The organism is Dyella sp. SG609, from assembly GCF_012275375.1.
Lineage (GTDB): Bacteria > Pseudomonadota > Gammaproteobacteria > Xanthomonadales > Rhodanobacteraceae > Dyella_D > Dyella_D marensis.
Window position 1 is genome coordinate 1 of sequence record NZ_JAAZQJ010000002.1, and the last position, 57671, is coordinate 57671.

36 protein-coding genes (1 of these 36 running past the window's edge) are annotated in these 57671 nt (G+C 66.8%); 10 read left to right on the forward strand and 26 right to left on the reverse strand.

Annotated elements, in window-relative coordinates; translation table 11 throughout:
* Positions 1-27: 27 nt before the first annotated feature.
* On the forward strand, positions 28-741 hold the full coding sequence (locus FHW85_RS03470; protein ID WP_210427699.1) for a LysR substrate-binding domain-containing protein: 714 nt from the start codon (positions 28-30) through the stop codon (positions 739-741).
* Positions 742-785: 44 nt separating this feature from the next.
* Here FHW85_RS03470 and FHW85_RS03475 read toward each other — a convergent pair whose 3' ends face one another.
* From FHW85_RS03475 to FHW85_RS03490, 4 genes are all read right to left on the reverse strand, one after another.
* The gene (locus FHW85_RS03475; protein WP_246866647.1) at positions 786-2162 is read right to left on the reverse strand and encodes a glycoside hydrolase family 27 protein; all 1377 of its coding nucleotides are present in this window, start codon (positions 2160-2162) and stop codon (positions 786-788) included.
* A gap of 101 nt (positions 2163-2263) precedes the next feature.
* On the reverse strand, positions 2264-3544 hold the full coding sequence (locus FHW85_RS03480; protein ID WP_168647348.1) for an SGNH/GDSL hydrolase family protein: 1281 nt from the start codon (positions 3542-3544) through the stop codon (positions 2264-2266).
* A 377-nt stretch (positions 3545-3921) separates the two neighbouring features.
* Positions 3922-5157, reverse strand: coding sequence for an acyltransferase (locus FHW85_RS03485; protein WP_168647349.1), 1236 nt, complete (start codon positions 5155-5157; stop codon positions 3922-3924).
* A gap of 113 nt (positions 5158-5270) precedes the next feature.
* Positions 5271-5822 (reverse strand): DUF308 domain-containing protein, encoded by a 552-nt coding sequence (locus FHW85_RS03490; RefSeq protein ID WP_168647350.1) that lies wholly within the window; start codon positions 5820-5822, stop codon positions 5271-5273.
* Between the two features lie 121 nt (positions 5823-5943).
* Between FHW85_RS03490 and FHW85_RS03495 the strand changes: the two genes are divergently transcribed.
* Positions 5944-6522, forward strand: a complete 579-nt coding sequence (locus FHW85_RS03495) for a TetR/AcrR family transcriptional regulator (RefSeq protein ID WP_246866648.1) — start codon at positions 5944-5946, stop codon at positions 6520-6522.
* Positions 6523-6591: 69 nt separating this feature from the next.
* On the opposite strand, the gene FHW85_RS03500 is transcribed toward FHW85_RS03495, so the two are convergent.
* From FHW85_RS03500 to FHW85_RS03520, 5 genes are all read right to left on the reverse strand, one after another.
* A complete protein-coding gene (locus FHW85_RS03500; RefSeq protein ID WP_168647352.1) occupies positions 6592-8637 on the reverse strand; it encodes a M13 family metallopeptidase in 2046 nt (681 codons plus the stop codon).
* Positions 8638-8681: 44 nt separating this feature from the next.
* Positions 8682-9161: a VOC family protein gene (locus tag FHW85_RS03505; RefSeq protein WP_168647353.1), complete on the reverse strand. Its 480-nt coding sequence runs from the start codon at positions 9159-9161 to the stop codon at positions 8682-8684.
* A gap of 163 nt (positions 9162-9324) precedes the next feature.
* Positions 9325-10452: a glycoside hydrolase family 5 protein gene (locus FHW85_RS03510; RefSeq protein WP_168647354.1), complete on the reverse strand. Its 1128-nt coding sequence runs from the start codon at positions 10450-10452 to the stop codon at positions 9325-9327.
* Between the two features lie 296 nt (positions 10453-10748).
* The gene (locus FHW85_RS03515; protein ID WP_168647355.1) at positions 10749-12473 is read right to left on the reverse strand and encodes an IlvD/Edd family dehydratase; all 1725 of its coding nucleotides are present in this window, start codon (positions 12471-12473) and stop codon (positions 10749-10751) included.
* A gap of 759 nt (positions 12474-13232) precedes the next feature.
* Complete coding sequence (locus FHW85_RS03520) at positions 13233-14171, reverse strand: LysR family transcriptional regulator (protein ID WP_246866649.1); 939 nt, start codon at positions 14169-14171, stop codon at positions 13233-13235.
* 162 nt (positions 14172-14333) lie between these two features.
* Between FHW85_RS03520 and araD1 the strand changes: the two genes are divergently transcribed.
* Positions 14334-15341, forward strand: a complete 1008-nt coding sequence (gene araD1, locus FHW85_RS03525) for an AraD1 family protein (protein ID WP_168647356.1) — start codon at positions 14334-14336, stop codon at positions 15339-15341.
* Positions 15342-15655: 314 nt separating this feature from the next.
* On the forward strand, positions 15656-18049 hold the full coding sequence (locus tag FHW85_RS03530) for a glycoside hydrolase family 127 protein (protein ID WP_168647357.1): 2394 nt from the start codon (positions 15656-15658) through the stop codon (positions 18047-18049).
* Positions 18050-18082: 33 nt separating this feature from the next.
* Here the strand turns inward: FHW85_RS03530 and FHW85_RS03535 are convergent, their stop codons facing one another.
* Positions 18083-19117, reverse strand: a complete 1035-nt coding sequence (locus tag FHW85_RS03535; protein WP_168647358.1) for a cytochrome P450 — start codon at positions 19115-19117, stop codon at positions 18083-18085.
* Positions 19118-19239: 122 nt separating this feature from the next.
* Complete coding sequence (locus FHW85_RS22270; protein WP_214570649.1) at positions 19240-19362, reverse strand: tryptorubin family RiPP precursor; 123 nt, start codon at positions 19360-19362, stop codon at positions 19240-19242.
* A gap of 278 nt (positions 19363-19640) precedes the next feature.
* Here FHW85_RS22270 and FHW85_RS03540 point away from each other — a divergent pair, with 278 nt between their 5' ends.
* From FHW85_RS03540 to FHW85_RS03550, 3 genes are all read left to right on the forward strand, one after another.
* Positions 19641-20180 (forward strand): hypothetical protein, encoded by a 540-nt coding sequence (locus FHW85_RS03540; protein ID WP_168647359.1) that lies wholly within the window; start codon positions 19641-19643, stop codon positions 20178-20180.
* 179 nt (positions 20181-20359) lie between these two features.
* A complete protein-coding gene (locus FHW85_RS03545; protein ID WP_168647360.1) occupies positions 20360-21859 on the forward strand; it encodes a Gfo/Idh/MocA family oxidoreductase in 1500 nt (499 codons plus the stop codon).
* Between the two features lie 230 nt (positions 21860-22089).
* Positions 22090-23613 (forward strand): right-handed parallel beta-helix repeat-containing protein, encoded by a 1524-nt coding sequence (locus FHW85_RS03550; protein WP_210427700.1) that lies wholly within the window; start codon positions 22090-22092, stop codon positions 23611-23613.
* Between the two features lie 110 nt (positions 23614-23723).
* On the opposite strand, the gene FHW85_RS03555 is transcribed toward FHW85_RS03550, so the two are convergent.
* The 13 genes from FHW85_RS03555 to FHW85_RS03615 form a co-directional block, all read right to left on the reverse strand.
* Positions 23724-25331 (reverse strand): MBL fold metallo-hydrolase, encoded by a 1608-nt coding sequence (locus FHW85_RS03555; protein ID WP_168647361.1) that lies wholly within the window; start codon positions 25329-25331, stop codon positions 23724-23726.
* A gap of 82 nt (positions 25332-25413) precedes the next feature.
* Positions 25414-26418, reverse strand: a complete 1005-nt coding sequence (locus FHW85_RS03560; RefSeq protein WP_168647362.1) for an NAD(P)H-quinone oxidoreductase — start codon at positions 26416-26418, stop codon at positions 25414-25416.
* A 4-nt stretch (positions 26419-26422) separates the two neighbouring features.
* Positions 26423-26956: a MaoC family dehydratase gene (locus tag FHW85_RS03565; protein WP_167257352.1), complete on the reverse strand. Its 534-nt coding sequence runs from the start codon at positions 26954-26956 to the stop codon at positions 26423-26425.
* A gap of 44 nt (positions 26957-27000) precedes the next feature.
* Entirely contained in the window at positions 27001-28233 is a 1233-nt protein-coding gene (locus FHW85_RS03570) for an aminotransferase class I/II-fold pyridoxal phosphate-dependent enzyme (protein WP_168647363.1), read from the reverse strand.
* A 67-nt stretch (positions 28234-28300) separates the two neighbouring features.
* Positions 28301-29632 (reverse strand): arginine deiminase family protein, encoded by a 1332-nt coding sequence (locus FHW85_RS03575; RefSeq protein ID WP_168647364.1) that lies wholly within the window; start codon positions 29630-29632, stop codon positions 28301-28303.
* Positions 29629-30564, reverse strand: coding sequence for a CoA ester lyase (locus FHW85_RS03580; RefSeq protein WP_210427701.1), 936 nt, complete (start codon positions 30562-30564; stop codon positions 29629-29631). The genes FHW85_RS03575 and FHW85_RS03580 overlap by 4 nt, the downstream gene beginning before the upstream one ends.
* A 56-nt stretch (positions 30565-30620) precedes the next feature.
* On the reverse strand, positions 30621-35738 hold the full coding sequence (locus FHW85_RS03585) for a non-ribosomal peptide synthetase (protein WP_168647365.1): 5118 nt from the start codon (positions 35736-35738) through the stop codon (positions 30621-30623).
* A complete protein-coding gene (locus FHW85_RS03590; RefSeq protein ID WP_210427702.1) occupies positions 35735-38905 on the reverse strand; it encodes a non-ribosomal peptide synthetase in 3171 nt (1056 codons plus the stop codon). Before FHW85_RS03590 ends, FHW85_RS03585 begins: the two co-directional genes overlap by 4 nt.
* 5 nt (positions 38906-38910) lie before the next feature.
* Positions 38911-41985 (reverse strand): amino acid adenylation domain-containing protein, encoded by a 3075-nt coding sequence (locus tag FHW85_RS03595; protein ID WP_168647367.1) that lies wholly within the window; start codon positions 41983-41985, stop codon positions 38911-38913.
* 92 nt (positions 41986-42077) lie between these two features.
* On the reverse strand, positions 42078-42296 hold the full coding sequence (locus FHW85_RS03600; protein WP_168647368.1) for an MbtH family protein: 219 nt from the start codon (positions 42294-42296) through the stop codon (positions 42078-42080).
* Between the two features lie 551 nt (positions 42297-42847).
* Positions 42848-44059: a GGDEF domain-containing protein gene (locus FHW85_RS03605; protein WP_168647369.1), complete on the reverse strand. Its 1212-nt coding sequence runs from the start codon at positions 44057-44059 to the stop codon at positions 42848-42850.
* A 141-nt stretch (positions 44060-44200) separates the two neighbouring features.
* On the reverse strand, positions 44201-46630 hold the full coding sequence (locus FHW85_RS03610; RefSeq protein ID WP_168647370.1) for a DUF4982 domain-containing protein: 2430 nt from the start codon (positions 46628-46630) through the stop codon (positions 44201-44203).
* A gap of 216 nt (positions 46631-46846) precedes the next feature.
* Positions 46847-49078 (reverse strand): LamG-like jellyroll fold domain-containing protein, encoded by a 2232-nt coding sequence (locus FHW85_RS03615; protein WP_210427703.1) that lies wholly within the window; start codon positions 49076-49078, stop codon positions 46847-46849.
* 340 nt (positions 49079-49418) lie between these two features.
* Here FHW85_RS03615 and FHW85_RS03620 point away from each other — a divergent pair, with 340 nt between their 5' ends.
* Positions 49419-50948: a beta-xylosidase gene (locus FHW85_RS03620; protein WP_168647371.1), complete on the forward strand. Its 1530-nt coding sequence runs from the start codon at positions 49419-49421 to the stop codon at positions 50946-50948.
* Positions 50949-51032: 84 nt separating this feature from the next.
* Here FHW85_RS03620 and FHW85_RS03625 read toward each other — a convergent pair whose 3' ends face one another.
* Positions 51033-53417 carry a carbohydrate-binding protein gene (locus tag FHW85_RS03625; RefSeq protein WP_168647372.1) on the reverse strand — a complete coding sequence of 795 codons (2385 nt, stop codon included), beginning with the start codon at positions 53415-53417 and terminating at the stop codon, positions 51033-51035.
* A gap of 18 nt (positions 53418-53435) precedes the next feature.
* The gene (locus tag FHW85_RS03630; protein ID WP_167257340.1) at positions 53436-53666 is read right to left on the reverse strand and encodes a hypothetical protein; all 231 of its coding nucleotides are present in this window, start codon (positions 53664-53666) and stop codon (positions 53436-53438) included.
* Between the two features lie 262 nt (positions 53667-53928).
* Here FHW85_RS03630 and FHW85_RS03635 point away from each other — a divergent pair, with 262 nt between their 5' ends.
* Together FHW85_RS03635 and FHW85_RS03640 are read left to right on the forward strand one after the other, a co-directional pair.
* Entirely contained in the window at positions 53929-57162 is a 3234-nt protein-coding gene (locus FHW85_RS03635; RefSeq protein ID WP_168647373.1) for an autotransporter outer membrane beta-barrel domain-containing protein, read from the forward strand.
* Positions 57163-57410: 248 nt separating this feature from the next.
* Positions 57411-57671, forward strand: partial view of a LamG-like jellyroll fold domain-containing protein gene (locus FHW85_RS03640; RefSeq protein ID WP_168647374.1) — the beginning only. 1998 nt of this gene lie beyond the right edge of the window; 261 of the gene's 2259 nt are visible here — the first part of the coding sequence; the start codon lies at positions 57411-57413; the stop codon falls past the right edge of the window.

Sequence of the window (57671 nt, forward strand, 5' to 3'; positions counted from 1 at the left end):
GCGGTGACGCAAGCCGCGCGCGCCGCCATGGAAGTGGCCGAGCGGGCGGGCGAGAAGCCGTCGGGTCGCTTGCGCGTCAGCTGTCCCGTCGGCGTCGCGCATCTTTTTCTCGCGCCGGTCCTCGGCGAATTTCTTCGCGCCCATCCGGACGTGCGTCTGGAACTGGACCTGACCAATCGGCGGGTCGATGTGATCGGCGAAGGCTACGACGTCGCGCTGCGCATCCGTACGGCGATGGACGATTCCAGCCTGGTCGTGCGCACGTTCGGCCTGAGCGAACAGGTCCTCGCGGCCAGTCCGTCCTTCGTGCGCGAGCGAGGCCCCTTTGCTTCCGCCGCCGCGCTGCAGGGCGTGGCCGGAGTGGGGCCGGGAGGCGCGGGAGCGGAGCGTCCGCGCTGGCGCATGGCGGCGCCGGACGGCGCCACGATCGAGATCGAGTATGCGCCGGCGCTGGTGACTGACGACGTCCATCTGCTGCAGCAGGCGGCCATGGCCGGCATCGGCGTGGCGCAGCTGCCGTTCAATCTTTGCGGCGAAGCGATCGCGGATGGACGGCTGATTCAGCTGCTGCCCGGCCATCGCATCGCCGCGCACCAGTTGCATGCCGTGTTCCCGTCGCGGCGCGGCATGGTGCCCGCCGTCCGGTCGTTTATCGAATTCCTCGCAGCCGAGCTTCCGCGCATGACGGCGCGCGCGAACGAACACTTCCGGCAGATGGCCGGCAACGCGGATCGCGGCTGATCCGCGCGGGCGGCCGGGCCAGGCTGCGCGCTGCCGGGCCCGTGTCAGTCGCGGCGCAGCCGGCGCAAGGCAAACAAGGCGCTGCCATGCGCGGGCAGTTCGATATCGAGCTTGCCCGCGGCGTCGGCGCGCCGGCCGCTCCATAGCTCGCGCCCCTCATACCGTCCCGGCTCCAGCCCCAGTTCGTGCCAGTCCGCATGCAGCGCAAAAGGCCGCTCGCCCAGGTTGAACACGGCCAGATAGCGCTCGCCATCGCGGCCTTCGGCCACCCATGCGCGCAGCGATTGCAGGCGCGCGGGCAGAGGTTCGACCGGACGATTGCCGTGGCTGTCCTGATCGATCGCAATCACGTCCTTGTTGGTGAGCAACGCCCGCGTCGCCTCGTCCAGCCTGGTGAGGTTGGCGCCCAGGATGAGCGGCGAACGCGCCATGGCGAGCAGGCCCAGCAGCGTGCGCTGTTCGTCCAGGCTCAGGCGCGAGCGGCGCGCCTCGCCCCAGCCCGGATGCGGGGCGAGCATGCCGAACGGCAGCATGTCGGCATCGGGCCAGCGGCCGTCGCCGGCGTGGCCGGCCCAGGCCGGCAGGCGCTCGAAGACGTCGCGCACGCCCATGGGAAAATCGTCCTGCGGGCGCTTGTGGGTGAACGACCAGCCATCCCAGACGTCGTTGGAAATGCGCCACATCTGTCCGTACTGGCGGATTTCCGCCGCGTGCGCCAGCTGGGTGGGGCCGGGCGACAGGCTGAGTACGATCGGCCGGCCGGCTTTGCGGATGGCCGATGCGATCTGGCGGATCTCGCTGATCTTGTACGGGTGGTCGGCAATGCAGTCGACCTTGAGGAAATCCACGCCCCAGCCCGCATACAAGGCCAGCATGGAATCGTAGTAGGCCTGTCCGGCGGCGTTGTCCCGCACGCCGTAATTGCTGTCGTCCCAGGGGCAGGTATCCGCGGTGTCGGCAGCGTCGCTGGCGTGGAAAGCGGAGCCGGCGATGGGCAGCTGGTCCGCCACCGTCTGTTTCGGCATGCCGCGCACGATGTGGATGCCGAACTTCAGGCCTTGCGCATGCACCCAGTCCGCCAGCGGCTTGAAGCCCTGTCCATCGGCGGCGGAAGGGAAACGATTGAGCGCGGGAACCAGCAGGCCATGGGCATCCAGCGCGTAGTCGCGGTTCTGCAGGGTGTTGCCGAAGGGGCGGCGCATGTACCAGCCCTGGTCGATCACCGCATAGGTCCAGCCGTGGGCGCGCAGCCCGGCGAGCACGCTCGCATTGGCTTTGAAATCCGCTTCGTCGATGGTCAGGCCGTAAGAGTCCCAGCTGTTCCAGCCCATGGGCGGGGCGGGGCTGACCTCCTGTGCCGCCAGGGTGCCCGATAGCGCAAGCGAGAAAATCAGCAGCGCGGCTCGCATGGTGTGATGCATGAGGGGTGCTCCCGCCGTCCATTCGGCATCTCCCCATGAAACGCCACACGGGCTCGCGCTGCATTACGCAAAACCGCAGTTGCGGTTATGAAATCCGCAACTCAGTCTTCCAGTAGGCCAAGATCGATGGAGTCCGCCATGGCCTGGTAGCCCACGTCATTGGGATGCAGATGATCGCCGCTGTCGAAAGCGGGCAGCAGCGTCGTGGGGTTGGCCGGATCGCGCACGATGCTGTCGAAGTCGAGCACGCCGTCGGCGCCGTTCGCGGAGCGCACGAAGGCATTGACGGCTTCGCGTTTCATTTCTCCCGCGGCGTCGTAGTACGAGGCGCCGTTGTACGGCGTAATCGTCGCCAGGTAGATCTTGATATGGCTGGCCTTCGCCTGGGCGATGGTGGCCTGCATGGCGGCGATGATCTGGCCGGCGGATACGTTCTGCGGCGGATAGAGTTCGCCGATGCCGATGTCGTTGATGCCCAGCAGGATCATCACGTGCGTGGCGCCGGAAACGCCGGCCACGTCGTGGGCGAAGCGGGTCACCGCCGCGGGGCCGACGCCGTCGTAGATCCAGCGGTTGCCCGCGATGGCGGCATTGACCACGCTCGCGCGGCCCAGGCTATGCGCCGCGGCCTGCACGCGATTGTCGAGATCGTTGGGCCAGCGGCGGTTGGTGTCGGGGGTGGAGCCGTAGCCGTCGGTGATCGAATCGCCAAAGGCCACGACCACCTTGTACGGATGCGCCGCCAGGTCGGTGACGCCGGAGTTGCCGGCCGTCGATGCGTCCACTTCGCTGAGCCAGTAGTACTTGCCCGTGGCCGTGGCACTGCCCATGGCCGCGGCGGACGCCTGATCGCCGGGGGCAAGGTAGTTGGTCTGCATGCCGATGGTGTGGGTGGTGACGACGGGCGTGTTCAGCGGCACGAACAGGCTGATCGCGAGATCCGCGTGCGTGGGAAACGGCAGGCTCACCGGATCGCTCCAGCGTTCTTCGCCCGGTGCGAGGGTCAGGCTGCGCCTGCCGTCGAAGCGGAGCGCCTGGTCGGTGGCAAGGTCGATGCCGCCATTGCCGGTGCTGCGGGCAACCCGCGCTTCGTCGAAGGTGACGGGCGTGGTTCCGAAGTAATTGGTCAGCTTGATGCGGATCAGGTTTCCGCCGTGCGAAGTGTGGACGATCTGGCGAATGGACTGGTTCGAAATCGTCAGGGGCGGGACGGTGGTGCCTGGAAACAGGATGTTGTAATCCTGCGGCGCCGCATACCAGGTCGCGAACCATGGCGGCTGCACGCAGGCGGCCGACAAGAGCATGACCAGCATGGCGCAGGCAAGGGTTTTTCCAAGCAGGTCGATGATGCGAACGACTCTCTGAAATACGCGCTTATTCATGACCATTTCTCCCATGGTGATTTGCACGTGTGTTGATGAGGGCAGGGCGCGGACAGAAGCTTCCCATCCGCCCGGTCGAGGCGGGCGGTTGCGCGGAAAGCATGCTTTGTTGCTGGTGGGGCGCTGGCGTTCTATCGCCCGGCGCGTGGTTATTCTGTTATGGCGCGCGGCATTTATGCGCTAATGGCGCGCTCGCATTTTAATCCTGCGATGGCGATCACCTTTTATCGTCCATGCAAATAGCGGACTTTTATGCGCGAGAAAAATATTTCCGCTGCAACTTGCGCCATGGAGAAAATCATTCCATTAATGCGGAAGATAATTTCAGCAACGCATTAACCACCATTGCGGCGAATGGATAATCGCCGCCGCTGCGATCAGGCTTTCTTCGCCAGCCTCGCCGGATCGACGTCCGCGGGCCGCGTGGCTTGTTCGCGCGTGGGCAGCGGCGTGACCGTCGCCTCGCGGGCAAAGGACCACTTGCCAAAGCGGCTGGCCAGCCGGATCGCCGGCAGATCGACCAGGCTTCTGAACGGCACCGACAACAGCAGCGACGCAGCCACGGTGATAAGCGAGCCAAGCACGGCAGCCGCCTGATAACCCAGCGGCGCCAGCAGCACGCCGAACGAAGCCAGCCCGATGCTGGACAGCAGGATGCTGTGAATCAGGTAAAGCGAAAAAGAAATACCGCCCAGCCAGGCCAGCGGCTTGCTGGAAAGCGCGGCGGACATCGTCTTCGAATGGAGCACCAGCCAGACCAGCAGCAGGCCGCCCAGTGATGGAAACAGAAACGCGGGATCCGCCCGGATATGGTGCGCGGCCAGCCACGCCGCCAGCGCCTGCAGCGGCGCGTAGAACGTGCTCTGGGCATGGAAGCCGCCAAGCACCAGCGCAAGCGCCAGCAGCAGGTAGCGGATAACCGCGGAGGAGGGCGGCTTGGGCCAGGCATGCAGATAGGCGCCGCCGAAGAACAGCGCGCCGAGCAGATAAGGCGGCTCGCCTTCCCAGACCAGGGCGCCCGCGCACAGCAGCGCGCAGATGCCGGCGCAACGCGATCGGCCGAACAGCGCCATGAAGGCGAACAGGCCGATCGAACCGATCAATTCGACATTGATCGTCCACAGCACGTAGTTGTAGCCGTTATGGCCGAGCAGCAGCGAGCCGAACAGCGCGTCTTTGACGGCCAGGAAAATGCGCGCATGGATGTGATACCAATCGCCAAGAAAATGGCGGCCATTAGGCACGACGTCCGAAATCAGCCCGAGCTTGATCACCGCATAACCGAGCAGCACCGAAGCGAATACCGGCACGCCAAGGCGCGGAAACCGCTTGATGGCCGCTTCGTCCAGGCGGGCCGACTCCGGCTGTTCGAAATACCGGCGCGTCAGCACATACCCGCTCATGACGAAGAAAATGGCGACCGAGGCCGTGCCGTTATAGAGCACCGTCAACGGACTGTTCTGGATAAACGGCTCCCAGCCGGCGAGCAGGTGGGCGGGCAATCCGGATTGCAGATAGGGAAAGAACGCCCATGCGCAATGCGAGAACACCACGACCAACGCGGCGATACCGCGCAGCCCTTCCAGGGCCTGATTCTTGTTCTGAAAATTCATAGGTAAACAGTGGCCGGCAGTCATCCGCACGCCGGATTACCGGCCGCACGCAAGCCGGCCATGCTATCCGCGCGGCCGGCAGGCCGCGCGTGTAGTTCGTCACGATGCGGACGTCAGCGGCCGGATAGATCCATGGCGACTTCCGTGCGCTGGCGCTTGAACGTCAGCCAGAGCGCCGACAGCAGGAAATACAGGCCGCCGAACGCGGCATAGGGAGCCAGCTCCGCAATCGTAGGCGCCGTTCCGAATGACTTGACGGTAAAGATCACGCCCGCCAGTGCGGACTGCGCTCCGCTGATCATCATGAAGACCTGGCCGCCCAGCTTGCGCCGCCGGATACCGACCGCCAGCTGGAACAGGCCGGCGAGCAGCGCCCAGATGCCGAACACCAGCACGCCGCCCGCATTGCCATGCAGGGCGAAGGCCACGGCCATGCACGCGGCGGTGACGATGCTGGTAACCGCATTGAATTTCTGCCCGGGATTGACCTGGAGTCCTCCGCTGCGCCGGGCGTCGATCACATTGGCGAGCGCGTCCCAGGCGGGATAGATCACCAGCAGGGCGCCGACGACGAGTGCCGGAGCCGCGGCCGAAAGGAAAGCCAGCGCCACCCAGGCGAAGGCGGCGATGGCGCGGAGGAGATAGAAGTTGCGCAAGGAGTTCATGAGAGGGGTGTCTGCGGGGGGATGGAGTGAGTAACCTACTAGTAGGTAGGTATCTATGTCAATAAGTATTTAAAAACGTCAAGTGGTGCATAAATACCTACCTAGTGATAGGATGGCCTCCATGAATACCCAGCAGAAATTGATCGATTCGGCCCGCCACCTGATCCAGATCCGGGGCTACAACGGCTTCAGCTATGCCGACGTCGCCGACGAGGTGCAGATGCGCAAGGCCAGCATCCATCACCATTTCCCCGCCAAATCCGACCTGGCGAAAGCCGTGGTGGAGCAATCCCGCGCCGTCATCGTGGAGCAGACCCGGCTCCTGGATGACGGCGCCTTCGATCCCGATGCGCAGCTGCGCATGTACACCGGCTATTGGGAGAAGTGCATCGCCGATGCATCCGCGCCGTTCTGCGTGGCCGGCATGCTGGCCAGCGAATTGCCGACGCTGCCGGCGGACCTCGCGCAGGAAGTGCGGGCTCACTTCCACGACCTGTCCGGCTGGCTGGAACGGGTGATGACCCGCGGCGCGCAACTGGGCCGCTTCCAGCTGCAGGGATCGGCGCGCCAGGAGGCGGAGGCGTTCATGGCCATGGTGTATGGCGCCATGCTGGCGGCGCGAGCCTATGGCGATGCGAAAGTCTTCAGCGACATCGTGGCAGGCGCATTGAAGCGGCTGGCGCCGCCCGTCGTGCGTTAGGCGCCGCGCGGCCGGGATGCATGCGCCATTCCCCATGAAGGCCGCGCCATCGCAGCGCGGCCTTCTTCGTTACCAGATCCGCACCTGGTCCTTCACCGGCCGCAGCATGGCATCGCCCGTCCTGCACTGAAACGCTTGCGCAAACGCCGGCACATTGCCCAGCGTGCCGACGATGCGTTCGTGCGGCGGCGCATGCGGATTGCTCGCCAGGTAGACCAGGGTCTGCTGTTCGCGCATGCGGGCGCGCCATATCCGGGCGAAAGCCAGGAAAAAGCGCTGGTCCTGGGTATAGCCGTCGATGCGGCGGTTCGCCTCCGCGGGGGCCGCCTTGAGCGCAGCCTGCAGTGCGTCGTAAGCGATATGTACGCCGCCGAGGTCCGCGATGTTCTCGCCCAGGGTGAGGCGTCCATTGACGTGCACGTCGGGATGGTCCGGCAAGGGCGCATAGGCGTTGAACTGGCGCACCAGCGCGTCGGCCCGGCTGTTGAAACGCGCGTTGTCCTCGGCGGTCCACCAGTCGGCCTGGTTGCCTTGTCCGTCGAACTGGCGGCCGGCGTCGTCGAAGCCATGCGTGGCTTCGTGGCCGATGGCGGCGCCGATACCGCCGTAGTTGATGGCGTCATCGCCATTCGCATAAAAGAACGGCGGCTGCAGAATCGCCGCCGGGAAGGTGATGCTGTTGTCCTCCGCGCGGTAGAACGCATCCACTGTCTGCGGCAGGACGCTCCAGCGGGTGCGGTCGGTCGGCTGGCCGACCCGCGCCATCGCATCGCGATGGTTGAAGCGCGCCAGCGCACGAACATTGGCGTAGTAGCCGCCCGCGGACAGCTCAAGGCCGGACCAGTCGCGCCAGTGGTCGGGATAGCCGACCTTGGGCACGAAGGCTTGCCATTTGGCCAGCGCGCGCGCCTTGGTGGCGCCGCTCATCCAGTCCAGCGCCTCGATGCGGGCCTTGAGCGCCGCCAGCAGGCGCGTCACCAGTACCTGCGCACGCTGCCTGGCTTCGGGAGAAAACGTGCGCGCGACATAGAGCTGGCCCATCGCCTCGCCCATCTGCGCATTGACGGTGCCGAGCACGCGTTGCCAGCGCGGCTTGTCCCGCTGCTGGCCGGCAAGCGCGCGGCCGTGGAAGTCGAAAGACGCATCCTGGAATGCCTGCGCGAGATAGGGCGCCGCATCGTCCAGCAGATGGAAACGCATATAGGCCCGCCATTGCGCCGGCGGCGCGGTGGCCAGCAGGCGGTCGAAGCCGGTAAAGAACGCTGGCGGCGCGAGCGAGAACTCGGCCGTCGCCGGCAGGCCTTGCGCGGTGAGGAACGGCGCCCAGCGGAAATGCGGGGTGAGGCGATCCGCTTCGGCCGCACGCACGGCGTGGAACTGATTCGCCGGCTGGCGGGCTGCTTCCGGCGAGAGCGTCACTTCGGCGAGCGAAGTTTCCAGTGCAAGCGCATCGTCGGCGGCCCGGTCGGGCGCGTCATCGCCCGCCAGCTGGAACAGGCGGATCATGTAGTCGCGATAGGCCCGACGCTCCCGCGCATAGCGTGCGTCGGCGTAATAGTCGCGGCTGGGCAGGCCCAGTGCCGCGGGCGCGGCGGCGCCGATCTGCCGCCGCGCATCGCGAAAATCGCCCTGCACGTCGAAGGCGAACACGAACGGCTGGCCGTCCGCCGCCGCACGCGCCAGGAAGGCCGCCGTGTCCTCAGGTGTTTTCAACCTGGCGACGGCGTCGAGCGAGGACTGCAGCGGCGCCAGGCCGGCGCGCTCGATCGCCGCGGCATCCATGCCGGAGCGGTAGAGCAGGCCGATCTGATGCGCGGCCACGTCGCCACCCGCCGATGCCGACGCGCCGGCCGCGTGCTCGGCGATGTCGCGCTGCACGCGCAGGCTCTCCTGCGTGAGCTGGTCGAACACGCCCCAGCGCACCTGGTCCGGCGGAATCGGGTGGGCCGCCAGCCAGCGCGCATTGACGAAGCGATCGAAATCCACGCAGGGCGCGGCCGAGCGGTCCAGTTCCGCCGTATCGAAAGGAGGTGTTTCAGCGGCGGATATCGATGCGGCGAAAAAAGTCCCGGCGATGGACAACAGGGCTGGGGCCAGGCGGCGCGGGCAGGGCATGCGTATTTCCTTGGATACAGGGATCGGTTCTGCGGCGGCCGGCCTCAGCCGCGCCGCGCGGCTTCGATGGCGGCGATATCGATCTTGCCCATCGCCATCATCGCGTCGAAGGCCCGCTTGGCTGCCGCGGCATCGGGATCGGTAATGGCGGCGATCAGCGCGCGCGGGGTGATCTGCCAGGAAAGGCCCCACTTGTCCTTGCACCAGCCGCAGGCGCTGGGGCTGCCGCCGTTATCGATGATCGCGTTCCACAGGCGGTCGGTTTCGGCCTGGTCGTCGGTGGCGACCTGGAACGAGAACGCCTCGCTGTGCTTGAACATCGGGCCGCCATTCAAGCCCAGGCAGGGGATGCCCATGACCGTGAATTCTACCGTCAGCACATGGCCCTGCTTGCCGTCGGGATAATCGCCCGGCGCATGGTGGACTGCGCCCACGGCGCTGTCCGGGAAGGTTTTCGCGTAGAAGCTGGCGGCCTCAAGGGCGGTGCCGTCATACCAGAGGCAGATGGTGTTCTTGCTGTTCATTGGAAATCTCCTGGTCCGGGTCGATGCGGGGCAAGGGTACGCGCTCCCGTGTATGCGACGAACGAAGGCCGCGCGAATCGACATCGCCCGATGACGGGCGATGTCGATGGCGGTCAGGAGATTTGAATCGACGTAGCCGGCTGATTCCAGCGCGTTCGCGGCATCAGCCTCCCGGAGGCGGCAGCGCCGCGCCACCGGTCAAGGCACGGGCATCATCGGGCCGGGTCAGCGTCCCGGTGGAACGGTTGAAAATCCCGAACGCATTATTGCCGGAGCCATTATCGCTATCGTCCCAATACACCGGACGGATGCCCAGGCTGTTGGCCTGGCTGACCACGTACTTGTCGAAATACGTGCGCGATGCGAGATGCAGATTGAGGTTGCTGCCCGACAAGCCCGCCGTGCCGGTGCGGCGGATGGCGCCGAACTCGCCCAGCAGCACGGGGATGCCCTTGCTGGTGAATTGCGAGTTCATTTTCTGCAGCTCCGCGTTCACGTAGGACTCCTCGTTGGCGGAGGTCGAGTTGCGCGTCGTCAGCGTCGAGGAATGATAGTTGCTGCCCCAGAAGTACCACATCGATCCCCAGGTGGCGTCGGCGGTCATCAGCGCATATTGATAAGGCGCGTAGTAATGCACTTCGAACACCAGGTGCTTGGCCGGGTCGGAGGGCAGCGTGGTGACCCAGTCATGGGTGTTGTCGATGTTGCCGCCGCCCGGCCCCTGCAGCACCAGCCAGCGCGTGCTGTTGTTGCCTCCGGTGGAACGCACCGCGTTGACGAAGTTCTGGTAGTACTGCATCAGCACGGCGGTCTGCGCCTGCGAGGACACCTGCGGCTCGTTGGCCACGGCGAACAGCAGCTTCGAGTTGTAGCCCCGGAAGTTGTTGGCGATCTGCGTCCAGTAGGAAACCAGCTTCGCATTGATGTTGGAGTCGAAGCTGTTGAAATTCGAATTCTCGAACCAGCCGCCGTCCCAATGATCGTTGATGATCACGGTGAGATTGGCCGCCTGCGCCCATTGCACCACTTGCGTCACCGTGGCCATGTAGGAGGCATTGATCACGTGCGTATTCGGATCGGCATTGTGATCCCACGCGCATGGGATGCGGATCGTGTTGAAACCGGCAGCCGCGACGTTGTTGATCAGCGTCTGCGTGGGCATCACCGCGCCCGACCAGGTGGCCTCCAGCGTGTTGCCGAGGTTCCAGCCATAGGTGGGATTGGCCAGCTGTGCCTGTCCGCCGAGCGGAAGCAGCGATAATCCGGCGGCCAGCAGCAGCGCGGGCAGCATCCGTGGCCTGGGCCGGCTTGCGGCCGGCAGGCGGCGGACAGCTGGAAGGACTCGATTGCGGGCAACGAACCAATTGCGTCTGTGCATATTGGGAAACCCTCTCAGTAGTGGGGAACGGAACGGTTCCGTCCGGCGCACGGCGATGGCCGTGCCTGCCGGCATGCATGCTGAGAAGGCCGCCTGCGGCGCGCAATTACGAAATCGGCGGCGGTGCTTGATGTTTATTCGTTTGCAGTTGCCGCATGCCCGCAGCCATCAGCGCGTAGCGCTTGCGCGTGCATGCCTTGCATGTGCATTCAATGTGAATCGCCGGCCACATCCGAGCCGCTGCCGCCGACCAGGATGTCCAGATCGGCGCCGAGATGAGCCTGCTGCACATGGTCGACGTAGAGCTTCGCCCAGCCGCGCTCGGGCGCCGGCGGCGCTTTCCACGCGGCACGCCGCTGCGCCAGTTCGTCGTCGCTCAGGTCCAGATGCAGGCGCCGGCCGGGCACGTCCAGTTCGATGAAATCGCCATCGCGCACCAGCGCCAGGTTGCCGCCGGCGGCGGCCTCGGGCGAGACGTGCAGCACCACGGTGCCATAGGCGGTGCCGCTCATGCGCGCATCGGAAATGCGCACGATGTCGGTGACGCCGCGGCGCAGCAGCTTGGGCGGCAAGGGCATGTTGCCCACCTCGGCCATGCCGGGATAGCCGCGCGGGCCGCAGTTCTTCAGCACCATCACGCAGGTTTCGTCGATATCCAGCGCCTCGTCGTCGATGCGCGCCTTGAAGTCGTCGATGTTCTCGAACACCACCGCGCGGCCGCGATGCCGCAGCAGCTGCGGCGAGGCCGCGGAAGGCTTGATCACCGCGCCGTGCGGCGCCAGGTTGCCGCGCAGCACGGCGATGCCGGCCTCGGGCTTGAGCGGCTCCTCGATCGGACGGATCACGTCGCGGTTCCAGCACGGCGCGCTGGCGATGTTCTCGCCCAGCGTGCGGCCGTTCGCGGTCGGCGCACTCAGATCCAGATGCGGGGCGATCTCGCGCAATACCGCGGGCAGGCCGCCGGCGTAATAGAAATCTTCCATCAGGTATTCACCCGACGGCTTGAGGTTGACCAGGCAGGGCAGGTGGGAGCCGAGCCGGTCCCAGTCGTCCAGGCTCAGCTCGACGCCGAGGCGGCCGGCCAGGGCCAGCAAATGAATCACCGCATTGGTCGAGCCGCCGATCGCGGCATTCGCGCGGATGGCGTTTTCGAAAGCGGCGCGGGTGAGGATCTTCGACATGCGCAGATCCTCGTGCACCATCTCCACGATGCGCCGGCCCGACAGATGCGCCAGGCGGTAGCGGCGCGAATCCACGGCAGGAATGGCTGCATTCTCAGGCAGCGACATCCCCAAGGCCTCGACCATGCTGGCCATGGTGGAGGCGGTGCCCATGGTCATGCAGCTGCCCTTGGAGCGCTGCATGCAGGCTTCGGCCTCGACAAACTCTTCTTGCGCCAGCTCGCCGGCGCGCACCATTTCCGACATGCGGATCACGCCGGTGCCCGAGCCGATCGGCTGGCCGCGCCAGTTGCCCGACAGCGAGGGGCCACCCGACACGCCGATGGTCGGCAGGTTCACGCTGGCCGCGCCCATCATCAGCGCCGGTGTGGTCTTGTCGCAGCCCATCAGCAGCACCACGCCGTCGATGGGATTGGCGCGGATCGACTCTTCCACATCCATGCTGGCCAGGTTGCGGAACAGCATCGCGGTGGGGCGCATCTGGGTTTCGCCCAGCGACATCACCGGGAATTCCAGCGGAAAGCCGCCGGCCTCGTACACACCGCGCTTGACGTGTTCGGCAAGCTCGCGGAACGAGCTGTTGCAAGGCGTCAGTTCCGACCAGGTATTGCAGATGCCGATAACCGGCCGCCCGTCGAACATGTCGTTGGGCAGGCCCAGCCCCTTGAGCCAGCTGCGGTAATAGAAACCCTGCTTGCCTTCGCGCCCGAACCATTCCTGGCTGCGCCTGAGCGGTTTCTTGGGAGAGCCCATGGGTGGCGTGGGAATCCTTGGCGGTTGAGCGGGCGGCGGCGCGCGGCGGCGCGGGCCGGATGGCTTGACGGGCAGGATCGTAATGGGCGTAGCGATATTGCAAAAATAACAATATTCACTATTTCGATATGTGTATATGTATCGATATCTCGTCATTCCAGCGAAAGCTGGAATCTAGGGACTTTGTCGCTCGGTTGTTGCGTTGACGGTTGGGTATCTCGCCTTTGGCGAGTGTTTCGCCCCGCTGCCGCGGGGCGAGTTACTTTTTCTCTGCGTGCCCAGAGAAAAAGTAACCAAAAAGAGAGGGCACCCTGCTTGGCGCCCTCCGCAGCTTCGCTGCTACGGGTCCGTGAGGGCTGGCCGGGCTTTTTGACAGGGCATCCATGCCCTGATCAAAAAGGCGAGGACTCCTGTCCTCGCCCCCTGCGGGGCCTGATCGTCCAGCCCTCACCGCCGGCGCCAAGGGGACCCGGTGGATCAAGAGCCGGAGCAAAAGCGCACCAGCGGAACGCCGCGGCTGCGCCGCGAGCTCTTTGCTCGATTTTCGCCTCGCCCGTCATCCCCCTCTCCCCGCCGGGGAGAGGGCCGGGGTGAGGGGCCCTACGGAGCGAAACCGCCAATCCGACGTCAGCCAGGCGCCATCGACTTTCCATGCGAGCCCGCGCAAGCACTTTCGTCTCTATAAGCGCCGCTGCGAGCACCCACCCCTCACCCCGCCCTCTCCCCAGCGGGGAGAGGGAGAAGTGAAGTGCTTCGCGACTAGCCATAAACCTCGGCTGCGACAGCCCCCAACGCCTCCAGCACCGTCCTCGCCCCCGGCGACAGCAGCCAATCGGTGCGCGTGATGATCCCGAACGAATCCATCCGGCAGGACAGCTCCAGCGGCACGATCCGCACCATCCCGTGTTCGGCGTAATGCCGGGCGACGTCTTGCGGCACCACCGCCAGGTAGTCGCTCTCCTGCAGCATCGTGGTCAGGAACAGCACCGCGGCGGTGCCGATCACCCGCGCGGGCGCCGGCAGGCCCGCGCTGCGGAACATCAGCTCGAAACGGTGGCGCAGCACGCTGCCTTCCGGCGGCACGATCCAGGCCGCCTGGGCCAGATCGTCCAGAGCGGGAGCGGGCAGCTCGAAGATCGGATGCTTCGGCCGCGCGATGGCGCAGACTTCTTCTTCGGCCAGCGCCTGGTAATGCAGATTGCGATTGTCATGGCCGGCGAACAGGCGCCCCACCATCAGGTCCAGCCGGTTCTGTTCCAGCCGCTCCAGCAGCACGTCGCTGCTCTCCACCAGCAGGGACACGCGCAGGTCCGGATGCGCCTGCGAGATCCGCGCCAGCGCCTTGGGCAGCAGGCTCACGGCCGCGCCGGCGATCGCGCCGATGGCGACGGCGCCGGCGCGCCCGGCCTTCAGCGACTCGATCTCGGTGCCGGCCGCGCTCAGGCCGGCGAGCGCGATGCGGGCGTGGCGGATCATGCTTTCGCCGTACCAGGTCGGCCGCATGCCGCGCGGCAGCCGTTCGAACAGCGGCACGCCCAGCATGTCCTCCAGGTCCTTGAGCAGCTTGGACGCCGCCGGCTGGGACATGTTCAGCACCTCGGCGGCGCGATGGATATTGCCTTCCTCCTCGATCGCGACCAGCAGCATCAGCTGGCGGGTCTTCAGGCGCGCGCGGACGAACCAGGGAGTGGGGCGCATGGCGGGCTTTCGATAATGGATTTCATATAGGTTACGACGAAATATCTATTTGTCGTATATCGATTCAGCATGCACGATCAGCAAGGTCAGGGTCCGGCGCACCGGGAGCGTGCGGGTCCAAGGTTTATCGGGGCGGCTTTGCGCCCGCGGGGATGCGAAACGATGCGCTTGATCCAGTTGCTTGACGATGCCGGCGCCGCGCGAGTGGGCGTGGTCGATGTGCAGGGTTCGCAGGTTCGTCTGCTGGATGGCGTGGATTCGACCTATGCACTGGCGACCCTCGCCATCCAGAGCGGGCGCAGCCTCGACGCGCAGGCCGCGACGCACCACGGCGAAACACAGCTCGAATACGCGCCGCTGCTGGCGCAGGAACGCGTGCTCACCCCGCTGCACCATCCGGACCCCGCGCATTGCCGCGTGACCGGCACCGGTCTCACCCACCTGGGCAGCGCCGCCGCGCGCGACGCCATGCACCAGAACCTCAAGCAGAAGGCCGAGGCCGGCGCGCTGACCGACTCGATGCGCATGTTCCAGTGGGGCGTGGAAGGCGGCATGCCGCAAGGCGATACGCCGGGCGCGCAGCCGGAATGGTTCTACAAGGGCGACGGCAGCATCGTAGCCGCGCCGGGCCAGGCGCTGGCGTCGCCGGACTTCGCGCTCGACGGCGGCGAGGAGCCGGAACTGGTCGGGCTGTACCTGATCGGCCCGGATGGCACGCCGCATCGCCTGGGTTTTGCCATCGGCAACGAGTTCTCCGACCACGTCACCGAACGCCAGAACTACCTCTATCTGGCGCATTCCAAGCTGCGCGCCTGCGCGGTCGGGCCGGAGCTGCGCACCGGCGAACTGCCGGCCGACCTGCGCGGCTCCAGCCGCATCCACCGCGGCGAGCGCGTGCTGTGGGAAAAACCTTTTCTCACCGGCGAGGCGAATATGTGCCACTCGCTGGCCAACCTCGAATACCACCACTTCAAGTACGCCGCGCACCGCCGTCCGGGCGACGTCCATCTGCATTTCTTCGGCACCGCCACATTGAGCTTCGCCGATGACGTGCGCGCACAGCCCGGCGACGTCTTCGAGATCGAGTTGCCGGCGCTGGGCGCGCCGCTGCGCAATCCGCTGCGCAGCGTGGCGGGCGGTTTCGCGCTGCACGGGGTGCGTCCGCTGTGAGTCCGGCCGGTCGGCGCCGCGTTCCGGCCGACCATCCCGTCGGTGCGGATATCGGCACAGCGCCACTCCCGTGCCGGCATCGGGAATGCCGCCGCGATGGCGCATGGCGGCCGGCGCCGAAGGCCGTCCGATAGCGCCGGAAACCACAGGTTTTTCGGGCAGGCCGCCTTGGCGCCGGCGACCATGCACCGCAGTGCCCGCCGTCCGCCGCGGCCGGTGCCGGCGAGCGCCGCGATGCGCAATAAGGTCAAGACGCCGCCGGCGATCCATTCGATAGTCCGCCCGTCCGTTTCACCGTATTCCGGAGTTGCCGCATGACCAGGAAGCCGCTTTCCGCTGGAGCACAGCATCGCGCCGCGCCATCGGCGACGGACCCGTCGCGCCGCCGCTTCATGCAATGGAGCGCGCTGGCCGTGGCCGCCGGCTTCCTGAAATTTCCGCTGGAAGCCGCGGCCTCCACGCCGGGCCGGGTGGCGGCGGTGCCCCTGCAGGCGGTGCGGCTGAAGCCGTCGCTGTTCCTGGATTCGCTGGCCGCCAACCGGCGCTATCTGTTCGAACTGGAGCCGGACCGCCTGCTGCACAACTTCCTGCAGTACGCCGGCCTGCCGCCCAAGGGCGCGGTTTATGGCGGCTGGGAAGGCGACACCATCGCGGGCCACACGCTGGGCCATTACCTCAGCGCGCTGGCACTGCTGCATGGGCAGACCGGCGATACGGAAGCGAAGCAGCGCATCGACTACATCGTGTCCGAACTGGCGCGGGCCCAGGCGCAAGATAAGGACGGCTACGTCGGCGGCTTCACGCGCAAGGACGAGCAAGGCCGGGTAGAGGGCGGCAAGATCGTGTTCGAGGAAGTGCGCCGCGGCGTCATCAAGGGCAGCGCCTTCAACCTCAACGGCAGCTGGTCGCCGCTCTATACCGAGCACAAGCTGTTCGCCGGCCTGCTCGATGCGCATGCGCTGGCGGGCAGCCGGCAGGCGCTGGAGGTGCTGGAGAAAGCGGCCGCCTATTTCGCCGGTGTCTTCGACGCACTCGACCACACGCAGCTCCAGCAGCTGCTGGACAGCGAGTTCGGCGGCTTCAACGAGTCGTACATCGAGCTGGGCGCGCGCACCGGCAACCCGCGCTGGATCGCGATCGGCGAGCGGCTGCGCCACGAGAAGGTCGTCGACCCCGCCATCGCCGGCAAGGACGACCTGCCGCACCGGCACGCCAATACCCAGGTGCCCAAGTTCATCGGCGAGGCGCGCCGGTTCGAAGTTGCCGGCGACATCGATGCCGCCGCCGCGGCGCGCTTCTTCTGGGAAACCGTGGTCACGCACTACAGCTACGTGATCGGCGGCAATGCCGACCGCGAGTATTTCCAGCAGCCGGACACGATCTCCTCCTTCCTCACCGAGCAGACCTGCGAACACTGCAACAGCTACAACATGCTCAAGCTCACGCGGCACCTGTACCAGTGGACGCCGCAGGCCCGCTACTTCGATTACTACGAGCGCACCCTGCACAACCACACCATGGCGGCCCAGCATGCCGAGACCGGCATGTTCGCCTACATGATGCCGATGATCACTGGCGGCGAGCGCGCCTTCTCCGATAAGTTCGATTCGTTCTGGTGCTGCGTGGGCACCGGGCTGGAGGCGCATGCGCAGTTCGGCGATTCGATCTACTGGCACGACGAGCGCTCGCTCTACGTCAATCTGTATATCTCCTCCGCGCTGGACTGGCAGGAAGGCGGCATCGCGCTGCAGCTGGACAGCGGCGTGCCGGACAACGGCAAGGTGCGGCTGCAGATCGACCGGGCGGGTGCCGGCGCGCCCAGGCGCCTGCTGCTGCGCGTGCCGGCATGGAGCGAAGGGCGCTTCAAGCTGCGCGTGAACGGCCATGAGCAGGGCGCCAAGGCGGAGCAGGGCTATCTGGTGCTCGCGCGCAACTGGAAGGCCGGCGACGTGGTCGACGTCGAGTTCGACATGCCGCTGCGGCTGGAGCATGCCGCGGGCGATGAGAACAGCATCGTGGTGATGCGCGGCCCATTGGCGCTGGCGGCGGATCTGGGCCCGGTCAGCGAGGCTTACGACCAGCCCGATCCCGCGCTGGTGGCGGATGCATCGCCGCTGTCCGGCTTCACTCCCTTGCCGCAGCCGGGACGCTTTCTCGCCAGCACCACGCGCCCGCAAGGGCTGACCTTCGTGCCGTTCTTTGCGCAGTACGAGCGCCGCAGCGCGCTGTACTTCAAGCGCATGGACTCCGCGCAATGGACACAGGAAGCGGCGCGGCGGGAACGGGCCAAGGCGGACCAGGACGCCTTGCGGAGCCGGGCGGTGGACATGATCCAGTTCGGCAACGAGGCGTCCGAGAAGGCGCACAAGCTGGCCAGCGACACCTCCTTCGGCGGCGCCTACCGGCGCAAGGAGTGCCGCGACGTGCGCGGCAAGGGTTTCGTCGAGTTCGAGATGAAGGGCAGCGAGCGGCCGCTGGCGCTGCGCTTGCGTTTCTGGGGCAGCGACAAGGGCCGCTTCAATATCCTGGTCGACGGCAAGCTGGCGGTGGAGGTGAAGGTGGAGCGCGGCAACGTGATCGATTTCGTGGATCGCGATTACCCCTTGCCACCAGCGCTGACGCGCAACGGCACGTTGAAGTTCCGCATCGAGCCGCAGCATGGCGACACCGCCGGGCCGCTGTTCGGCGGATGGCTGATTCCGGCCTGAGCGGCACGCACAGGGCGCGCCTTGGCATTGGCGCTACATCGGCGCGACCTGGACCTCGGCGACACCCAGCAGGCCGGCCAGCGGCACCTGCGCGACTTTCTGCCGCGGACTCACGGTTACGCCTTGCTTGCGCAGCAGATCCAGAAACATTTCCGCCAGCGGCAGCACCATATGCTGCCCCCAGCAACGCTCGGACTTGTGGCCGAAGGGCAGGTAGCCGGGCAGGTCGTCGGGATTCAGGTGTTCCCAGCGCTCCGGCAGGAACTCGTCCGGATCGCTCCACAGGGCGGGAGCGCGGTGGCTGACCAGCGGCAGGATCAGCACGTCGTCAGCGGGGCCGATGCGCGCATCGATCGCCGGGTATTCGGGCGATGCGTTGCGCAGGATGTTCCACGACGGCGGCAGCAGCCGCAGCGTTTCGTACAGCACGTGCCGGTTCGATACCGCGTCGTCGAACGGCGCGCCCAGCCAGAGCGCGTTGGCGACCAGGGTCGAGATGGTGAAGCACACCGGGGCCGCGGTGCGCCGGTACATGCCCATGGCGTAGCGGCGTTCGCGATAACTGGCGGCCGCGGCCGTCGCCGCGGCGATGGCGGAGGCTTGCGGCCCCGCGCGCAGCGGCCATAGCGCGCCGGCCGTGATCACCGCCCAGGTCAGCTTGGGCGTCAGCTCCAGGATGCGATCCATCAGGAAGCGCAGGCGGCGCGGATCGCCGCCCAGGATCAGGTCGCGCAGATAGACATGCCCGACGTGCGGCCACGGACCACTGAGATCCACGTCGCCAGGCGAAGGTTTCTTCAATGCGGCGCGCACGTCGCGCCCGATCGCCTGCATCGACTTCAAGGCATCCGGACGCGCAATGGAACGACCCAGCAAAGGCTTGAAGGTCGGCCGCTCGGTTTCGGTCGCCGGCCTGGCCTTCAGGATGCGGTCCATCAGCTCCGGACCGGCGACGCCGACCGTGTTCGCATCCAGCCGGAACAGATCGTCGCCGGCGTGATCGCGCAGGAGCGCCTGGAGGCGGGGAGCGAAGACGGTGGGGCGGACGTGCCTGGCGGTCGATGACATGCGGTCGGGAGCCTCGAGGGTCGGCGGAGCATCCGGCGGCGCCCCGATCTTCCGAGGCGACGCCGGACGCGGATGGATCAAATGACGCTGCGCTCTCTACGGCATCGAGGCAGCGCGGCCATTCAGAACCAGATGTACCAGGCGTAGTCCTTCAGGCTCTTCTCACGCTCGAACAGGTTCTTGATGGCAAAGAGGCTCTTCTTCATGTCAGCTACCTTTTCAGTGAGGATCCAGACGATAGGCATCCATTCGATGATGGCGTTCCCTGCGCGGCCGCAGATCGTGAAGATCGGAGGCCGTTGGCGAAGCTATGCCAGCCGGACGGAACAATGGAGTCGCTTAGGGCCGGAAATCTGGTCTTTCGAGGCCGGTTCGAAAAAACAGTGACCTCAGGGTGTCGGCGGCGTGAATAAATCGAATAGCGGGGCGGCCACGGCATGATCGGCAACGGCCGGCCGAGCTGATGCCGTTGCGGATTCGCCCAGGTCCGGTCATGGTGCGGCGATACACAGAGGACGTGTGCGTGGACGTTTTCGATCTAGCCCAGCATCCCGACCGGATCAGCCCGGCTTATTTCTTCTTCCTCCTCTTCGTGGTGCTCGGCATAGGCGGCAGCTGTTTCATGCTGTATCTGATCCGCAGCGGACGAAAAGGCGCGTGGTTCTATCTCCTGCTTACCCTGACCATCACGGTGGGCGCGTGCGGGGCGCTGCTGCACGAGGTGCGCCATGCCGCCGCGCTGAAGGAGCAGGTGCTCAGCGGACGCTTTGCCACTGTCGAAGGTTGCCTCGACCAGTTTCATCCAGGGCTCGCCTCGTCGAGCGAAGCCGATTCCGGCGTGGAGCAATGGTTCGTGGGCGGGCAACTGTTCGATTACGGGCCGGATGAAATCCGGCTGGGCTATCACGCGACCGAACCTGGCGGCGGCATCGTCCATGCCGATTCCAGGGTCAAGGTCGGCTATGTCCGCGACGAGGTGCTGGCACGCAACGATATCGTGCGGCTCGAGGTCGTCCAGCATGCATGTCCGGCGGCGGGGGATTACGCCAGGCAAGGCAGGTAATGGCCGAAGGGTGCGGTGCGTCCTTGATCCTCTGATCACGTTGCAGCCAGAATGCTGTGGATCGGATATCGATATCACGCGGGGTTGCAGCACCCATGACGGATGAATCGAAAGTCGCGAAAGAGCAGCAGGGCTCCCGCATCGGGGGAGCCTCCGGGGGTACGGAAGCAAGCGGCAAGATGTCCCGCCGCGAATTCCTTACCGGCACAGCCATGGCCGCGGCCGGGCTGATGATCGTGCCCCGCCACGTGCTGGGTGGGCCTGGCCATATGGCGCCCAGCGATCGATTGAACATCGCCGGCATCGGTGTCGGCGGCATGGGTCTGCACAATATGCGCGCCCTGGCCGGCGAGAACATCGTCGCGCTGTGCGATGTGGACTGGGCTTATACGGAGAAGTCCTTTCACGGGATGGTCGGCGGCCTGGGGAAAACGCAGGCACGCCTCGACAGGGCCCAGACCGCCAGGGAACGCCTGGAGCTGCAGAACGAGATCGAGCAGACCCGGCTGCTTGCCGGCAAGTTCAGTGCAGCCAGGCGCTATACCGACTACCGCCGGATGCTCGAACAGCAGAAGGATATCGACGCGGTCGTCATCGCAACACCGGATCACCTGCACGCGGTGATCGCCAGCGCGGCGATGAGTCATGGCAAGCACGTGTATCTGCAGAAGCCGCTCACCTGGTCGATTTACGAAGCCCGCGAGCTGTCCAGGAAGGCGAAGGAAAATCCCAGGCTCGTCACGCAGATGGGCAACCAGGGACACTCCAGCGACGATGCCCGCCTGATCAACGAGTACATCGCGGCCGGGGCGATCGGCGATGTCCGCGAAGTCCACGCCTGGACCAATCGCCCGCTGGCCTACTGGCCGCAGGGCATTCCGCGTCCGCGGACCAGGCCGCGGCCGGACGATGCAAGCTGGAACGAGGACGCGGTGATGGACCGGCTCGCCAACGCCATGGCCGGCAACTATCCGAAGCCCGAAGGGCTGGCATGGGACCTCTTCCTCGGCCCCGGCCCCGTCGTCGAATACCACCCGCTGTATCACCCGTTCAACTGGCGCGGCTGGGTGGACTGGGGCGTGGGCGCCATCGGCGACATGGGAGCGCACCTGATCGATTCCCCGTTCTGGTCGCTGGACCTGGGTTTTCCGAACTCGGTGGAAACCGTCTCGACGCCATTCAACGAGGCGTCGTATCCCATGGCGACGATGACGTATTACGACTTCCCCGCACGCGGCAGCCGGCCGCCGGTGAAGCTCACCTGGTACGACGGCGCCTTGCTGCCGCCGGCGGTGAAGGCCTTGGGGGCGGTGCAGATAAGCAAGGACGGCGGCGTACTGTACGTTGGCGACAAGGGTGCGCTTATCCACGAGACCTATGGCGCGAACCCGCGTTTATTGCCGCAGTCGTTGCATGATTCGGTGGGCACGCCACCGCAGAAGTACGCGCGCATCAAGACCTCGCACGAGATGAATTGGGTGGATGCGTGCAAGGGCAGGGCGGAGGCGTCGTCGCCATTCCCGTACGCTGCCCAGCTGACGGAGGTCATGCTGTTGGGTGTCGTGTCTCTTCGCGCGGGCGGCAGGATCGAGTACGACGGGGCGAACATGCGCATCACCAACCTGCCTGCTGCCAATGCGTTTCTGCGGCGTGAATACCGGGAAGGGTGGGTGCTCTGAAACAGCCGCCGCTCGCGTTACCCAATGCACGCGGGTTTCACCCGGCGAGATAAGGCCGCGCATGGACGGGTTTCATCCCACGCTTAATCGCTCTGTTCCCTTGACGGTGAAAGATGGCGGCGCACTGTGCAGCCAATCGCATTTCACTGGCGAAGGTTTGCGCGATAGTCGCGCCTCCCTTGGCGCCAGTCGCCATGACGTGTCGCCTCATCATCGCAAGGAGAGAACGCATGAGGATCCTTCGTGACGCCTTACGGAAGGCCGGCCATGTCGCCGCGCTGACAGCCGTCTTTTTGTCGGCATCCGCCATGGCGCAGCCTTACGTTGCAAGCAATGCAGCACCGCGCCTTTCACCGGCCGCCGCCACGGCCGTTTGCGGGGACGCGTCCATTTTGAATGGACCGTCAACGCCACCGGCAGGGGCCATCACGGTGCCGGCCGGCGATAACAGTTCCTTCAATTTCCGCCAGGCCGGAAAGGTCTTCTGGTTTGCTCCTGGAGTCCACAAGCTCGGCACCGGCATTTACAGCCAGATCATTCCCGCCGACAACAGCGTTTTCATCGGTGCGCCGGGGGCGGTCCTGGATGGCCAGCACACCAATCTGTATGCCTTCACCGGCCAGGCCACCGGCGTCACCATCGAACATCTGACCATCCAGAACTTCGGGGCCGCGGACGCGAACAACAACGAAGGCGTCGTCAATCACGATGCCGGCCACGGCTGGACGATCCAGTACAACACCGTGCAAGGCAATGCCGGGGCCGGCGTGTTCGTCGGCAGCTCCAACACCCTGAAATACAATTGCCTGACCGGCAACGGGCAATACGGCTTCAGCGCCTACGAGCCGGACGGCGTCTCGAATGTCGTCATCGATCACAACGAGATTTCATACAACAACACCTATCGCTGGGAGACGGCCAGCCCGGGGTGCGGCTGCACCGGAGGTGGCAAGTTCTGGGCAACGAACAAGGCGGCCATCACCAACAACTGGTTCCACCACAACCATGAAGGCCCGGGGCTGTGGGCGGACACCAACAACAACGACTTCGATATCGAGAACAATGTTTTCAGCGATGAGGAGAACTCGGGCATTATTTACGAGACGTCCTACAACGCACTGATCAAGAACAATACGTTCCTGCGAACCGCCCATACGGCCGGACCGGACAACCCTGGCTTTCCGACGAGCGCCATTTACCTCTCCGAGAGCGGTGGAGACGCCCGTGTTCCGGCCCGCTACCAGACCATCGCGATCACGGGCAACACCTTCATCGACAACTGGTCGGGCGTCGTGATCTGGGAGAACGCGGACCGCTTCTGCAATTCGCCCGCCAATACCAGCAGCGGCGACTGCACGCTGGTCAATCCCGCCGTGGTGAATCTGTCGACCTGCGTGGCGGGCACGATCGACAAGGCCCCGTACTATTCGGATTGCCGCTGGAAAAGCCAGAACATCCAGGTGACGGGCAATACCTTCAGCTTCAATCCTTCGAATATCGGCTCGAATTGCACGGCGGATAACGGATGCGGCTGGCAGGGCCTGCTTTCGAACTGGGGAACCTATCCGTCATGGTCGCCGTACCAGGGCGATGTGATTGAGCAAGCCATCACCTTCAACCAGGCCAACGTATTCAGCGGCAACACGTACGTGGGTCCGTGGCAGTTCATGGTGGAGGACCAGGGCCAAAGCCTGACCCCGGCGGAATGGCAGGCTGCGCCTTATAACCAGGATGCCGGCAGCAGCTTTCACTGAGGAGCGCGCCATCCAGTACCGGGCTCCGGCTTTGGCTCGGAATCGGTGAAGTAAAAGGTTTCGGTGCGAAGAACAGTGTTCCGCGCACCGAAACCTCGCCGCCTCCATGCTTACATCCGCATCGTCCGCGATCCGCACAGCCGTTCCGCCGCCAGTCCGGCTTCGCGGCAGCGGCCGATGAACTTGTCCGACTCGACCATCTGCTTGCTCTGCGGCGTGTATTCCAGTCCAGCCACGAATCGCAGCCATGGCTCCTGTCCCATGGCGTAGACATAAGCCGTCTTGCAGCCGATTTCCTCCACGATCCTCCAGGCGTTCTCGCTGCCGGACCCTGACAAACGCCGCGAATCATCGTCCTTGCGGCTGATCGGCTGGCTCAGGTAAGGACCGTACAGCCAGGTAAGCGGCGCGCCATCGCACTCCATGCCGATAAACAAGGTGTCGACCTTGCCCAGCCGCTGCACGATACGCCGGTAAAGCGCGCGATCCTTGCCATCGGAGTCCGCCAGGAACATCAGCGTCCGGCCCTGCAGGTCCACATGCAGGCCGTGCTTGCTGGCGATGCTCAGGTCGGCGTGCTCGCCGTAGAAGGGCAAGGCGGTGAGGTGGCCGCCGGGAATCGCCACGCGTTCCATCGCGTCGAGCACCTGCACGCGCGGCTGGCCGATGGCCTGCAGCGCGAGTTTCATCGATGGGTCGGCCAGGCTGTTGGCGTTGTTGCGTGGCACCAGGATCGTGCCGATGCGGCCGCGCAGCTGCAGCAGCGTCTCGACGCTGAAATGGTCCTGATGATTATGGGTAAGGAACACGTAGTCGATGCGGTCCGGCAGGTCGTGGAACGTAAGCCGGCCGTCGTCGCCATCGTCCCAGGCCAGGAACGGATCGATCAGCACCGACACCTCGGCACTCTGCACCAGCACGCAGGCGTGTCCGAAGTAGCGCACGCGCACGCCTTCGCCGGTGAAATCCGGTTCGTTGCGCGGCGGCGGCGTTTGCGCGAAATAGCCGCGCAGCCGCGTGCGCGCGGCATCGTCGGCGACACCCAGCGCATCGGCGATGGCGCCAAACGGAACCGGCGAGAGCCGGCTTCGGGAGACCAGGTCGTACGAGGCGCTGTCGAACGGCAGCGGCACGACGAAGCGATCCTCGCCGTCCAGCCGCGGCGTGTTGATAAAGAAGTTGCGCTGCGCGTCCGGCGTCTTGCAGAAGGCGATTTCCTGCGCCGCGGTGCCGGCCAGTTCGCCCCGGTAGATCAATTCCTCGAACACGCGCAGCGAAGGATGGTGATTGAGGTCGTAGCTGGCCTCTACCAGGCCGGCGAGCGATGCGGGCAGCGCGTCGTAATGGTGGTCCAGGCTGAAACCGGTTTCGCTCTGCTGCAGCTGGCGATCCAGCTTGATCAGGTCTTCGGCGAAGCCGAGCAGGTCCGCGCCGCGCGCCAGGATGTCCTGCTGCAAGGCGCGCACGGCCGGTACGTCTCGCTGGCTCAGCTCCAGAAAAGAACCACCGAGCATTTTCGGGTTCTTTCTCGCCGCCTCGTGCACCGCCGGATTGGCGATGAACGATTTCAGCATCGGCAGGTGGCGAAACGCCAGCGACAAAGCCAGTTGCACCGGCGCGACCAGATGGCCCCAGGCATACCAGCGGAAGACCAGCGGCTCGAGCTTGGTATCGGGTGCAAGGTAGACCAGGTCGTGGTCGGCAGCGGTGGCGTTCATGCTTTCTCCATGACAGAAATCGGATCGCAGGCAGGGGCGCGGCGAACGGCAGGCCGGGATCGGGTGCAGCGGATGGCGCGGCTCACAGCAGCGATGTTCCTTCCGTATCGCGCACCGCCAGCACGATCTTGCCGATATTGCGGTTCTCCTCCATCTCGTGCTGGGCCAGCGCGAGATCAGCGAGCGGATAGGTGGCGTGGATGACGGGGCTTATCTCGCCCTGCCGCAGGGGCTTGAGCCAGCGCTTGCGGAAGCGCGCGTTCACGCCGCGCTTTTCGGCCATCGGGCGCAGCCGCAGCGACGAACCCTTGATCTGCAGGCGGCGCTCCACCAGCAGCAGCAGGTCGATGTCCGCCGACAGGCCGTCGAGCAGCCCCGCCGAGACCATGCACCCACCCAGGCGCAGCGCGCGCAGGTTGCGCTCCAGATACGCACCGCCGACGAAATCCAGCACCAGCGCAACACCCGCGCCGCCGGTGAGGCGCAGCACCTCGGCGAGGAAATCCTGTTTCCTGTATTCGATGACGTCCGCGGCGCCGAGCCCGCGCAGTGCCTCGGCCTTGGCCGGGGAACCGACCGTGCAGATCGGCCGCGCGCCAATGTGAAGAGCCATTCGCAGCGCGGTGGTGCCGATGCCGCTGGCGCCGGCATGGATAAGCACACTGTCGCCCGGCGCCAGTCCGCCGAGTTCGAATAGGGTTTCGTTGCAGGTCAGAAAGGACTCGGCCGTCGCCGCGGCCTCTTCGAAGCCGATTCCGTCGGGAATCGGGTTGGCCATAAGGCGGTCCAGCAGGCAGAACTCGGCGCAGCCGCCGCCTTCCACCACGCCGTAGACGCGCTGGCCGTGTGAGAAACCGGACACGTTCTCGCCCCAGGCTTCCACCGTGCCCGCAATTTCCACGCCCGGAATAGTCGATTGCCCGGCAGGTATCTCGTATTCGCCTTCGCGTTGCAGCACGTCGGCCCGGTTGAGGGCACTGGCATGCACTTTCACCAGCAGCATGTCCGGCGCACACACCGGCATGGGCAGTTCGCGCCGCGCGATCACATCGGGACCGCCAGCGCCTTCATAAATCATCGCCAGCATCCGCTCAGTACCCCGCATGGTCTTCGGTCTCCTGGCCGCGTGTCGGCACAAGGAAGCTGCGCTCGAAGGTGAGGAAGACTTCGCCGGTGGACAGCAGCCCACGCGTCCGGCAGCTGACGATCCCCGCGCCCGGCCGCGTCTCCGAAAGCCGCTTGGCCAGGATCTCGCTCTCCGCATAAATGGTGTCGCCCGCGAACACCGGATGGGTGAGGCGCACCTTGTCCCAGCCCAGGTTGGCCAGCGCGCGGCCGCTGGTGCTGCGTACACTCATGCCGCAGACGATGCTGAAAGTGACCAGGCTGGACATCAGCGGCCGTTTCCACGGCGTATGCGCGCAATATTCGGCATCGATGTGCAGCGGCGAAGGATTCATGCTGAACCCGGCCATCAACAGATTGTCCGATTCGGCCAGCGTGCGTCCCGGACGGTGCTCGAATACATCGCCCGGGCGGAAGTCGTCGTAGCAGAAGCCGATGACCTCGCGATAACGGTTCTCGCCGACAGCCCGGTAACCCCACAAACGATCGTCTCGATCCATGTACGACTGCGCTCCTGACGGCTGCTGTTCTGACGGTATGGCACTCATGCGCTGGCCATCAGCGATTCGACGGCGTCGCAGAAATGGTCCAGGCGATCGGCTTCCAGATCGGCGCGCAGCATCACCCGCACGCCGGCCGCACCCCGCGCGACGATCGGGAAGAACACCGCCGAGCAGTAGTAGCCGGCGAGGTAAAGCTGTTCGGACAGGCGCACCGCCAGATCCTCGTCGCCCACGTCGATCAGGCGGATCGGCAGGCCGTTGCCCGCGAAGCGGGTAGGGAAGCGTTGATCGAACACATCGATGTTCCGCTGCAGCTTCGCCTGCAGCTGGCCGAGTTCCGCCGTGCGGTGCAGCTCGGCGCTGGCGAGGCAGGCGCCTACCGCCGCCACGTCCATATTCTGCGACCAGGTCACCGGACCCGCGTTGCGATACAGGAACTGGAAATCGCGCTCGCTGCCGAGCATGGCCACGCCGCCCGAGGCGCCGAACGCCTTGGCCAGGGAGCCCACGATCATGGTCAGGGGATTCATGTCCATCCTGGAACGGACATAGCCCTCGCCGCGCGGCCCCTCGATCGACAGCGCATGGGAGTCGTCGAAATAGAGGAACAGCCCGTAGCGGTCCTGCAAATCGAGCAAGCCCTCCAGCGCGGTGCGCCCGCCCATGGAATAGGCGCCGTCGGCGACATAGGCCACGCGCGGGTATTTCTTGCAGATGTCTTCCAGGTAGTTCAGGTCGTTGTGCGGGCAATTCAGCACCAGCGCTTCGTCGCCGCAGATCGGCTTGATGTAGGCCATCGAGAAGTGGCAGAAGCGGTCGAACACCATCACCCGCGGGCCGCTGCCGCCGCCGATGTGTCCGGAGGCGATCAGCGGCAGGATCCCGGCGGTGAGCACGCTGCAGCTCACGCCGGGCAGCGCGGGCGCGCCGTAGAGATCGCGCAGGCTTTCCTCCAGTTCGACCAGCAGCTTCAGCCGCACGCGCACTTCCGCGATCGACAGGCCCGTGGTCCCGGCCTTGCGCAGCGCGGACACCGCGCCCTCGATGATCTTCGGGTGGTGGTTCAGGCCCAGGTACGAGCAGGAGCACAGCAAGGTGAACTCGTGCCCGGTGTCGCGCACGATCAGGCGATCGTTGGACTCGTGGTCGACCTGGATATTGAGCAATCCGCTATCGGCCGCGCGCAGCCACACCCGCTCGCCATGCGCGAGCATGGCTTCGGCATTGCGATAATGATGCGGTCCGACGATGTCGTTCGACTCGCTCTGGTTCATGGCGGTTTCCTGGCTGATGGGGATCGGCGATACGCCGGTGCGAAGGGAAAGGGATGCACGGAGCGGCTCATCCGCGCTCCAGCGGCAAGGTCAGGCAGTGCGGCCCGCCCCACCACGGCCAGAGATCGCGGCCATCGAAGGTCTGCACGTCGACGCCGCGGGCTTGCAGCGCCGCATGGGTGCGCGGCGCATCGGCATACGCGAGCACCCGGCCGGGCGCGGTAGCCACCAGATTCGACGCTTGCTTGTCGTGCTCGGCGAGCACCACACGGAAGAAATGCTCCATGTCGAGGGCGTCCATGGCGGCGCCGCCGACGAAGTCCACCTGCCAGCCCCAGGTGCGGACCAGGTCGACCAGCTTCATCCCTTCGCAGCTGTCGTCCACATCGCCGCTGCCGGCGCGGTAGCGGCGCACCCATCCGATGCCCGCGAGGCTGGCGATGGCGGCGTCCGTCTGAGCGGCGTCGACGGTGGGCTCCACCAGCAGGCCTTTCAGAAACCGGGTGAGCGGATCGCGATCCGCATATGCAGCTTCGAGGAAATAGGGCAGCGCGACCGCGAGCCGGTTGTCCACGCGCGTGAAGCAGCTGTCCAGGTGCAGGAACATATGCGTCAGAACGCTGCTGTCCGGCTGCCAGCGCACCGTGCTGCTACCGCGCATGCGCACGGCGATCACGTCCATGTCGAGCCGCCTGGCCAGTAGCGGGGCAACGCGCGGATCCGTGCAATGGCCCACGCCTGCCAGCAAGGTCCGCTCGTCGACGACCTGCAGGTCGCCGCCCACCAGGCAAAGCCCCGCTTCGAGGGCGTCGAACAGCACGGGGTATGGGCGCAGCGAGGGCGCGAATTCCGCCGCGAACCGCATGAGCGCCGCCTCGCCCCGCCGCGACGGCGAGATGAAGTTGCCCAGTATCCATCCGCGCGGCGTCATCACCGCCAGGTCGCGGGTGAAGGCAAGCCCGAGGCGATGGTCGACGATATGCCGGTAGATGCCCTCGGCATCGGTCTGGAACTGCACCTGCCCGGCGCGGGCCAGCAGCGTGGCGCCGGTCGCCGAGCCGGCCCAGGGCGCGAGGCGGGGCAGGGAGGCGCGCAGCCAGGTCGCGAACTGCCCTTTGCCGCGGGCTTCCTCGATCGCCTCGTCCAGCAGCCGCTCCATCGACAGCACTTCCGCGCCGGAGGCTGCGAGCAGGCGTTCGAGTTGCGCGTGCTGCCGCGCGGCCTCCACCGGCGGCGGGTTGTAGTGCAGGAAATTGCCGGTCGCGACCTCAAGGTGATAATCGGTGGGCGATGGCGCATTGACGATCACGCGCCGCAACGGCGCGATGTCGGAAACCACATACGGCGCCGCGGATGCGGCGGCTTCCTCCAACGGGATCCTGCGCGTCAGGCCATTCATGCCCGGCCCATGTTCGCTGGCTCCGCGTAACGGTCCTTGGCCATCGGCCGCGGCGCGTCGAACTCCTGCAGCAGGCGCCGGGCGGATTCGATGAACGGCGCGCCGACGGCAACCCCGTCGATCAGGCAGATGCCGCTGCCGTCGCTGGCGCTCGCGGCGACCAGGCGCCTCGCACGGTCGATGTCGTCCTGGCTCGGGGAGAAAATCTCGTTGATCACCGGCACCTGGCACGGATGCACCGCGGCCATGCCGCCGTAGCCAAGCTCGCGGGCGCGCCTGGCCGCGGTCACCATGCCGTCCGTGTCGCGAACGTCGAACCAGGGCGATTCGAGGGGATGCAGGCCGGCGCCGCGCGTAGCGGTGACCAGGCGTGAGCGCGCGTAGTGCTGCGAGTGCCAATCGATCGACGTGCCGGTGGTGAGCGCGAAATCGGCGGCGCCGAAGATCGTCGCGGTCAGGCGTGCCCGCGTGGATACCGTGGCGGAGATGTTCTCGATGCCCAGCGGCGTCTCGATGATCGCCATCAGTTCGACGACGCCGCCCAGCAGGCTGCCGGCGATCTCCAGATCGCGCGGCGACTCGACCTTGGGCACCATCACCACGTCGGGCTTGTACGGACACCCGCACAGTGCCAGCAGATCGAGCAATCCATCGGGGCTGCCCAGATTGTTGATCCTTACCGCGCGCCGGCACGCCGTGATCGAGGGCCTGGAGAAGAACGCCACGGCGCGGTTCCTGGCCTCGGCCTTATGGATCGCGGCGACGGAGTCCTCGAGGTCGATCAGGGCGATATCGGCATCCGTCGCATCGGCCTTGACCGATCGCTCGGCCACCAGGGCGGGCGTGAAGAGGATCGATCGGCAATAACGGCTGAACTTTTTCATGTTCACCACCCATCGGCTGACACTCATTCCGGGTTGAAATGCCGGCACCGTGCTGCATGCGCAGAGCCGGGACGCATCCTGCGACCTCCGCCGCCAGGCCGCCGCTACCACAGCATGGAAGTCTCCTGCTCCAGGCGCGCTCCACGCACGGCGGACGGCTGCGGCGCCGTGATGACGAGGGTCGAGGCGACATAAGCCGGAAGCAGCCGGCTCACGCGGCCCCGAAGCTCATCCGCATTCACGGACTGGCCGGGCCCGGTGACGACGTACGACACCAGCTGCTTGCGTCCGGGCTCGTCCTCGCGCAGCACGCTCGACGCGTGCGCGATCGCCGGATGCGCGCACAGCAGGGCGTCGATCCGCTCGATGTCGATGGCGGAATCTGCGCCCGGCGCCGGGCGCCCGGCGGGTGCCTGGAGCACCGGCGAGCCGTCCGCCGACCAATAGGCAAGCTCCCCGGTCCGGTACAGGCGGCGGCCAGCGGTGAACGGATGGGCGATGAAGCGGCAAGCCGTCGCGGCGGGCGAACCGGCGTGATGGCTTTCGATGCCGTCTCCGGCGAGATACAGGGCGCCCGTCACACCCGCCGGCACCGGCTGCAGCGTGCCGTCGAGGATATAGGCATGAACCTTCTCCGCGCGCAGGCCCGCCGGCATCGATGCGCCGGGAACCGCGCGCGTGGCGGCCGACCATGCGCCAAGGATGCGAGCAGTTTCCTCGTCGTCGAGCAGGCTGCGCGTCCCCACGGGCGCGTCCGGCGCCTCGGCCATCGTCTTCAGCACCCCGGCATAGCCATCCGCGTAGCGCTGCAGCGTGGCCAGGTCGTAGAGATGGCCATGGCCAGTGACCGTGGCGGTGATTCCGTTTGCGTCGCGCTGGAAATCCATGCCCAGCGGGAAGGCCGAATGCCCCTCGCCGCTGCCTACGTCGAGCTTCTTGCCCAGTTCGTTGAGCTGGTCGTAAACGTGGAAATGGATGTAGTTGAAGATGACGCCGATCCCGTTCTTCAAGCCGCTGTCGCGCAGGATCGTGGGCAGCGGATAGCGCCGATGCGGGAACAGGCGGCTCTCCGCCTCCATCACGTCCCGGATCAGGCCGCGCCAGCTGGTGCTGCCGATGCGCATGCGCAGGAACACCGCATTGAGGAACAGGCCGATCAGCTTTTCGGCATCGACCGCCTCGGGGCGTCCATGGGTGACGATCGCCGTCGCCACGTCGCGGCTGCCGGTCAGCGCGCTCAGCGCGGCCATGTGGGCGGACAGCAAAATCGTCTTCAGCGGAACCTGGCTTTGCTGGGCCAGGTCGACCAGGCCCTCGAAGGTCCGGTTCGATATTTCGATCAAGGCGTAGTGTTCCGGCGGCGCGTGGGACGCGTCTTCGCGCACCGGCAGGACGCTGCGCTGCGCCTCCACCGGCCGATAGCCCGCCAGCATGTCGCGCCAGAAGCGCTGCGTGGTCTCCGCGGCGATCGCCTGCAGCTCCAGCGCGATGTAGTCGCGGTATTTGATGGGCAGAGGCACGGCGGGCACCGTGCGTTTCTCCAGCCTGGCCTGGTAGCGCTGCATGAACTCGGTCACCAGGCTGGCATCGCTCCACCCGTCCAGGACGGCGTGATTGAAGCTGAGGGTGAAGCGGAATTCCGCGTCGGTCATGCGATGCACGAACACACGCAGCAGGGGCGGCTCGTGGACGTCGAAAGGATTGCGCGATTCCTGTCCGCACCACCGGTCGAACGCCGCTTCCCGCTCCGCTTCATCCAGGCCGCGCAAGTCGTCGACGGCCAGCGGCACGCTGGCGGATCGATGCACCAGCTGCAAGGGCACGCTGTAGCGATCGAAGTCGTAGCTGGTGCGCAGCACCTCATGGCGCAGGGCCAGTTCATCGAGCACGCCGCGCATCGCCGCCGCGTCGAAAGGCAGGCGCATCGAGGCGCAGAAGACCACGTGATAGAGCGACGAAGCGGTGTCGTAGCGGTTGTAGAACACCATGCCCGCCTGCACCTGGCTGAGCGGGTAGGCGTCCTCGATGTGTTCGGGGACGAGCTGGCGATCCGCTTCGGCAATGAGTTCGAACGCCTCCACCGGGCGCGCCTGCCCGTCCACCGGGAAAGTGGCGATCGCCGCCAGCCTGGCGACGCTCTGATGATCGAACAGATGCGCCAGATCGAAGGCGACGCCCGCGTTCTGCGCACGCGCCTTCAGCTGTATCGCCAGGATCGAATCACCGCCCAGATCGAAGAAGCTTTCATCCATGCCGACCTGTTCCAGGCCCAGGATGTCGGCGAACAGCCGCGCCAGCAGAACCTCTTGCGCGGTGCGCGGTTCGCGGCGTCCGGCCGGGACGAAATCCGGTGCGGGCAACGACTTGTGATCGAGCTTGCCGTTGTGGGTGAGCGGCAGCGCCTCCAGCAGCACGACCGCCGCCGGCACCATGTACTCGGGCAAGCGCGCGCCGAGCTGGCGGCGCAGCGCGGCAGGATCGGGCGCCTGGCCCGCGGCGGCCACCACATAGCCGACCAGGCGCTTGTGCCCGGGCTGGTCTTCGCGCGCCACGACCACCGCCTGAGCCACCCCGGCCTGCTCGCGCAACGCCGCCTCGATCTCGCCCGGCTCGATCCGGAAACCACGGATCTTCACCTGCGCATCGATACGGCCGACGAAAACGAGCTGGCCATCGGCGCGCCAGCGCACCAGATCGCCGGTGCGGTACAGGCGGCCGCCCGGCGGGCCATAGGGGTCGGCCACGAAGCGCTCGGCGGTCAAGGCGGGACGCCGCAGATAGCCGCGCGCGAGTCCCGAGCCGGCCAGGTAGAGCTCTCCGGGTACGCCGATCGGAACCGGGCGCAGCCGGCGATCCAGCACGTAGGCGCGCGTGTTGTCCATCGGCGCGCCGATGGGCACGCCACCATCGGCCTGCCAGAGCGGCGGCAGCGCATGGCAGGTGGCGAAGGTCGTGGTCTCGGTTGGACCGTAGACGTGCACGATCCTTGCGTGCGGGCAGGCCTTCATCACTTTCTCGAAGGCTTGCGTCGATGCCGCCTCGCCCCCGCTCCATAGCGTGCGTACGCCAGCCAGGCACTCCGGCATGTCGGCGATAAGGCGAAACAGCGCCGTGGTCAGGAACAGCGCCGTGACCTGTCCGTCCACGATGGTGCGCGCCAAGGCATCGATATCGGTCTTGCCGGGCGGGGCGACCACGATCTGGCGTCCGCTCAACAGCGGCACCCAGATTTCGTAGGTGGACGCGTCGAAGACCTGCGGTGAGTGCAGCAGCACGCGCTGCTGGCGATCGTCCTGCCAGCGCCGGTCCAGGGCCAGATCCAGCACGTTGCGATGCGTGACCGCGATGCCCTTGGGCAGGCCGGTCGAGCCGGAGGTGTACATCGCATAGGCCAGATGGGCCGGCTGCAAGGTATGCATTGGAGCAGTCGGCGGCTGCTGCGCGATCGCTTCGGCTTCTTCCTCCAGCACGACCAGCGCACCCCAGTGCGTGGGCAGCCGGTCGAGCAGATCCGCCTGCGTGACCAGCACCGGCGCCATGCTCTCGCTCAGCATCTGCGTCAGGCGCTCGGCGGGGTAATCCGGATCCAGCGGCAGATAGGCGGCGCCCGCCTTGACGATGGCCAGGGTGGCCGTCAGCAGTTCGGGCGAACGCTCCAGGCACAAACCCACCAGCACATCCGGCCCCACGCCCAGCGATTGCAGGTGGTGCGCGAGACGGTTGGCGTCCGCGTCGAGCTCGCCGTACGTCATCGTCCGATCGCCGGCACGCATCGCGACGGCATCGGGTGTGCGCGTGGCGACGGTGGCAAAGGCATCGGCCAGATTGTCCGCGGGCACGGCGTGCGCCGTCGCGTTCCAGTGCTCCAGCACATGCAGGCGCTCGGATGCCTCGAGCAGGTCGATCCGGTCCAGCGGCAGATCCGGTTGCGCGGTCGCTGCCGACAGCAGGCGCAGAAACCGGTCGACCAGGCGTTGCGCGGTATCCGGTTCGTACAGATCGAGCGCGTATTCCAGGTCGCAGCCCAGCCCCGCGGGCGCGCCATCGGCGTCGAACTCCTCGACGAAGCCGAAGCCCAGGTCGTACTTGGCGACGGCCACGTGCATGAAATCGAGGGTCAACTGCAAGTCCGCGAAAGCGCTCGCCGCGGCGGCATTGTTGTTGAGCACCAGCGCGACCTGGAACAACGGGTGCGCGCCCTGGGTGCGCTGCGGATTGACCAGCTCGACGACGCGCTCGAAGGGCAGCGCCTGATGGGAAAAGGCGGCGAGATCGACAGCGCGTACGCGGCGGATCAGTTCGCGCAAACCCGGTTGGCCCGAGGTGTCCGTGCGCAGCACCAGCAGGTTGACGAACAGGCCGACCATCGCCTCCATCGCTTCGTCGTCGCGGCCGGCGACGGACGTTCCGATCGGCAGATCGTCGCCCGCGCCATGCAAGGACAGCAGCGCCGCCACCGCGGCATGCAGTGCCATGAACAGGCTGGCCTGGGTTTCGCGGGCCAGCTCGCGCAGACGGCGGTGCACCGGCGCGGGGATTCTGAAAACCACGCTCGCCCCGCGGTGGCTGGCATGCGCGGGACGCGGCCGGTCGGCGGCGATCGTCAGCTGTTCCGGCAGGCCGGCCAGCGCCGATGTCCAATAGTCGATCTCGTGCGCCACACTGCTGGCCGGATCGTGCGCCTCGTTCATCCATTCGCGTTGCCACAGGCTGTAATCCGCGTACTGCACCGGCAGCGGCGCCCAGGCCGGCGCCTGGCCGCGGCAGCGCGCCGCGTAGGCGGCCGCCAGGTCGCCGGTGAGCGGCGCGAGCGAGCTGCCATCGCTGGCGATGTGATGCAACAGCAGCAGCAAAACGTGCTCGTCCGGCCCCAGCCGGAACAAGGTCGCGCGGATGGGGATTTCCGTGGCCAGGTCGAAGACGTGCCCGGCCGCCTCGCATTGCGCCGCTTCCAGCGCGCCGGCATCGACCTCGCGCAGCTCGAACGGAACCCGGGCCTGTGCGGCTTCGCGCACGATCTGCCGGCCCACGCCTTCGACGTCGGCGAAGACGGTGCGCAGGCTTTCATGCCGGCTCGCCACGTCGTCCAGCGCCGCCTGCAGCGCATCCGCGCGCAGCGCGCCGCGCAGCTTCAGCAGCAGCGGCACGTTGAACAAGGTGTTCGGGCCTTGCAGCTGCTGCAGGAACCAGAGCCGTTGCTGGGCGTACGACAAGGGGATCATGAGGGGGATTCCGTGGCGCGCATGGGGCGCAGCGGCGCGCGGGCAGGACGGCGCGCCGTTTCCATGCGCGCGGCGAGCTGGGCGACCGTCGGCGCGTCGAAAATATCGGCCAGCGGGACCTCGGCGCTCATGACGCTGCGGATGCGCGAGATCAGGCGCGCCGCCAGCAGGGAATGGCCGCCCAGTTCGAAGAAGCTGTCGTCCACGCCGACCTGGTGCAGGCCCAGCACTTCGGCGAACAGGCCCGCCAGCGCCTGTTCCTGCGGCGTGCCCGGCGCGCGTGCCTGCGCGCGGTCGAAGTCCGGCGCGGGCAGGGCGCGGTGATCGAGCTTGCCGTTGGCGGTGAGCGGCAGCGCGGGCAGCGGCACGAGCGCAGCCGGCACCATGTAGGCGGGCAGGCGCTCGCCAAGCGCCCGGCGCAGGGCGGCGGTGTCCAGCGTGCGGTCCGGCGCGCCGACGAGGTAGGCCACCAATTGCTTCTGTCCGGGCCGGTCCTCGCGCACCACCACCGCCGCCTGCCGCACGCCAGGCTGGGCCAGCAGGGCCGCTTCGATCTCCACCGGTTCGATGCGGAAGCCGCGCAGCTTCACTTGGCGGTCCGCGCGCCCGACGAAATCCAGCGTGCCGTCCGCACGCCAGCGCACCAGATCGCCGGTGCGGTACAGGCGCTCGCCGGCATGGAACGGATCGGCCACGAAGCGCTCCGCGGTCAGCGCGGGACGCGACAGATAGCCGCGGGCCAGGCCGGACCCGCCGAGGTACAGCTCGCCCACCTGGCCGACCGATGCCAGCTGCAAGGCGCTGTCGAGCACGCAGGCGCGCATGTTGTCGAGCGGCGCGCCGATGGGCAGGCTGCCGGCCGGTTGCGATCTGGCGCGCATGGGGTGCAGGGTGGCGAACGTGGTCGTTTCGGTCGGGCCGTAGGCGTTGCACATGGTCAGCCGCGGACACGCCGCCAGCAGCCTGGCGACGTGCGGCGGCGACAAGACTTCGCCGCCGGAGATGACCCGCCGCAGGCCGGCGAAGGCTGCCACGTCCTCGTCGACCATGAGGTGGAACAGGCCCGCGGTGACCCATAGATCGGTGATCCCGCCCGCCACGACCGCGCGCGCCAGCTCCCGCGCGCCGAGCTTGCCGCGCGGAGCGACGACGATGCGCCAGCCGCGCAGCAGCGGCACCCAGATCTCGAAGGTGGAAGCGTCGAACGCCAGCGGCGCATGCAGCAGCAGGCGCCGCTCGCCGCCGTCCTGCCAGCGGTGATCGAACGCCAGGTCGATCACGTTGCGCTGCGTGACGACGATGCCCTTGGGGGCGCCGGTCGATCCCGAGGTGTAGGTGGCGTAAGCCAGATGCTCGTCCTGCAACCCGTGCGGCGGCGCCAGCTCCGGTTGCGCATCGATCTCCGCCGCTTGCTCGTCCAGGACCAGCATCAGGCCCCAGTGCGCCGGCAGCCGATCGCGCAACGCCGCCTCGGTGAGCACGATGGGCGCCATGCTTTCGTTGAGTATGGCGGCGAGCCGTTCGGCGGGATGCTCCGGGTCCAGCGACAGATAGGCGCCGCCGGCCTTGACGATGGCGAGCATGGCCACCAGCAGGTCCAGCGAACGCTCCATGCACAGCCCCACCAGCACGTCCGGGCCGACACCCAGGCCGCGCAGGTAATGCGCGAGCTGGTTGGCGCGGCGATCGAGCTGGCCGTAGCTGAGCGTGCGTTCGCCGTCGGATGCAACGACGGCGTCGGGATCGCGCGCTGCTTGCGCCGCGAACAGGTCGGGCAGGGTGCCTGGCGGCATCGGCCGGGCGGTGCGGTTCCACTGGTTCAGCAGGCGGTCGCGTTCTTCTTCGCCGAGCAGGTCGACACGGCTCAGGGGCAGGTCCGGCCGCTTCGTCACCGTGGCGATCAGGCGAGCCAGCTTTTCGGCGTAGCCCTCGATGGTGGCGCGGTCGTAAAGATCGACCATGTATTCGATGCTGCAGGACAGTCCGTGCGCGCTTCCATCCGCTTCCGACTGCTCGATGAACTCGAACGTCAGGTCGTACTTGGCGGTGCCCAGCGGCAGGAATTCCGTACGCACCGCCAGGTCCGGCATCGCAAGGCTGGCGTTGCGATTGTTCTGCAGCACCATCGCCACCTGGAACAAGGGATGCTGCGACGACTGGCGCAAGGGATTGACCATGTTGACCAGGCGCTCGAACGGCACCTCCTGGTGCGAATAGATCGCCAGGTCCGTTTCGCGCACCCGATCGAGCAGCTGATGGAAGGAGGGATCGCCGGAGGTATCGGTGCGCAATACCAGCAGGTTGACGAAGAAGCCCACCAGGTTGTTCAAGGCCTCGTCATGGCGCCCGGCCACCGAGGTGCCGATGGGCAGGTCGGTGCCGCCGCCGAGCCGGGTCAACAGCGCGGCGACCAGCGCGTGCAGCACCATGAACAGGCTGCAGCGGTGCCGGCTCGCCAGCTCGTGCAGGTCGCGCAGCACGGCGGGACCGAAGTCGACCTCGACGCTGTCGCCGGCATGGACGGTCCTGCCCGGGCGCGGGCGATCCGGCACCAGGCCGGTCTGCTCGGGAAGCCCGACCAGCTTGTCTTTCCAGAACGCCAGCTGCCGCGCGATGTCGCTGTCCGGATCGGATTCCTGCGCCATCCACTCCTGCTGCCACAGCGCGTAGTCGGCGTACTGCACCGGCAGCGGCGGCTGATCCGGTGCGGCGCCGCGGCGCCGGGCGGCGTAGGCGATGCTCAGGTCTTCCATCAAGGGCGCCCAGGACCAGCCGTCGCTGGCGATGTGCTGGACCAGCAGCACCAGCGTGTGGCGGCGCTGCGCCACCCGGAACAGCGCGGCGCGGAGCGGGATATCCCGGGTCAGGTCGAAGCGGTATTCGGAGAACGCCCTTGCCGACTGCGCCAGCGTTGCCTCAGTGGCATCGCTCCGCTCGAAGGTCAGTTCGACCGCGGCCGGATCGAGCACGACCTGCTCGCCCACGCCGTTTGCTTCGCGGAAGATGGTGCGCAGGACCTCGTGCCGGACGATCACGTCCCGCACCGCCGCCTGCAAGGCGTCCGCGTCCAGCTCGCCTTCCAGGTGCAAGGCCAGGGGCACGTTGAAGGTGGTGCTGGGGCCTTCGAGCTTGTGCAGGAACCACAGGCGCTGCTGGGCGAGGGACATGGGAATCATTGGGCGGACTCGCTTGGTTGCATGCGGCGCAGGCGCAGGCGGGTGGAATGGCGCGCATGGGCCAGCTGCTCGGCTTGCGCAGACAAGGTGGGGGCCTCGAACAGGGTGCGGATCGGAACATCCACGTTGAGCGTGTCGCGCATGCGGCTGGCGAGCTGGATCGCCAGCAGCGAATTGCCGCCCAGCTCGAAAAAGTGATCGCCGCGTCCGACCTGCCAGACGCCCAGCAGGTTTTCCCACAGCTCCGCCAGCAGCTGTTCGACACGGCCTTGCGGCGGCTCGTAGGCATGGCGCAGCACGGCGGCGCCGGTCGGCGCGGGCAAGGCCTGGCGATCGAGCTTGCCGTTGGCGGTAAGCGGCAGCTCGGCCAGCACGACGATCGAGGCGGGCAGCATGAAGGCGGGCAGATGTTCGGCGAGGCGCTCGCGCAGCGCCGCCACGTAGCCGCGATGGTCCTGCATGGCGCCGGGGTCGTGGCAGAGCGGCGAACCCGCGGCGACGGCCGGCGCCAGATACAGGCCGTCGAGCGCGGCGCCAGGCGCATCGGATACGGGCAGGAACACGGCATCGAAATGCCGGCCGGTGCGGTCCGGCGACCAGGTGGCGGCCACCTGGTAGCCGAGTTCGGCGCCGAGCGCTTTCAGGTCTTCGGGGTCCAGCGCGGGCGCCGATGCATCTTCGCGTTCGCCCCAGACCCGGCGCGAGATGTCGAACTCGCCGGTCAGCCGGGCGTTGACGATGGCGCTCACCCGCAGGCCTTCGGCACCGGCGTCCAGCAAACGCTGGCGCAACGATGCCATTGTGTCGACCTCGCGGCCCCACGCCAGCGTGGGCAGCGCGGCGGCGGAACGCAGGCGCGTGCCGCGCTTGTGCAGCACGACGTCGTAGCGATAGCGCGTCATTTCGTTGCGGGCGCGCCCGCGCTTGAGCTGGATGTCGACACCGGCCAGGTCTTCGACGTGTTGCGGCAGCGCCGAGAAATAGCCTGGATCGACCAGCATCTCGTTTTCCAGCCGCATTTCCTCTTCGGCCACGTGGCGAATGGCGCGCGCATCGCCGCCGCCGGCGCGGTGCCAGGCGACGGAGGTGGCGAAGCAGCGCATGAGGCGGAAATCGGGCACGTCGCCGATCAATATGCGTCCGCCGGGAGCCAGCAGCGCCGCGCACTGCCGCAGCACCGCCGTCAGGTAACCGGCGCCGGGAAAGTATTGCAGGACCGAATTGATCACGATGGTGTCGAAACCGCCCTGCGGCAGGCCGCCGATCTCATGCGCGGGCTGGCAGCGCAGATCCACGCGTTCGCGCAGCTGCGGATGGTCCGCCACCCTGGCTTGCAGGGACTCGATGACCGGCAGCGAAAAATCCGTGCCGCAATAAAACGCGCAATGCGGCGCCACTTTCCACAGGATCAGGCCGGTGCCGACGCCGATCTCCAGCAGCCGCCGCGGGCGCAGGTCCAGGATCCTGCCGACGATCGCATCCCGCCATTCGCGCATTTCTTCCAGCGGAATCGGAGCGCCGTCGTAGCTGCTGTTCCAGCCGCCGAAATCCTCGTCGTCCGCCAGCTCCGCGTGCTGGCTGTACAGGCCGTCATGCAGTACCTGCCATTGCTCGACCTGCTGCGCCTCGTAGTCCGCGTCCCGCATCGCCTCCTGCTGCCCATGCCTGGGCACGACGTAGCCGACCAGTTGCCGGTGGCCGGTGCGATCCTCGCGCATCAGCACGGCCGCCTGCGCCACGCTGGCGTCGCGCCTGAGCCAGGTTTCGATCTCGTCGAGTTCGATGCGCAGGCCGTGGAGCTTGACCTGCTGATCGGCGCGCCCGACGAAGCACAGGGAGCCGTCCGCCAGCTGCCGCGCGATATCGCCGGTGCGATACATGCGGCTGCCCGGCGGGCCGAACGGGTCGGGATGAAAGCGGGCCGCGGTCAAGCCAGGGCGATGCAGATAACCGCGCGCCAGGCCCGCGCCGGCCAGATACAGTTCGCCGGCGTGGCCTTCCGGCACACACCGCAAGGCGGCGTCCAGAACATAGGCAGCCGCGCCAGCCACGGGATTTCCGATCGGCACGGCGGCCTTCGCCTCCGTGCCGATCGGCGCTGACATCAGTGCATCGACGGTAGCTTCGGTCGGTCCATAAGCATTGACCAGGCGATGCATGCGAGCCCACCGGGCAGCAAGCTCCGCAGGACACGCCTCGCCGCCCACGACCAAGGTCTCCACGCCGGGCAGATCGCCCGGCGCCATCAAGGCCAGCAGGCTCGGCGGCAAGGCCAGGTGGGTGATGCGCTGCCGCTCGCACAGCGCCGCCAGGCTGGCGCCGGGAAGCAGCTCGTCGGACGGAGCCAGCACCAGGCATGCGCCGAGCGCGAGCGCCATGGCGATCTCGGCGAAAGAAGCGTCGAAAGACAGCGACGCAAACTGCAATACGCGGCTAGCCGGTCCGATGCGCAGCCGCTCGCGGTAGGTGGCTGCCAGCGCGGCGACGCCGGCATGGGTCACCACCACGCCTTTGGGCTGGCCGGTCGAGCCCGAGGTATAGATCACATAGGCGGCGCGCTGCGCGGCTTCCGCGTCGTGCGCGATCCCGATCCGCGCGGACGCCAGCGCCTCGATCCCGCTGTGGAGGTCCGCATCGTCCAGAAGATGGACGGGCAGTTCAGGCGGAGTCTTCAGGACCGTCTCGCGGAAACAGAGCACGCAAGCCGGAGCCGCCTCCTCGAGCATGTAGATCAGCCGCTGCTCGGGATAATCCGGATCGAGCGGCAGATAAGCCGCGCCGAGCTTGTGCAACGCCAGAATCGCCACGATCGATTCGAACGATCGCGGCAGCGCCATGGCGACGATATCCTCCGGTCGAATGCCTTTTGCGGACAACCATGTGGCCAGCTGGTTGGCGCGCGCATCCAGTTCGGCATAGCTCAGCCGGGCATCGCCAAAGACCAGCGCAGTGGCATGCGGAGTCAGGTCGACCTGCCGCTCGAACAGCGCGGCAAAACCGACGTCGGGAAGGCCCGCTTGCGTAGCCTCCGGCACGTCAATGTAAGCGCCATCGAGCGGGAACCCTTCCATGGCCCATGAACCTCTGGTCGCCCTTGAACGGGCAGGTTTGGTTCAATCGGTATGCCGACGCGTCGCTGGTGTCGGCGTCCAGTTGCGTTTGCCTAGGCGGTTGGATGTTCCATCGCCGCGATGAGGCTCCTGGGCCGCATGTCGGTCCAGCTCCGGTCTACATAATCCATGCAGTCTGCTCGCGCTGCCGGCCCGAAAGCCGTCGTCCAGCCCGCCGGAATCGCCGCGAAATCGGGCCAGAGCGAATGCTGGCCTTCGTCGTTGACGAGCACCAGGAAGATGCCCTTGTCGTCATCGAATGGGTTGCTCATGAGAATCCTTCTCCTCGCACCGTTTGCTGCGATCAAATCAAAAACGCTGTAGCCAGCGTGACGAAAATATGAAATCGGTGGGCGCTTCCAAAAACCCGGTTGTGCTCGGGTATAGCGATCGAATATCTACCGACAAGATGTGACTGTCAATCGATGCGCCGATTCAGAGAGACCGCTAAATAAAAATCTGTAGATCGCGTCGTACAACCGTCGTCGACTCATCAGTTGACCACTGCGGGAAACGCGCAGCTCCGCCGATATACATCCGTTTGAAAATGGCGATCAATGTGCTCGCAGCATGTAGCGCAGACGTGAACGCATTAATGGCCATGACGGCTAGTCGTGCGCAGATGAGAAAGCCAACCGATACCAGCCGCCATGGACAGGTATCGGCAGGGATATGTCACGACAAATACGCTCAAGGATCGGCATGCGCACTACCAATAGGCATCCGCTTGAAAATAGCGATCCATGCGCGAGCAAGCCGCGCAGGCGGCGGAATCAGCAGCACGGCCAGCCGATTGCAGCAAGCCCGGCGATGCGCAGCAGTCTCAGCCCCTGAATGGCTGGATGGGTGAGTCCTCCATGGCGCGCATGACGCGATTGCGGCCTCCTTGCTTGGCCGCATAGAGCGCCCGATCGGCCGCGACGACCACCGATCGCCAATTCGCCTCGGCGCCCCTGGCGATGCAGTAGCCGATGCTGACCGTGCACTGCAGCGGCTGGTCGTGCAGCAGCGCGATCGCCTGGCTCTCCACGGCGCGCCGCAAGCGTTCCGCGGCTTCCATCGCCGCCGGTTCCTCGGCCTGATGAAGCAGCACCATGAATTCCTCGCCGCCTACGCGGGCCAGGATGTCCTTCTCGCGGATGTTGCGCCTGAGCGCATCGGCGATGGCTACGAGCACCTGGTCGCCGCCGTCGTGGCCCCAGCGGTCGTTGATCGACTTGAACCGGTCCACGTCGATCATCAGCACGGCGATGGCAGTGTTGCGCTGCTGGGATTGCGCCATGCGCTGCTCGCCTTGTTCCCACATGACGCGCCGGTTGGCCACGCCAGTGAGGGGATCCTGGCTGGCGTGACGGATCAATTCCGCGTCGAGCTTGCGCGTCAGCATCCACAGCAGGCAGGGCGTAATGACCCAGGTAAGCACGACCCTGGAGAGCAAGCCGAAGGTCGAGGTGTGGTCGGGGCCGGCGAGGACCTGCGGGTGCGCCATCCACCATGACATCCGCATCAGCAGCATGGCTGCCCACAGGAAATGGAACAGGCCTGCGAGGCGCGCGACCGGCCGCTGCGCCGGGTCCTTGCATTGCCAGAACGCCACGCCGGTGGCGACCGTAACGACGCCGGTCAGGGCTCCGCCGAGAATGACCATGTGGCGAAGGTTTTCGCCTTCATGGATCACCAGTCCGGTTTCGATCAGCGCAAGCACCGCCACCGGGGCCAGCACCCACAATGCGCGCCTGGACAAGCCCAGGTAGAAGTTGGCCGCCAGCAGCGCCAGCACCGTGCCCGCATCGATCAGGAGGTTGCCGGCCAGGCCCAGGCCAGGAAAATCGAGATGGAAAGCGGGAGCGAAAAGGACCCCGAAACCGGCGGCGAATGCAGCGTAGCTGAGGCTCCATAACAGCACCCCAGGCTCGCGCCCGGCGCCGGGGCGGGCGATGTACAGGGCCAGGAACAGGGCCGAGGACAACGCGGCCAGCAAGGCATTGACCAGCAGCAGCGTGCCGGCATGCATCAAGCTCGCGATCCATTCCATAACCTCTCCGAACGATGGCGCTTCGGTGGCCGATGGTCCCTCGGCTCGCGCACAACTTATCTCGGATGGTATCGGCCGGCCATGGATGGCCTTGAGGCCCGGGATCCGCGCGACAAGACAAAGCAGGCCGCGCGGCGCGCACTAAGGCGAAACGACGCCGATGCGCACCTCCTGCGCCGGCAGTCCCGGCACCTCCACGTGCACGGTGGCGTCGCCCGCCAGCGCGGATGCCCGCACCGCCGCGACGATGCGGCCATGAAAACTGCGCCGCCGGCCGGACTGGAAGCTGGAGGCATCGTGCGGATCGCCATTGCCCACGCCGGCCAGTGTCGCGGCGCCGCCGACGAGCACGTTCATGGGCCGGTCCTGATCCGGTGCATAGACCGGCACGCCCTCGGCGTCGATCAATTCCGCCGTGACGTAGGCCAGATCCTGGCCGTCGGCGCGAAGGCGGGCGCGATCCACCGACAGCCGCAGCGCCGCAGGCTCGGCCGCGGTGCGCAATTCCCAGCGCCCGGCAGCGCGGCCGTCGCGATAGCCGACCGCCACCAGGCGGCCGGGCGCGTAGGGCACCCGGTAGGCCGCCTTGTATTCCGTCTGCACGCCGACCGGCTTGCGCCCCAGGCTTTTGCCGTTGAGGAAAAGTTCGACCTCCGGATACTCGGCATAAACCACCACGTCCAGCGGCTTGCCTTCCCGTCCCGGCCAGCTCCAGCTTGGATGGACGTCGTCCAGCGACCAGTCCAGATGCGGCGGCGTGATCGGAAACAGATGGCGGTCGGGCAGGTCTTCGGTGCCGGGCGGTTGCCTGACGAACGCCGAGATCGGATCGATGCCGGTCTTCCACAGCACTTCCCGGTAATACGCCGCCGGCCGCTTGCGCCCGGTGGCATCGATCTCGCCGCAATAGGCCAGGTGCCAAGGGTAAGGCCCGAGCTTCTGCCAGTCCTGGCTGTAGCCCATCCAGCCGATGCCCGTTTCGCCCAGATAGTCGACGGCGGTCCACACGAAGTCGCCCAGCACCCAGGGCATGGTCTCCACGCTGCGCCAATAGACGAACGCATCCTTCGAGATGGATTCGGAAGTGAACATCACGCGCGCGGGAAAGCGCCGGTGATCGTCGGCGAATTCATGGGCGTGATAGTTGTACCCCGCCACGTCGAGCACGGCGAACTGGCCGTCGCTCTCCGGGCCGCCGGTGCTGACGGCCTGGGTAACCGGGCGGGTGGCATCGAGCAGGCGCACGCGGGCCACCATCCGGCGCGCGGTCTCGATGCCCGGTGCCGCGCCCTGTTCGGGAATTTCGTTGCCGATGCTCCAGAACAGCACGCTGGGATGATTGCGGCCGCTCAGCACCAGGCTGTCCAGGTCGGCGGGCCAGTCCTGCGCGAAGAAGCGGGCATAGTCCTGCGCTTTCTTCTGTCGGCTCCAGGCATCGAACGCCTCGTCGACGACCAGCATGCCCAGCTCGTCCGCGGCGTCGAGCGTGGCCTGGCTGGCGGGGTTATGCGCGCTGCGGATGGCGTTGTAGCCCGCGGCCTTCATCAGCGCGACCTTGCGCGCATCCGCGGCGGGCAGGCCGGCCGCGCCAAGCATGTAATTGTCGTGGTGCATGTTGCCGCCGCGCAGCAGCACCTGCCTGCCATTGATGCGCAGCCCGTGCGCCGCGTCGACGGTGATGCTGCGGATGCCGAAGCGCGTGCGCCGCACGTCGGAGCCGCCGTCGGCCGTGCGCACGGTCTGCTCCAGCACGTACAGGTTGGGCGAGTCGGGCGACCACAGCGCGGGCTGGCTCAGGTCGAACGCGCTTGCGTCGGCGACCTTCGCGCCCGGTGCAAGCGTCGTCTTGTGATCGTTCCGCGCCACCACGCTTCCATCCGGTGAAAGGATGCGCGTGCTCACCTCGACAGGCTGGCTTCGCCCGGAGCCATTGGCGACCTCCAGGTGCGCCTCCACCCTGGAGGCCGCGGCGCCGACCGACGGCGTGACGACCTGGACGCTGTCCGGTTCGATATGCACCGGCGGCAGCAATTCCAGAGTGGCGGGGCGGATCAGCCCCGAGCCGGCATACCAGCGCGACGAGGGATCGGCATGGTCGACCCGGATCGCCAGCACGTTGTCGCCAGCGTGCAGCTTGCCCGTCAGGTCGACGGTAAACGCGCTGTAGCCGTAGTGATGCTTGCTTACGTGCTGCCCGTTGATCCACACGTCGGCATCCATGTAGATCGCTTCGAAGCGGACCAGCACCGTGCGCGTTGCGTCTTGCGCACTCAAGGACAGATGGCGCCGGTACCAGCCGACGCCGCCGGGCAGATAGCCGGAGTCCTGTCCGCTGACCGCGTCGCGGTCGAACGGCGGGGAGCCGTCGGGCTTGTCCTCGATCGACCAGTCGTGCGGTACCGACACCTGGCGCCAGGAGCGATCGTCATAGGCAGCCACGTCGGCGCCCTTGGCGTCGCCGCGCTGGAAGCGCCAGTCCTGCGACAGGCTGCGTTGCTCGGCCGCCGCATGCGGCGGGAGAACGGAGGCGGCGAGGGCTAAGCAGAAAGCCCATCCATGCTTGGCGGTCATAGGCGGCTCGGGAGTGGCGGGAAGCCGCGGCTGCAGCGCGGCGGCGGCCACGGTGCAGCAGTGCGTGCAGCCAGTCACTGGCGAAATAGCGCAGGCGCGGTTGCGAAATTCGCCGCTGCAATGCGGCATGGCATGCCGCATTGCAGGGTTGCGCGCAAAGGGGCCGCGGACCCGTGGCGGAAACGCGGCCGTTCAAGCCCGGCCTGGCCGGCCGGATCAGCCGGCCGCCAGTACCGCCACCTCGGCGTCGGAGAGTGCGCCGCGGTAGAGGCGGAAGTCGCTTACCAGGCCATCGAACGTCACGTCGTTGGCGAACTGCGAGCGGCCGATCCACAGGTTCGCCGCCTCCACCATCTGGCACGGGGGAAAGAACATCGCCTGGTTGCTTCCCACCACGCGGCCGTTGACGTAGAGCTTGCCGGTCTGTCCGCCGAGGCTGACCGCCACGTGCACCCATTCGCCGGCGGCCAGCGGCGCCGGCGCGTTGATCACGCACTGGCCATTGTTCTGGTTCGGCGATATCACGAAGCTCAGCGTGCCGCTGCCGCCGTTCGGCGTCAGGAACATGTTCTTGTCGATGCTCGCGCCGAAGTCGAAGATGCGCGCCCAGGTCTGCCCTCCATGCCAGTACACCCAGGCGGCGATGGTGAAATCGCCGACCGTGTCCAGCAGCGAGGCGGGCAGGGCGACATAGGCGCCCTTGCCGTTCAAGGCGACGCCCGGGCGCTTCGTGCTGCCGGCGCTGCCCCAGCCCGCGCCGCCGAGCAGCTTGCCGGCGTGGCCGTGGCCGCTGCTGTCGCTGGCATTGCCGCCGGTGCCGTCGGTGAATGCCAGATGCGTGTCCAGCAGCGTCCCGGCCACGGCCCAGGCCTCGTTCGAGGCGGCGCTTTCGCCGGTGGCGTTCTGCGCGGTGACTACGTAGTAGTACGTGCCGGCCTGGGCCGGATGGTCGCTCCAGGTCAGCAGGTCCGTGATGCCGTGGGCGACGGCGGTGTACGGGCCGCCCTTCGCCGTTGCGCGCTTGACGGTGTAGCTCTGCGCGTAGGCGCTGCCCCACCACGACAGCACGATGCGGCCGCCCAGCGTGATCGCGGTGAGGCCGCTCGGCGGGCTGCCGGCGGCGATCGGGTCGCGCTGGAAGGTCAGCGTGCCGTAGCCGAACTGGTCCGAGCCGCCACCGCCCTCCGGTGCCGTGAGCGCGGCGAATTTCTGCGAATACGGCGCGGCGATGCCGCGGCGGTTCACGTAGTGATTGAAGATCATGGCCCACATCGGCCGGCTGTTGCCCTGGCCGCCGGTCGCGAACACCCGGTCGCTGAAGCCGGGACCGTCGTAGGGCGCGAACGGCATCGCGTAATACGTGCTGCCCGACTGGATCAGATTGCCCTTGGCGACGTATTCGCACGCGGCCAGCACGCGGTTGTTGGCATAGCCGTACAGATCGACGCCCTGGTTCCAGGCCATTTCGCAGATGCAGGTCACCAGCGAGATGCTGAGCGTGTCGTGGCCCTGGTCGCGGCCGGATTCCTGGGTCTGGCCGAGGTAGCCCGGGTGCATGTAGTACACCATCTGCCCGATCGCGCCGTTGCCCAGGCCTTGCTTGAAGTAAGTCACCGCCGCATCGAACATCGCGCGGTTGTCGCACAGCACGCCGATGGCCATTACCGCGGCCGTCGCGCACAGGTCCCAGCTGGAATAGACGCTGAGGCTGCTGGGATGGGCGAGGTCGGCGATGCCGGCGTTCATCGGATAGAAGATCTGGCTCATCATGGACTGGAAACGCGCGAAGTCCGCCGCCTGCCAGCCCGTATACGAGCGCATGATTTCGCCCACGTTGGCAAATTGATAACCCTGGATGCCGGCGACCAGGAAGCCGTCGTAATGGCCGTCGGCCCACCAGATCTGCTTCAGCGTGGACGACCATGCGTTCATGATCCGCACGGCGCAGTCGGCGGCGTGCGTGTCGCCGGAGATCTTCCAGCGCAGGGCATTGAGGTAGGCGGCGCGGACGTCCTCGGTGAACAGCCACGAGTTGTCCTGGTCGCTGCCCCGATAGATCACCGCGCGCGGATTGGGCGTCCAGCTCGAACTTGCCTCCTGCTGCGCCAGGATGTTCAGCCAGGTAGTGCTCCATGGATAGGCCATGCTGCGCAGCTTGGCGCCCATGCGGTTGAAATCGGCCTGCGTGTGCAGCAGGCCGGGATGCACGAACGCCGCGGTTGCCGACGTCGCCGCCAGTGCATGGTCCGCGGCGATGGCGGCCAGCGAGGGCAGGCCGGCCGCGCGCAGCAGTCCGGCGGGCGCGAGCAGTGCAGCGGCGCCGACGCCGCCCAGTCCGCGCATGAAGGCCCGGCGCGACATCGCGGCCGCTTTCATCGGCGCGTCGTCCGCGTACAGTTCCGTCCCCGGTTTTTGCTCCGGCATGTCCTCATGCGTGTCGATCGTCATCCGATTCTCCTGTTGCAATAAATGAGGGGGCGATCCGCACGTATGCCGATGCGCCGAAGACGGAGTGTATGGAGGGCTCTGGTGATTCGATGTGTTGGATGCGCATGCAAATGTGATGCGAAGCGCAGGAACGGTGATCTGGCCCGGATTGACCGGCAACCGCCAAGTGCGGTTTCGTTCTTTGCGAAATTCACCGGCACAAGTTGTGTTTTACGCCAGTCGGCGTGCACGGTTGCCTGCCTCTCTGTGGCGCGCCGATACAATCCGGCGACACGTGATCACGGGGAGATGAGTCGTGCGGGGAAGGATCCATGCTTTTGCAGCAGGCTCGATCACGCTCATGCTGGCACTGCAGGGGGCGGCGCGCGCCGGCGTACCCGACCGCACGATCTCCATCGACGTCGCCGCACCGGCGACGGCGCGCAGCGGCTTCGAAACGTTCTCGGTGGGCTCGGACTATCCAGGCACCTTGCTGCGCGAAGACAGCCTCGCCCAGCTCAGGACGGTTCGTGAGGAACTGGGTTTCCGCTACATCCGCTTCCACGCCATCTTCCACGAAGTGCTCGGCACCTATCGCGAGGAGCACGGCAAGCCGGTCTACGACTGGACGAAGATCGATGCGCTGTACGACAGGCTCCTGGGCATGGGCATCCGGCCCTTCGTCGAACTCGGCTTCACGCCGGAGGCGATGAAGAGTTCCGATCAGCGCATTTTCTACTGGAAGGGCAATACCTCGCATCCGGACCTGGCCAAGTGGGCCGCGCTGATCGAGGCCTTCGCGCGCCACCTGGAGCAACGCTACGGCCGCGCGGAAATCCGCCGCTGGTACTACGAGGTCTGGAACGAACCCAATCTCGCCGGCTTCTGGGAGGGCGCGGACCGGGACGCCTACTTCACGCTGTACGACGTGACCGCGCGCGCGCTGAAACGCGTCGACCCGCAATTGAAGGTCGGCGGCCCCGCCACGGCCGGAGCGGCCTGGGTGCCCGAGTTCATCGCGCATGCGGCGAAAGCGGATGTGCCGCTCGATTTCATCACCACGCACACCTATGGCGTCGATGGCGGTTTTCTCGACGAGAACGGCAAGGAAGACACCAAGCTGTCGGCGTCGCCCGATGCCATCGTCGGCGACGTGCGCAGGGTGCGGCAGCAGATCCAGGCCTCGGCCCGTCCCGGCCTGCCGCTGTACTTCACCGAGTGGAGCACCAGCTACACCCCGCGCGATGCCGTGCACGATGCCTACCTCAGCGCGGCCTACATCCTGAGCAAGCTCAAGGCGGTGGACGGGATGGCGCAGGGCATGAGCTACTGGACCTTCAGCGATCTGTTCGAAGAACCCGGACCGCCGACGGCGCCGTTCCAGGGCGGTTTCGGCCTGCTCAATCCGCAGGGCATCCGCAAGCCCGCCTACTTCGCCTACAAATATCTCAACCAGCTCGGCAAGCAGCAGCTGGCCACCGCGGACGCGGAAAGCATCGCCACCTGGGACGGCCGCGCATTCAAATTGCTGGTCTGGCATTTCCAGCAGCCCCGGCAGGCACGGAGCAACCGTTCCTTCTATACGAAGGTCACCCCCGCGGCGCCGGCGGCCAGCGTGCGGCTCAGCATCAAGGGCCTGCCGGCAGGGCATTACCGGATCACCACGCATCGCACGGGCTACGACGCCAACGATGCGTACACCGCGTATCTGCGGATGGGATCGCCCGCGTCGCTGGACGCGGCCCAGCTGCAGAAGCTGCGCGCGCTTACCGAGGATCATGCCGATACGGCCCGGTTGACCGTCGCCAGCTCCGGTGCCGGCGATGCGGTGATCCCCATGCACGACAACGACGTGGTGCTGTTCGAGCTTTCGCCGGAAGACACGCGCTGATCCTGCGCGCGCGGGCAGGCCGGCTTTCAGCCCGCCGCTGCGGCGCTCTTCTCCGCCCGTGGCGGAGAAGAGCGCCGCAGCCGATCACTGCTGGGACGTGCCGTAGATGACGCCGCGCGCCTCGTCCGGTCCGAGGTACACCGTGCCGAAGGTGCGCGGATCGCCGATCACGAGGGCGACGCCGCCCCACTGGTGAAGCGCGTCGTTGATCTGCACCCAGGTCGCGCCGGCATTGACGGAGCGGAACAGGCCGGTGACGCCGTTGACGGTGCCGGACAGATAGACCGTGGGGTAGCGCGATCCGCTTACCGCCTTGCCGAAGCCGACCGAGGTCGCCGACGTCACGGCGGAAGCGTCGACGCGCGCCCAGCTGGCACCGTAGTTGGTGCTGCGATACAGGCCCGACGGCGTGGCGATCCAGACGTCGCCCGCCTTGGCTTCACCGGGCACGCCGGTCACGGCGGCGGCCTGGCTTCTGAGCCAGGACGGTACGGAAGGCAGTCCCGTGTTGCTGGACGCATGCCAGCTCACGCCCTTGTCGGTGCTGCTGTAGAAGCTGCCATTGGCGCTATTCCAGGCATAGAACACATTGGTGCTGGCGCCGTCCGAAAGCATCTGCACGCCCACCGGCAGCGAAGCCAGTCCGCTGCCGCTGGCGCGCGTCCAGCTGGCGCCGCCATCGTTCGAAACCACCGGCGCGATATCGCTCGGCGCCCATGCGATGGTCTTGCCGTCGCCGGAAATGGCGACGGTGCCGCCGCCATTGGGGGAGCCGGCCTGGTTGGGGAAGCCGGTCCAGGTGGATCCGCCGTCGCGCGAAATGGAACCGTACGAGGTGAGGTTGCTGTTGCCGTGCTGGACGATGCGCACGATGGTCGACGGCGAATTCTTGGCGAAGTCCAGCCCGGTGCCGACGCTGTCGCCGCAGGTGGGGTTGTCGGGCTGCGCCAGCGGCGCCGCGGTCAGGCTGGTGTGCACGAAGCCGCAGACATCGCCGAGGCCGCTGAGCAGGTGCGGACCGGAGGTGGGCGACAGCAGCGTGATCACCGCGGTTTCCTCGATACCGCTGGCGCCGACCGACCAGTGCGTCGGCTTGCCCGCGTCGGCGGCGGTCAGGTCGAAAGTGGTCCACACGATGCCGCCCGTGCCGTACATGGCATGCGCCGGGTTGAAGGGATCGAGCGCCACCTGGCCCCAGTTGCCGAAACCTGCCTGCTTCTGGCCCGGCTCGACCTGCCAGGGCGCTACGCTGGCATCGCGGATCGCATAGGTGCCGGAAGTGGGCGTGCTGCCGTCCCAGGTGGCGCCGCCCACGTCGATCCAGCTGTTGCCGCCGTCGGTGCTGCGGTACATGGTGTCCATCGGCCACCAGTGGTCCATGGTCATCACCACCAGGGTGCCGGGATGCGTGGGATCGACCGACAGGCCGCTGTAGCCGGAGGCGTAGTTGAAGCGGTCGACCGGCGTGATGTTCTTCCACGTGTGCTGCACGGTGTCGTATTTCCACACCGCGCCGGAAGTCATGCCGCCGGGCCCGATCGCATACGTGTAGTTGCCGTTGCTGTCGGTGCCGTTGCCGTAGGTGACGTAGAGATTGCCGTCCGGCCCGATCTGGCCGCGCTGCGGCAGCTGGTTGGCGGGGCCGCCGGAAACGGGATTCCAGGTGGCGCCGGCATCGTTGCTCACGTAGAGCGTGACGCCGCTGCTCGCCGCGGCGCGCGTCGACACGCCGGCGTAGATGGTCCGGGTCGGCGTGCCCGCCGCTTCGCCGGCGGGCGCGAAGGCGATGAATACCACGCCGGCGCCGGTGCCGTCGCTGGTCAGCGCGGTGAAGCCGCTCACCTGCGACCACGTCGCACCCTTGTCCTTGCTGGTCCACAGGCCGTTCTGTCCGGCGACCTGCACCGGCACATTGGAGTTGGCGGTGCTGTAGACGGCGTTGGAAGTGCCGTAGAAAAGCACCGAGCCGTCATTCGGGTCGACCTGCAGGCGTTCGCCGGCATTGCGCCCGTCTTCATTGCCGCCGACGCGGAAGCTCAGCGGGTGGGCGGTGAAACTCCTGCCCTGGTCGGTCGATACCAGCACGGCGCCATTGGCGGCCCAGGTCTTGACGTACAGGCCCGCCACCATGAAGAGCATGTTGGGATCGTGCGGATCGACGGCGATGCTCTCGATGCCGGTCCAGGATTGATTGGACGGCGCCGTCGAATCGTTCAGCGCCACCCATTTGCTGGATGTCGCATCCAGGCGATAGGCGCCGCCCACGTCGGTGCGCGCGTAGAACAGGCCCTGTTGTCCAGGGTGCGCGACGATGCCGTCGACATAGCCGCCGGCGACGATGCACACATTGTTCCAGGTGTAAGGAATCTGTGCGGTCTGCGCGGAAAGCATCGCCGCATGCGACAGCGAAAGCATGGCGGCGCCACAGGTCAGCCCCCGGGCGATGGCTCGGTGTAAGCGCTTGTTCATTACCCCTCCAGATAGGTGTCAGATCAGGCCGCACCGTGCGTCGCAGGTATTTGCCGCCGGCGGATCGAATGCTTGTGCCGGCGCGATCGCGATGAGGATGTTCGGTGCGCGCTCGTTCGAGCGACGAGCAATGTACTTCGAAATGTTTCCGGAACACCGCGTGTCGAAGTCGATCGCGCGATGCGTTCCGGCATTCGTGATGCGCGGCACACAGTGCACTTGCGTGACGCTGACGAGATTTTCGATCACTAGTCATTTGGGGCCAAATTCGCGCTCCGGCTCACCGTTTGAAAAATTCGCGCGCATGCATCGTTGCGCGATCAAGTACTTTTTAATGCACGGAAACACCGCATTTTGCTGCGATGCCTGAAGCGGGCAACCAGCGTGCGGACGACTGATTCCGCAGGGGGAATCGCCACTGCCTACCGCATCGATGCACGCCGCCGATGCGCGCCGCGCGTTGGCTGCCTTGCCTGCGGGAAGGGCACTCCATCTCTCGCAAGGCATACTCATGAAGCATGCAGCAACGCGCATCATCGCCTCGTCCGTGGTCATCGCCAGCCCGTTCGGCTTCATCAATACGGCGCTGGCCAACTGCACCAGTCCCGGCGGATCGAACGCGACGGTGAGCTGCGACAGCACCGCGCCCAATCCCTATACCGCGCAGATCGGCGCCGGCAGCAGCGAAACCACCGTCACCACGGTCGACGTGCAGAATGGCGCCACCATCAATGTGGGCGCCACGCAGAACGCGATCAGCCTGGGCGACGATGCGCTGATCACGCTCCACGGCGGCGCGCTGGTCACCAACAGCCCGAGCGGCGGCAGCGGCAATGGCGGCGGCTACAACCTCGGCTACAACACGGTGGAGTTCCGCAACAACGGCAGCCTGGTCGTCAACGCCAATGCGCAGCTGACCCAGACCGGCAGCGCCGCCGCCAAGGCGGTCAACGCGGTCGGCTACGGCAACACCATCACCAATTACGGCACCATCAGCTCCCAGGGCGCGCCGGCGGTCTGGTTCCAGGACCAGGTGACGCAGGCCGGCGCAGTCAATACCGTGGACAACTACGGCACCATCCAGACCGGCGCGAACGGCGGCAACGCCAGCGCGATCGGCAACGCCGGCAACGGCGACGTGGCCGTGTTCAACCGCAGCGGCGCCGTGGTGACCGGCAATATCGCCTTCGCCGGCGGCAACAACGAGGTGACGCTGTACACCGGATCCAGCGTCACCGGCACGATCGACGGCGGCAGCGGCAGCAGCAGCCTGACCCTGGCGGGTGCGGATACCGGCACGCAGCAAGGCGCGCTGCTCAACTTCAGCACGCTCACCAAGGTGGACGCCGGAACCTGGACACTGGCCGGCGACATGAAGAACACCAGCGCGAATCCCGATGCGCAGCTGGGCATCTATGTGCAGGAGGGCACCCTGGTGCTGGCCTCCGACAACGCGGCGTTCAGCGGTTCGGTCGCGGTGTACGGCGATGCCATCTTGCAGCTGGGCGATGGCGGCGCGGCCGGCGGCATCAACGGCGACATCGCCAATGACGGCACGGTGGCGTTCGATCGCACCGGCACCTATGTGTTCGGCGGCAGCATTTCCGGCGCGGGCGGCGTCAACCAGCTCGGCAGCGGCACGGTGATCCTCAACGCCGACAATCCGTACACCGGCAATACCCAGGTGAGCGCCGGCACGCTGGCGGTGGGCGACAGCAGCCATGCGAGTGCCGCATTGAGCGGGGGCGGCGCCATCAGCGTAGCGGCCGGCGCGACGCTCGGCGGCTATGGCAGCGTCAGCGGCAGCGTGACCAGCGCCGGTACCATCGCGGTGGCCGATGCGTTGTCGGCACTGGGCAGCGCCAAGGGCAGCTTCACCGTCAATGGCAGCTTGAACAATAACGGCCTGGCGCAGGTGGGCGGCACCGGCACCGGCAACCGGCTGGTGGCATCGAGCTACGTCGGCGGCGCGGGCAGCGTGGTGGCGCTCAATACCTATCTGGGCGGCGACGGCTCGGCCTCGGACCAACTGGTCATCAATGGCGGCACCGCCACCGGCAGCACCGCCTTGCGCATCGCCAATGCGGGCGGCCCGGGCGCGCTGACCTCGGCCAACGGCATCCAGGTGGTGGATGCGATCAATGGCGGTACGACTGCCGTCAATGCCTTCACGCTGGCGAATTCGGTCGCGGCGGGCCCCTACGAGTATTCGCTTTATCGCGGCAGCACCGATGGCAGCAGTGCGCAGAACTGGTATTTGCGCTCGCAGCTGGATTGTTCGCTGATGCCGCAGGCGCCCGTGTGTGCGGCGCCGGCACCGGCACCGGCACCAGCGCCTGCGCCGGCACCAGCACCTGCACCGGCACCAGCGCCGGCACCAGCGCCGGCACCTGCACCTGCGCCTGCACCTGCACCTGCACCTGCACCTGCGCCAGCACCTGCGCCAGCACCAGCGCCTGCGCCTGCGCCTGCGCCTGCGCCTGCGCCTGCGCCTGCGCCGGCACCAGCACCTGCACCTGCACCAGCGCCTGCACCTGCACCTGCACCAGCACCAGCGCCTGCACCAGCACCAGCGCCTGCGCCGGCGCCAGCGCCAGCACCGGCACCGGCACCTGCACCAGCGCCTGCACCAGCACCGGCACCTGCACCAGCGCCTGCACCTGCACCAGCACCGGCACCAGCACCGGCACCAGCACCGGCACCGGCACCTGCACCAGCGCCTGCACCGGCACCAGCGCCCGCGCCAGCACCTGCACCTGCACCAAGCCAGGCAGCCGTTCCGCTCTATCGCCAGGAGGTGTCGCTCTATGCGGCCATTCCGTCGATGGCGCTGTCCTACGACCTGCACCTGGTGGACAACCTGCGGGAACGCGTCGGCCGGGAAGCCACGGCCGACGACGGCGGCGGCTGGACGCGCGTCATCGCGCAGCACGACCATCGCGATGGCGGTACGGCCGGCATCTATGGCAGCAAGGGCCCTCAATACAGCGACGACATGTATGCCCTGCAGGCTGGCATGGATCTGTATCGCGATGAGCAGGGCGGCAGCGGCGACGTTGCCGGCGTCTATGTCGCGCTCGGCCAGATCGCCGGCGACGTCAAGAACTTCACCGGCCTCAGCGCCGGCCGCGACCGCCTGCAGAACTACACGCTCGGCGGTTACTGGACTCATCGGGATCCCTCGGGGTGGTACACCGACGCGGTAGCGCAAGGCAGCAGCTACAAGGTCAAGGCCAGCTCCACCCGCATGGCGCCGCTGAAGACCGAAGGCCGCGGCCTTGCCGCCTCGTTCGAAGGCGGCTACCGGGTGCGGCTGCACGACGGCTGGGTGTTCGAGCCGCAGGCACAGCTGGTCTATCGCCATGCATCCTTCAACGACGCCGACGACGCCGCATCCAGCGTGTACTTCAGGAATGCCCGCGCGCTCGCCGGCCGCGTCGGCAGCGAAGTCGACAAGAGCTGGTCGATCGGCGGCACGCCGGCACATCCCAGGGCCTTGACCGCGTGGCTGCGCGCCGATCTATGGCGCGAATTCAGCGGCGATACGCAGGTGGCCTTCTCGACACCCGCGGCACCGATGAATTTCCGCACCGACCTGAAGCGCTCGTGGGTGAGCCTGCGCGCCGGCATGAGCGCGCAGCTGACGCGCAGCGTCTTCGTGTACGCCAGCGCCGGGCATGACTTCGGCGTCAACGATCACGGCAAGGGTTATAGCGGCAAGGCGGGGCTGCGCATCGACTGGTGACGACTTCCGCACGGCATGGATTTGCGCTGGCATCGATATCGATTTGGATATCTGCGAATGCCGATTCCGCATAGCTCTTCGGCCCGGTCGGCGACAGAGCGCAAAGAAAGCGCATGCCGTTTCTCAAAAACTACCATCTGCCCCTGAATGACATGGCGCTGTCCGGGCAGCTGGTGCACAACTGTTGCCGATTACTTCCCCCATCGTGCCGCTGACTGCATGTCCGACGGCGATCAAGGTGAAAACTCATGAAGCAAACCAACCATCCCGAGCCCACTCCCCAGCTCGGTGCCGATACGCACGACCTCATCGATGACAGCTCTCGCCGCCGCTTTATCGGCGGCCTGGGTGCCGGCGCCTTGCTGCTCGGATTCGGATTCGGCGTGGGCGAAAGCCGCGCCCGCAGCCTTCCGCCATCGGGTTCCGCACCCGCGGGCAGCCCGCTGATCACCGGGCGCTTCAAGCATCCGGGCCTGCTGGCCGACGAAGACGATTTCGCGCGCATCAGG

What these genes read in the sequence shown, in the direction of transcription:
- FHW85_RS03515 (WP_168647355.1), bottom strand. Translation starts at nt 12,473, where the DNA reads ATGGGCTCTCCCAAGAAACCGCTCAGGCGCAGCCAGGAATGGTTCGGG.
- FHW85_RS22270 (WP_214570649.1), bottom strand. Translation starts at nt 19,362, where the DNA reads ATGCCTATCGTCTGGATCCTCACTGAAAAGGTAGCTGACATGAAGAAG.
- FHW85_RS03545 (WP_168647360.1), top strand. Translation starts at nt 20,360, where the DNA reads ATGTCCCGCCGCGAATTCCTTACCGGCACAGCCATGGCCGCGGCCGGG.
- FHW85_RS03485 (WP_168647349.1), bottom strand. Translation starts at nt 5,157, where the DNA reads ATGAATTTTCAGAACAAGAATCAGGCCCTGGAAGGGCTGCGCGGTATC.
- FHW85_RS03550 (WP_210427700.1), top strand. Translation starts at nt 22,090, where the DNA reads ATGAGGATCCTTCGTGACGCCTTACGGAAGGCCGGCCATGTCGCCGCG.
- FHW85_RS03625 (WP_168647372.1), bottom strand. Translation starts at nt 53,417, where the DNA reads ATGAACAAGCGCTTACACCGAGCCATCGCCCGGGGGCTGACCTGTGGC.
- FHW85_RS03605 (WP_168647369.1), bottom strand. Translation starts at nt 44,059, where the DNA reads ATGGAATGGATCGCGAGCTTGATGCATGCCGGCACGCTGCTGCTGGTC.
- FHW85_RS03500 (WP_168647352.1), bottom strand. Translation starts at nt 8,637, where the DNA reads ATGCCCTGCCCGCGCCGCCTGGCCCCAGCCCTGTTGTCCATCGCCGGG.
- FHW85_RS03535 (WP_168647358.1), bottom strand. Translation starts at nt 19,117, where the DNA reads ATGTCATCGACCGCCAGGCACGTCCGCCCCACCGTCTTCGCTCCCCGC.
- FHW85_RS03495 (WP_246866648.1), top strand. Translation starts at nt 5,944, where the DNA reads ATGAATACCCAGCAGAAATTGATCGATTCGGCCCGCCACCTGATCCAG.
- FHW85_RS03555 (WP_168647361.1), bottom strand. Translation starts at nt 25,331, where the DNA reads ATGAACGCCACCGCTGCCGACCACGACCTGGTCTACCTTGCACCCGAT.
- FHW85_RS03565 (WP_167257352.1), bottom strand. Translation starts at nt 26,956, where the DNA reads ATGGATCGAGACGATCGTTTGTGGGGTTACCGGGCTGTCGGCGAGAAC.
- FHW85_RS03570 (WP_168647363.1), bottom strand. Translation starts at nt 28,233, where the DNA reads ATGAACCAGAGCGAGTCGAACGACATCGTCGGACCGCATCATTATCGC.
- FHW85_RS03470 (WP_210427699.1), top strand. Translation starts at nt 28, where the DNA reads ATGGAAGTGGCCGAGCGGGCGGGCGAGAAGCCGTCGGGTCGCTTGCGC.
- FHW85_RS03480 (WP_168647348.1), bottom strand. Translation starts at nt 3,544, where the DNA reads ATGAATAAGCGCGTATTTCAGAGAGTCGTTCGCATCATCGACCTGCTT.
- FHW85_RS03510 (WP_168647354.1), bottom strand. Translation starts at nt 10,452, where the DNA reads ATGCTGCCCGCGCTGCTGCTGGCCGCCGGATTATCGCTGCTTCCGCTC.
- FHW85_RS03595 (WP_168647367.1), bottom strand. Translation starts at nt 41,985, where the DNA reads ATGGAAGGGTTCCCGCTCGATGGCGCTTACATTGACGTGCCGGAGGCT.
- FHW85_RS03615 (WP_210427703.1), bottom strand. Translation starts at nt 49,078, where the DNA reads ATGACGATCGACACGCATGAGGACATGCCGGAGCAAAAACCGGGGACG.
- FHW85_RS03635 (WP_168647373.1), top strand. Translation starts at nt 53,929, where the DNA reads ATGAAGCATGCAGCAACGCGCATCATCGCCTCGTCCGTGGTCATCGCC.
- FHW85_RS03575 (WP_168647364.1), bottom strand. Translation starts at nt 29,632, where the DNA reads ATGAATGGCCTGACGCGCAGGATCCCGTTGGAGGAAGCCGCCGCATCC.
- araD1 (WP_168647356.1), top strand. Translation starts at nt 14,334, where the DNA reads ATGCGCTTGATCCAGTTGCTTGACGATGCCGGCGCCGCGCGAGTGGGC.
- FHW85_RS03610 (WP_168647370.1), bottom strand. Translation starts at nt 46,630, where the DNA reads ATGACCGCCAAGCATGGATGGGCTTTCTGCTTAGCCCTCGCCGCCTCC.
- FHW85_RS03590 (WP_210427702.1), bottom strand. Translation starts at nt 38,905, where the DNA reads ATGTCCCTCGCCCAGCAGCGCCTGTGGTTCCTGCACAAGCTCGAAGGC.
- FHW85_RS03520 (WP_246866649.1), bottom strand. Translation starts at nt 14,171, where the DNA reads ATGCGCCCCACTCCCTGGTTCGTCCGCGCGCGCCTGAAGACCCGCCAG.
- FHW85_RS03490 (WP_168647350.1), bottom strand. Translation starts at nt 5,822, where the DNA reads ATGAACTCCTTGCGCAACTTCTATCTCCTCCGCGCCATCGCCGCCTTC.
- FHW85_RS03585 (WP_168647365.1), bottom strand. Translation starts at nt 35,738, where the DNA reads ATGATCCCCTTGTCGTACGCCCAGCAACGGCTCTGGTTCCTGCAGCAG.
- FHW85_RS03600 (WP_168647368.1), bottom strand. Translation starts at nt 42,296, where the DNA reads ATGAGCAACCCATTCGATGACGACAAGGGCATCTTCCTGGTGCTCGTC.
- FHW85_RS03475 (WP_246866647.1), bottom strand. Translation starts at nt 2,162, where the DNA reads ATGCATCACACCATGCGAGCCGCGCTGCTGATTTTCTCGCTTGCGCTA.
- FHW85_RS03620 (WP_168647371.1), top strand. Translation starts at nt 49,419, where the DNA reads ATGCTGGCACTGCAGGGGGCGGCGCGCGCCGGCGTACCCGACCGCACG.
- FHW85_RS03560 (WP_168647362.1), bottom strand. Translation starts at nt 26,418, where the DNA reads ATGCTGGCGATGATTTATGAAGGCGCTGGCGGTCCCGATGTGATCGCG.
- FHW85_RS03530 (WP_168647357.1), top strand. Translation starts at nt 15,656, where the DNA reads ATGACCAGGAAGCCGCTTTCCGCTGGAGCACAGCATCGCGCCGCGCCA.
- FHW85_RS03505 (WP_168647353.1), bottom strand. Translation starts at nt 9,161, where the DNA reads ATGAACAGCAAGAACACCATCTGCCTCTGGTATGACGGCACCGCCCTT.